Below are 57671 nucleotides of genomic sequence, written 5' to 3' on the forward strand. Positions count from 1 at the left end.
CCGCTCTGCGGACAGATCACATCGATATCCCACAAGCGTCCCAGCGGATGGCTCTGCTCCAGCGTACTGCACATCGCTTTGATTTCGCTGGCCGGGTGCGCCACGCACCACAGCGCTTCAGGCCCGGTCGGCAGCCACAGCACTTGACGATCCAGCGTTTGCCAGCGGTGCTTCCACAGCAGTTGATCGCAGGCCTGGAGGGCTACGCCCATCATGTTGCGATAGCGAATGCTGTCCTTCACCGCCCCGGGGGTCACCAGGGTCAGGGAAATAACAGGCTGCTGATAATGGGCCAACCAGTCGGCCTGGCGGGCTGCACGCTGCTCTTTCGCCGCCAGCAATGCGTCGATGCTGACGCCCGCCTGGGCGGGAGTATCCACTGACATTAATTCCTCTCCTACATATGATAAATGCGACAGCGCCTGGACTGTCATGATGATGGTTGCGATAGCCGATCGCGCGCTGATTGTAACGCTAAATGCGGAGCATTTAGGATACAGAACGCAGATATTTTCGGCGTTCTGTAGCGGAAAATAGCAGGTTTATCGCTGAGCGTAGCGTTATATCACGCCAGATAGTGGCTGAGGAACAGCAACCCCAGCGAGACATTTATCGCCCCGCCAATCCGGGTAGCGATCTGCGCGAACGGCATCAGGCTCATGCGGTTGCCGGCGGTCAGGATCGCCACATCGCCGGTGCCGCCCTGCCCGCTCTGGCAACAGGAGACAATCGCCACATCGACCGGGTGCATCCCTATCTTTTTACCGACCAGGAAACCGGTCGCCACCAGCGCGGAGACGGTGCTGACGATCACCAGCAGGTTGGTGAAGGTGAAGGCGTTCACCAGCTCCTGCCACGGGGTGATCGCCACGCCGACGGCAAAGAGGATCGGGTAGGTGACCGCGGTGCGGAAGAATTTATACACCATCTGCGATCCCTCCTGCAGGCGCGGAGAAACCACATTAGCCAGCTTTAACAGCACCGCGAGAAACAGCATGCCCACCGGCGCCGGCAGACCAATCAGTTTGTGGCCGAGCATCCCCATCATATACAGCAGCACCGCCAGCAGCGCGCCGGAGGCCAGCGTCCCGACGTCGGTTTTGCCGCTCACGCCTTCGCTCTCGCCGAGGCTGCGGGTTTCATGGCTGCGGTTCGGCATCAGCTGCCCTTCGCCGGTCAGATGCGGGAAGCGCTTGCCGAGCTGGTTGAGGCAGCCGGAGATGACGATCGCCGTCAGGCTGCCGAGCATCACCATCGGCAACACCCGGCCCAGGGCCACTCCCTGCTCCATATGCATCAGCGCGGCGTAGCCCATCGACAGCGGGATCGCCCCTTCCCCTACGCCGCCGGCCATGATCGGCAGCACGATAAAGAAGAACACCTGGAACGGCTCCATGCCCAGCAGCGTGCCGACGCCGATGCCCACCAGCATGCCGACCACCTCGCCGCACAGCATTGGGAAGAAGATCTTCAGGAAGCCCTGAATCAGGGTGGTGCGGTTCATACTCATGATGCTGCCGACGATAATGCAGCAGATATAGAGATAGAGGATGTTGGTGGATTTATAGAATTTGGTGGTGGATTCAACGACCACGTCCGGCAGCAGGCCGTAATGGACCAGCGCGGAAGGAATAAAAGTGGCGCAGATCGCCGCCGCGCCGAGTTTTCCCAGCACCGGCAGACGTTTGCCAAACTCGCCGCAGGCGAAGCCAAAGAAAGCCAGCGTAGCCACCATCACCACGATATCGCTCGGCAGTTTACCGCCAAGGCAGTCGAGAGCGATCAGCCCCCCGGCCAGCAGAAACAGCGGCAGCGGGACGATCCCTACCTTCCAGTTATCCATGATGTGCCACCAGCGCTGCCTGAGCGTGGTTTTCGGCGTATTGATCGGTTCAAGGGTTGCAGAGAATGCGTTGTCTGTGGTGCTCATAAATTCAGCCCTGTCGTTATTATTCATTTTCAGCGTAAAGGGACAGCGGCGTCGTTAATGTGAAGCTCCCCGAATTAAAAAAGAAGTTTTAATGGTCACTATGGTTTTTATGGTTTCTATTCGCTGATCCGCGCAGGGGTGATATATCTCTGATTTATTATCGTGGTTTTTATGGTTTTTATTTCCCGCCACGCGTTATTTCCGCCGCGACCACTGGCGGTAGCCGGCGCCTGCGCCGCTGATCACAACTTTCCCTTAACATTTACGTCACGTGACAGAAAAATGATAGAGTGCCGGTATGGTGAATACGTCGTCCGGGACCTATGAAATTATCTTTTCAATATAAGCTGTTTATTTCGCTGGTCGCTTTTTTCTCAGTCCTGTTTATCGCGCTGGGTATTTATTATTACTTTGACGCCAGCCGCCAGCTTTATCAGGAAATGAGCGCCCGGGCCAAAATTCAGGCCGAAGAGATAGCCCTGATGCCAAATTTACGTCAGCAGGTCAGCCGGCATGACCCACAGGCGATTCAGGCATTTATGCAGCAAATCGCCGCCCATAGCGACGCCAGCTTTATCGTCATCGGCGACCGCCAGGGGATGCATCTGTTTCATTCCGTCCATCCGGAGTGGGTCGGCACGCGGCTGGTCGGCGGCGACAACCAGGCGGTACTGGAGGGAAAGTCCATTACCACCATTCGCAAAGGCGGCCTGGGCGTCTCGCTGCGCAGTAAAACGCCCATCATCGATGACGCGGGGCGGGTGATCGGCATTGTCTCCGTCGGCTACCTCACCAGCTATCTCGACAGCATTACCCTGAGCAAAGTGATCAATATTTTTATCGCCGCCGTCCTGCTGCTCACCGCCCTGTTTATCTTCTCCTGGTACTTTACCCGCAGCATCAAGAAACAGATTTTTTCGCTCGAGCCACGGGAGATAGGCCTGCTGGTACGCCAGCAAAAGGCGATGATGGAGTCGATCTTTGAGGGGGTGATCGTCATCGATCGCCAGCGGCGCATTGAGGTGATTAACCATGCCGCCCGCAGCCTGCTGGGACTCGGCCAGCCCGCCCGTCAGCTGCGCGGCCAGTCCATCGACAGCGTGATTTCCCCGCAGCCCTTTTTCGCCAGCGGCGACATGCTTGAGCGCGACACCCATGATGAACTGTGCCGCTTCAACCAGTTGACCGTGCTCGCCAGTCGGGTGCGCATTATGCTGGAGAATACCCTGCAGGGCTGGGTGATTACCTTCCGTGACCGCAATGAAATCAATGCCCTCACCGCCCAGCTGAGCCAGGTGAAGCGCTATGTCGACAATCTTCGCATCATGCGCCACGAGCAGCTCAACCGGATGACGACCCTCTCCGGCCTGCTGCATATGGGCCATTATGACGAAGCGATCCGCTATATTCAGGCCCAGTCGGAGCATGCTCAGGAGTTACTGGACTTTATCTCCTCGCACTTCCACTCGCCGACGCTGTGCGGTCTGCTGCTCGGCAAAGCCACTCGCGCCCGCGAAAAAGGCGTGGCGCTGAGCTTCGACCCGGCCTGCCGCATTGACCGTCCGCTGCCGTCGCTGATGGAATCCGAACTGATCTCCATCATCGGCAACCTGCTGGATAACGCCATCGAAGCCACGCAGCGCGCCGAGCTTCCGCATGAGCCGGTGGAAGTCCTGATCCAGCTCAACGCCCGGGAGCTGATTATCGAAGTGGCCGACCGCGGCGTCGGCATCCGCCCCGATATCCGCGAGCGCATTTTTGAACGCGGCGTCACCACCAAAACCCGTGGCGATCACGGCATTGGTCTGTATCTTATTGAACATTATGTCACTCAGGCGGGCGGCACCATCGAAGTCGCCGATAACGCGCCGCGGGGAACGATCTTCACCCTGTTTATCCCGGCCGACGCGCCCGCCTGTCCGCAACCGGAGGCCCACGATGCATCATGACCTGGTCGATGTGCTAATCATTGAAGATGAGAGCGAGCTGGCGCGCCTGCACGCCGAGCTTGTGCAGAAACACCCGCGCCTGCGGCTGGCGGGCATGGCGGCCTCCCTCGCTCAGGCCCGTCAGTTGCTCCACGCCACGCCGCCGCAGCTGGTGCTGCTGGATAACTATTTGCCGGACGGCAAAGGGGTGACGCTGATGACCGACCCGGCGCTGGCGACCAGCCAATGCTCGGTGATCTTTATCACCGCCGCCAGCGATATGGAAACCTGCAGCCAGGCCATCCGCAACGGCGCCTTCGACTATATTCTTAAGCCGGTATCATGGAAGCGGCTGAGCCAGTCGCTGGAGCGTTTTATCCAGTTCTACGATCAGCAGCGGGAGTGGAAAATCGTCGATCAGCAGAACGTCGATTCCCTCTATCAACTGCAGGCGAAGAACTACCGTATGGATAGTGGCAGCAAAGGGATTGAAGAGAAAACGCTGGCGCTGGTGCAGGGTCTGTTTAGCGGCCGGGAAGCGCACTGCTTTTCCGTTGATGAGGTGGTCAGCGCCGCCGGGCTCAGCAAAACCACCGCCCGCCGCTATCTTGAACACGGCGTTGAGACCGGTTTTCTGGAGGTGGAGATGCTGTACGGAAAAATCGGCCATCCGCGGCGGCTGTATCGCCGCGCACAGGCCAAACGCTAACCCCCTCGCCGGGTGGGAGGGGCTGGAAAACTCAGAAACCGCGCTGCTCTTTAATCAGCTCCCAGGCCTTCTGGATCTCCTGGGCTTTCTGTTTGGCCATCTCCATCATCTCCGGCGGCAGCCCTTTCGCCACCAGCTTGTCCGGATGGTGCTCGTTCATCAGCTTACGATAGGCGCGCTTCACTGTCGCCGCGTCGTCAGTCGGTTTCACCCCCAGCACGTTGCAGGCGTCCTCCAGCGTTGGACCGCGCTGCGCCTGCTGCCAGCCGGCGTTGCCGCCGTGCTGACCATAAGATTGCTGCTGCGAACCGCCGCCGAACTGGGCGCCGCCCTGCATCATTCGCAGGAATTGATCGAACTGGGCGCGGGAGATGCCAAGCTCATCGGCGATGACGAACAGCACTTCACGTTCGTTAGGGTGCAGTTCGCCGTCAGCGAACGCCGCCTGCAGCTGAATTTCCAGAAACATCCGAATCAGATCGAAGCGGCCAAAGCAGACGCTGCGCAGCTGGCGCATCTTCTCGCGCAGCGGATAATTGTCGGCCTTGCCGTCGCGAAATGCCTGCTGCGCCGCGGTGCGCGAAGCGCCGTGCAGATTCATGCGATCCATCAGCACATTGGCGACGTGAATATCCGCTTCGGTAACGCGGCCCTTGGACTTGGTCAGATGACCCATCACTTCAAAGGTGGTGGAAAAGAAGAGCGACTGACGCTCCTGCTGATTGGCGAAGAGATTCAACCGGCGGCTGCGCGCCCGGTCAAACATATGGCCGACCAGGAAGCCGAGCACCACGCCCCAGAACCCACCGCCCATCAGCAAAGCCACTGCCACGCCAATCACTTTACCCAAATACTGCATAGACTCCCCAACTGTTTGTCGCCGTTAAGCACGAATATGACCGCACGTTACCCGGCACTCGCGCCTCGGTCAATTGTGGGACATAGCCTATAATTTGCTTTATCATACTCGTCATTCAACAGGGTGCCTAACGCTCGGGCTCGAAACGGGCAGGATTAACACTAGCGTGATAAAGTTGAGTAAGTTAGGCTCTGACCGTTTGCAAGCCGCTGCCACAAGATGATGGAACAATAAATACAACGTATGAAAAAACGTATTCCCAGCCTCCTGGCTACGATGATTGCCAGCGCCTTGTATAGCCAACAAGGCCTCGCTGCCGATCTCGCAACGCAATGTATGCTTGGCGTGCCAAGCTATGATCGTCCGCTCGTGGAAGGTCGGCCTGGCGATCTGCCGGTGACGATTAACGCCGATCATGCGAAGGGCAACTACCCGGACAACGCCGTCTTTACCGGCAACGTCGATATTAACCAGGGGAATAGCCGCCTCCGCGCCGACGAAGTTCAGCTGCATCAGCAGCAGGCCGCGGGCCAGGCGCAGCCGGTGCGCACGGTGGACGCGCTGGGCAACGTGCACTACGACGATAACCAGGTGATCCTCAAAGGGCCAAAAGCCTGGTCGAATCTGAATACCAAAGATACCAACGTCTGGCAGGGCGATTATCAAATGGTCGGACGCCAGGGACGCGGCACCGCTGACCTGATGAAACAGCGCGGCGAAAACCGCTATACCATTCTGGAAAACGGCAGCTTTACCTCCTGTCTGCCGGGCTCCGACACCTGGAGCGTCGTGGGCAGCGAAGTTATCCACGATCGCGAAGAGCAAGTTGCCGAGATCTGGAACGCCCGCTTCAAGCTTGGCTCCGTGCCGATTTTCTATAGCCCCTACCTGCAGCTGCCGGTGGGCGATAAGCGTCGTTCAGGCTTCCTGATCCCGAACGCGAAATACAGCACCAAAAACGGCGTGGAATTCTCCCTGCCGTACTACTGGAACATCGCGCCAAACTTCGATGCCACTATCACCCCGCACTATATGAACAAGCGCGGCGGCGTGATGTGGGAAAACGAATTCCGCTATCTGACCCAGCTCGGCAGCGGCTTAACGGAGTTTGACTACCTGCCGTCGGATAAAGTCTACGAAGACGACCACTCCAGCGACAGCAACAGCCGCCGCTGGCTGTTCTACTGGAACCACTCCGGGGTTATCGATCAGGTGTGGCGTCTGAACGCTGACTACACCAAGGTCAGCGATCCTGACTACTTCAACGATTTCAGCTCGAAGTATGGTTCCAGTACCGACGGCTATGCGACGCAGAAATTCAGCGCCGGGTATGTCAATCAGAACTTTGACGCCACGGTCTCAACCAAGCAGTTCCAGGTCTTCGATCGGGAGTCGAGCAACTCCTACTCGGCTGAGCCGCAGCTCGACATCAATTACTACCAGAACGATGTCGGTCCGTTCGATACCCATCTGTACGGCCAGGTCGCCCATTTTGTTAACTCGAACAACAACATGCCGGAAGCGACCCGCGTTCACTTCGAACCGACGATCAACCTGCCGCTGTCCAACGGCTGGGGGAGTCTGAATACCGAAGCCAAGCTGCTGGCGACCCACTACCAGCAGAGCAATCTTGATAAGTACAACGCCGCCAACGGTACGGACTACAAAGAGTCCGTTAGCCGCGTGATGCCGCAGTTTAAAATCGACGGCAAAATGGTCTTTGAGCGCGACCTGCAGGAGGGATTCACCCAAACGCTGGAACCGCGCATGCAGTATCTGTACGTGCCGTACCGCGATCAGAGTGAAATCGGCAGCTACGACTCCACGCTGTTGCAGTCGGACTACACCGGCCTGTTCCGCGACCGTACCTATAGCGGTCTGGACCGCATCGCGTCGGCCAATCAGGTCACTACCGGTATCACCTCGCGCGTGTATGACGCCGCCGCGGTGGAACGTTTTAACATTTCCGTTGGTCAAATCTACTATTTCACCGAGTCACGCACCGGTGATGACAACATCAACTGGGAGAACAACGACACCACGGGTTCACTGGTATGGGCAGGCGACACCTACTGGCGCATTGCCGATAACTGGGGTCTGCGCGGCGGGATCCAGTACGATACGCGTCTGGATAACGTCGCAACCGGCAACGGCACCATTGAATACCGTCGCGATGAAAACCGCTTAGTCCAGCTTAACTATCGTTACGCCAGCCCGGAATATATTCAGGCCACGCTGCCGTCATATTCCACTGCGGCGCAATATAAAGAGGGTATTTCGCAGGTGGGGATGACCGCCAGCTGGCCGATCGTCGATCGCTGGTCCGTGGTCGGGGCCTACTACTACGATACCAATACCCGGAAAGCAGCAAACCAGATGTTGGGTGTCCAGTATAACTCCTGCTGCTACGCCATCCGTCTTGGCTACGAACGTAAAGTCAACGGTTGGGATAGCAACAACAATGGCGGCGAGAGCAAATACGACAACACCTTCGGAATCAATATCGAATTGCGCGGTCTGAGCTCTAATTACGGCCTCGGCACCCAGCAGATGCTGCGTTCGAACATTTTACCGTACCAGAGCTCCCTGTGATGCGGCTGGTTTACAACATCATCCGCATTTGCGGTTAATCGAAATGGAAAAAGTATGAAGAACTGGAAAACGCTGCTTCTCGGTATCGCCATGATCGCGAATACCAGTTTCGCTGCCCCCCAGGTGGTCGATAAAGTAGCGGCCGTCGTCAATAATGGCGTCGTACTGGAAAGCGACGTCGATGGTTTGATGCAATCGGTTAAGCTCAATGCTGGTCAGGCTGGCCAACAGCTACCGGATGACGCGACCCTGCGCCATCAGATCCTCGAAAGACTGATCATGGACCAGATCGTGTTACAGATGGGGCAGAAGATGGGCGTGAAGGTCTCTGACGACCAGCTCGATCAGGCCATCGCCAACATCGCCAAACAAAACAATATGACCATGGATCAGATGCGCAGCCGTCTGGCCTATGAAGGCATCAACTACAACACCTACCGTAACCAGATCCGTAAAGAGATGCTGATTTCGGAAGTGCGTAACAATGAAGTGCGTCGTCGCATCACCGTGCTGCCGCAGGAAGTGGAAGCGCTGGCCAAACAGATCGGCGACCAGAACGACGCCAGCACCGAGCTTAACCTGAGCCACATCCTGCTCCCGCTGCCGGAGAACCCGACCTCTGATGAAGTCGCCGCAGCTCAGGAGCAAGCGAATGCCATCGTTGAGCAAGCGCGCAACGGCGCCAACTTCGGTAAACTGGCGATCACCTATTCCGCCGACCAACAGGCGCTGAAGGGCGGCCAGATGGGTTGGGGTCGTATCCAGGAGCTGCCGGGCATTTTCGCCCAGGCGTTAAGCACCGCGAAAAAAGGGGATATCGTCGGTCCGATCCGTTCCGGCGTCGGCTTCCACATTCTGAAAGTGAATGACCTGCGCGGTGGGACCCAGAACATCTCCGTCACCGAAGTGCATGCCCGTCATATTCTGCTGAAGCCATCGCCAATCATGAACGATGCGCAGGCTCAGGCTAAGCTGGAGCAGATTGCCGCCGACATTAAGAGCGGGAAAACCACCTTCGCTAAAGCGGCGAAAGCGTATTCTGAAGATCCAGGCTCGGCGAACCAGGGCGGTGATTTAGGCTGGGCCACGCCGGATATCTTCGACCCGGCGTTCCGCGATGCGCTGATGCGTCTGAACAAAGGGCAGACCAGCGGACCGGTGCACTCCTCCTTCGGCTGGCATCTGATCGAACTGCTGGATAGCCGTCAGGTCGACAGAACCGACGCCGCGCAGAAAGATCGTGCTTACCGTATGCTGATGAACCGCAAATTCTCTGAAGAAGCGGCAACCTGGATGCAGGAACAGCGCGCCAGTGCGTATGTTAAAATTCTGAGCAACTAATATCGATGCCTGAAACCCGTAAAGTTGTTATCACTCCCGGCGAACCCGCCGGGATTGGCCCTGACCTGGTCGTGCAGCTTGCCCAGCGCGACTGGCCAGTTGAGCTGGTGATCTGCGCCGACGGCGCCCTGTTAACTGACCGAGCCCAGAGGCTCGGTCTTCCTTTATCTCTCCTGCCATATGATGCTGCGCAACCGCCCGTTCCGCAGCGTGCCGGTACGCTGACGCTGCTTAACGTACCGCTGAGCGTCCCGGCCGAGCCCGGCGTGCTGAACGTACAAAACGGCGCCTACGTAGTCGAGACGCTGGCGCGCGCCTGCGACGGCTGCCTGAGCGGCGAATTTGCGGCGTTAGTGACCGGCCCGGTGCACAAAGGCAACATCAACGACGCCGGCATCGCCTTCACCGGTCATACCGAGTTCTTCGAAGAGCGCGCGCAGGCCAGCAAAGTGGTGATGATGCTGGCGACCGAGGAGCTGCGGGTGGCGCTGGTGACGACCCATCTGCCGTTGAAAGCCATCAGCGAGGCGATAACGCCAGACCTGCTGCGCGAGATCATCACGATTCTCGATCACGACCTGCGCACGAAATTTGGCATTGCCCAGCCGCATGTGCTGGTTTGCGGGCTTAACCCGCACGCTGGCGAAGGCGGTCATATGGGAACGGAAGAGATAGACACCATCATTCCGGTGCTGGAAGAGATGCGCGCGAAGGGGATGCACCTCAGCGGTCCGCTGCCGGCTGACACCCTTTTTCAGCCCAAATACCTTGACCATGCCGATGCGGTACTCGCGATGTACCACGATCAGGGCCTGCCCGTGCTAAAATACCAGGGCTTTGGCCGCGGCGTGAACATTACGCTCGGTTTACCTTTTATTCGTACCTCCGTCGACCACGGCACCGCGCTGGAATTAGCGGGCCAGGGAACAGCGGACGTCGGCAGTTTTATCACGGCGCTTAATCTCGCCATCAAAATGATTGTTAATACCCAATGAATAATCGAGTCCATCAGGGCCATTTAGCCCGTAAACGCTTCGGGCAGAACTTCCTCAACGATCAGTTTGTGATCGACAGCATCGTCTCGGCGATTAATCCGCAGAAAGGCCAGGCGATGGTTGAAATAGGCCCCGGTCTCGCCGCGCTGACCGAGCCGGTCGGTGAACGCCTTGACCAGCTGACCGTTATCGAGCTGGACCGCGATCTGGCGGCCCGCCTGCATACGCATCCGTTCCTCGGGCCGAAGCTGACCATCTATCAGCAGGATGCGATGACCATGAACTTCGGCGAACTGGCGGAGAAAATGGGTCAGCCGCTGCGCGTCTTCGGCAACCTGCCGTACAATATTTCGACCCCGCTGATGTTCCATCTGTTCAGCTATACTGATGCCATTGCCGATATGCACTTTATGCTGCAGAAGGAAGTAGTGAATCGTCTGGTTGCCGGACCGAACAGTAAGGCGTATGGTCGGTTAAGCGTGATGGCGCAATATTATTGCCAGGTGATCCCGGTACTCGAAGTGCCGCCGAGCGCGTTTACCCCGCCGCCTAAGGTCGATTCCGCGGTGGTCCGCCTGGTGCCGCACAGCACGATGCCATATCCGGTCAAAGAGATCCGGGTGCTGAGCCGCATCACCACCGAAGCGTTCAACCAGCGCCGCAAGACCATCCGCAACAGTCTCGGCAATCTGTTCAGCGTGGACGTGCTGACCGAGCTGGGCATCGACCCGGCCATGCGTGCAGAAAATATTTCCGTGGCGCAGTACTGCCAGATGGCCAACTGGCTGTCTGACAATCTGCCATCGAAGGAGAGCTAACCATGATCAATTCGCCTCGTGTTTGCGTTCAGGTGCAAAGCGTCTATATCGAATCGCAGTCTTCTCCGGAAGAAGAGCGCTACGTCTTCGCTTATACCGTCACCATTCGCAATCTGGGGCGGAGTCAGGTTCAGCTGCTTGGCCGCTACTGGCTCATCACTAACGGCCACGGTCGTGAGACTGAAGTTCAGGGTGAAGGGGTGGTCGGCGAGCAACCGCATATTCCCGCCGGCGGTGAATATCAATATACCAGCGGCGCGGTCATTGAAACGCCGCTGGGAACCATGCAGGGTCATTATGAGATGATCGATATCGACGGCGCGCCGTTCCGTATCGAGATCCCTGTTTTCCGTCTCGCAGTTCCAACGCTCATTCATTAAAACAATGTCAACATACCTTATTGGCGACGTTCATGGTTGCTACGATGAACTGATCGCATTATTAGCGCAGGTTGAATTCGACCCGGCGATCGATACACTGTGGCTGACCGGCGATCTGGTGGCCCGTGGCCCGGGGTCGCTGGAGGTTCTGCGCTATGTCAAATCTCTGGGCGACAGCGTGCGACTGGTGCTGGGCAATCATGATTTACACCTGCTGGCGGTCTTCGCCGGCATCAGCCGCAACAAGCCGAAGGATCGTCTGAAATCACTGCTGGAAGCGCCGGATGCCGATGAGCTGCTCAACTGGCTGCGTCGTCAGCCGCTGCTCCAGGTGGACGAAGAGAAAAAGCTGGTGATGGCCCACGCCGGCATCACCCCGCAGTGGGATCTGGAGACTGCCCAGCAGTGCGCGCGCGATGTAGAAGCGGTGCTCTCCAGCGACTCCTACCCTTTCTTCCTCGATGCCATGTACGGCGACATGCCGAATCACTGGAGCAACGAGCTGAGCGGCCTGGCGCGCCTGCGCTTTATCTCTAACGCCTTCACCCGCATGCGCTACTGCTTCCCGAACGGCCAGCTGGATATGTACTCGAAAGAAGCGCCCGAGGACGCCCCGGCGCCGCTGAAGCCGTGGTTTGCCATTCCGGGACCGGTCAGCAGTGCCTACAGCATTGCCTTTGGCCACTGGGCGTCGCTGGAGGGACGCGGTACGCCGGAGGGCATTTACGCGCTGGATACCGGCTGCTGCTGGGGGGGGGAACTCACCTGCCTGTGCTGGGAGGATAAGCAGTACTTTACCCAGCCGTCGAACCGGCAGAAAAGCCTCGACGAAGGCGAAGCCGTCGCGTCCTGAAGAAACAGGCGCCGGCCCCCCAGGCCCGCGCAAGCGCAGCGCCGCCGGACAAGAACTGCGGGCGCGGAGCCTCGTTTGTGTCGGGTGGCGGCTAACGCCTTACCCGACCTACGTACGTGCCATTTGTCACCCCGGGCAGCGCTCCGGAAAAACGCACCCCGCGACGGGAAACCTGGCGTAGAAAAAATAGTGGCAGCGGCATCCGCGCTGAATTCACGCCAAAGAAAACCCCGGTCACGCCAGACGCGACCGGGGTTTTTTCATTGCTATCCTTCCCGCTTAACGGCGTTCGAGGATCTCAAAGCAGTAGCTGTGGGAGTTCTGCGCGTCGGCGTCATGAAACTCGCTGAACACCGATTCCCACTGGTCCGGATCGTAATCCGGGAAATGAGTATCGCCTTCCACTTCCGCATCGATATGGGTCAGATAGAGCTTCTGCGCCTTCGGCAGGAACTGCTCATAAACCCGACCGCCGCCGATCACCATGATCTCTTCCACATCGCCGCAGGCGGCAATCGCTTCGTCAACGGAGGAGACCCACTGCACGCGATCGTCGCTGCCTGGCTTGCTGCTGATCACGATATTTTTACGCCCCGGCAACGGGCGCCCAATGGATTCCCAGGTCAGACGCCCCATCACTACTGGCTTATTTAATGTGTTGCGTTTGAACCAGGCGAGATCGGCAGGCAGGTTCCATGGCATGGCGTTTTCCATACCAATGACGCGATCTACCGCTAACGCCGCAATCAGACTGATCATTCATTCATTCCTGAGTACAAAAAATTGTCGCCACTATACGGAAAGCGTACAACTTCGTCGACTGGCCGGAGGGTAAAGAATAAGAAAATTTTCTGATTTGCTGGCAAGCCCACGTTCGTGCCGTGGGCCGCCAGAACAGGATCCAAACGAAAACAAAATGTTACTGATTAACGTCAGGCGGAGGGCTTATTTTCCGGCTCATCGGCGATATCGCCGGTGTGCCTGCCCTCTTCCGTCCCCTGCCAGCCGTGACGCTGCACCAGCGACAGATGATGACGATCTTCGTTGATGATGCCGGTCAGCATATCGCTGGTCCGCTTGAAGACCGCCACCCGCGACGCCGCGTCGTTTTCCGCCATCGCCACCATCTCTTCGACCATCTGCAGGTTGAAGCGACGGAACAGATCGGCCCGCTCGCGCGCTTCATACGCGCCGAGCCCCAGCGCCTCCAGCGTCATCCGGCCGGATTTCAGCGCCGCCTCGAAGGTTTCACGCTCCGGGGCTTCGACGCCAGCCTGACGCAGTTGGATATAGTGATCGACATCGCGGGCGCGGGAGATAATCTGCAGATGCGGAAAATGCTCTTTTACCCTCGCCACCAGCTCCAGGCTGACGTGCGGATCGTCAATGGCATTGATCAACACCTCCGCCTTTTCGGCGCCAGCCGACTCCAGCAGATCGACCCGGGTGGCATCGCCGTAGAAGACCTTCATATCAAATTTGCGCAGGGTATCGACATGGTCCGGGTCGTGATCGAGGATCACCATCTTCACCCCGCTGGAGAGCAGCAGTCGCCCGGCGATCTGTCCGAAGCGGCCAAAGCCGGCGACAATCACCCGCGGCTGCTCTTCATCAATCTCGTCCGCATCCCGCGCCTGGCCGCTGGAGGATTTCTCCAGACGGGTCAGCAGCACCAGCAGAATGGGGGTTGCCGCCATCGACAGCGCCACCGCCAGGGTCAGCGCCTTTGCCCATTCGCCGTCCAGCACCTCCGCCATCCGCGCGGCGCCAAAGACCACAAACGCGAACTCACTCCCCTGCCCCAGCAGCACCGCAAACCAGCGGCGCTGGGCGCGAGGCACGCCAAGCGGTCTGGCGATAAGCCACAGCATCAGCATTTTTATCGCCAGGAAACCCACCAGCAAAATCACAATACGCAGCGGGTGGGTAACCAGGGTGCCGAAATCAATCGACATCCCGACGCCGATAAAGAACAGCCCCAGCAGCAGGCCCTTAAACGGCTCAATATCGCTCTCCAGCGCATGGCGATACTCGGAGCTGGCCAGCAGCACCCCGGCGAGAAACGCCCCCATCGCCATCGACAGCCCCACCTCCTCCAGCAACAGCCCAAAGCCGAAGACCAGGAACAGGGCCACGGCGCTGAACACTTCGCGCAGACCGGAACGGGCGACAAAGCGCAGCAGCGGACGGGTCAGATAGCGCCCCAGAACCACCACCAGCGCCAGCGCCGCGGCCACCTTCAGCGCGGAGAGGGCAAAAGCCATCAGCGAAGTGGCGCCGCCGCTGGCCGCCAGCAGCGGGATCATCGCCACCAGCGGGATCGCCGCGATATCCTGGAACAGCAGCACCGCGAAGGCGCTGCGCCCCATCTGCGACATCGTCAAATTGCGCTCATTCATCGCCTGCATGGCGATAGCGGTTGAGGAGAGCGCCAGGGTCATACCGATCAGCTCGGCCACCTGCCAGCGCAGGCCCAGCAGCATGCAAAAGAGGCCGATCAATACCCCACAGGCCACCATCTGCAGCGCGCCGCCGCCAAACACCGAAGCGCGCAGCTTCCACAGACGCTGCGGATCCAGCTCCAGACCAATGACGAACAGCATCAGCACCACGCCAATCTCGGCAAAGTGCAGAATCGCCTCGGCGTCGGTCACCAGCCGCAGCCCCCACGGCCCGATAATACAGCCGGCGATGAGATAGCCCAGCACCGACCCAAGCCCAAGGCGGACGGCGATGGGCACAATCAGCGCCGCGGCGCCCAGGTAAATCAGCGCCTGTATCAGCGTATGGCTATCCATTCTGATGTGCCTCCTGCCAGTCGATTAAGCGTTGACGATAATGGCGGGCCTGCGCCTGCAGCGTTTCGTCATCGCAGATAAAGGTGCAGTGCATGGCGAACGGCGGCAGCCATTTCATCCCGCAGTAGAGCGCCGTGGCCTGCAGCGGCTGCGCCAGCACCGGGAAACCGGGAAACGAACCGATATCAAAGTGGCTTTCACCGCCGCCGGTGGTCACCGCCCACATCAGCGATTTACCGCGCAGCGCAATACCGTTATGGCCATAGGCCCAGCCGTGCGACAGCACTTTGTCCATCCACAGCTTCAGCAGCGGCGGCACGCTATACCACTGCATCGGGTGCTGCCAGATAACCAGATCGGCACGGGCGAGCGCCGCCTGCTCGGCGGCGACATCGATATTAAAGTCGGGATAGAGTTGATAGAGGGAGCGTATCTCTACGCCTTCAAGCGTCCCTGCTTGTTCAAGCATTCGCTTATTCGCATGCGAATGCTGCGGATAAGGATGCGCATAAATTATCAGAATCATTGATTGGCCTGCGTTAGCTCTTGTCGTAATCAGCAAGAGTGTAGACAGTTAAGCGAACCGCTTACAATGATAACTGTGATTTATGTCGCGGTGGTGTACGTAACGCGCGCCTGAATGGCAAACGTCAGGCCTTAATTATCCAGCTCATCCATGGATTTCACCTGATCGCGGTTAATCTGCTCCACGCGTCCGGTTTCGGCATTTTTGTAGGAGACCAGACCGGTATCATCATCCACCTGCGGTTTACCGCTGGTGACAATGGTCTTGCCGTCGGTGGTTTTGATCGACTGATTCGATGAGCAACCGGCCACGAACATGATTGCCGTCGCTGCCAGCGCGGATGCCACCAGAATATTGTTCCGCATTGTATCCTCCTGTCTTTTCATCAATAGGTATCGTTATGGTGCTAACTATAGTTAGCCTGACCCGACAGGGGGTTAAAAGCAGAACTCTCTGAAGATGGCCGCAGCCCAAAAAAATGGGCTGACGATGTCGTCAGCCCAGGTTTGTTGCTATCCGGCCAGGCCGGAGCGCTTATTTGGTGATTTGCGCGTGCATTTCCTGAACCGAAATCACCTTGTCGGTGGCGTCAGCGTTCAGCGCCATCGCGGTGGCAAAGCCGCCGTTCAGGGTGGTGTCATAGTGCACTTTGTACTGCAGGGCGCTGCGGCGAATCAGCTTGGAGTCTTCAATCGCCTGACGACCTGCGGTGGTGTTGATGATGTAGGTGTATTCGCCATTCTTGATACGGTCCTGAATGTGCGGACGACCTTCATGCACCTTGTTCACCAGACGCGGGTTGATGCCGGCTTCGCCCAGCACAATCGCGGTACCGTGGGTTGCATCCAGCTCGAAACCAAACTTCAGCAGCTTCGCCGCCAGGTCGACCACGCGCTCTTTGTCGCCTTCGCGGACGGAGAGCAGCGCGCGCCCCTGTTTCTTCATGGTCGAGTTACTGCCCAGCTGCGCCTTGGCGAACGCTTCGGCAAAGGTGCGGCCGACGCCCATCACTTCCCCGGTGGAGCGCATTTCTGGCCCTAACAGCGGGTCAACGCCCGGGAATTTGTTGAACGGCAGAACCACCTCTTTCACCGAGTAGTACGGCGGGATGATCTCTTTGGTCACGCCCTGCTGCGCCAGCGTCTTACCGGCCATCACGCGCGCCGCCACTTTCGCCAGCGGTACGCCGGTGGCTTTGGAGACGAACGGCACGGTACGCGCCGCACGCGGGTTGACTTCAATCAGATAGACTTCGTTATCTTTCACCGCGAACTGGACGTTCATCAGACCGCGAACCTGCAGCTCGAAGGCCAGCTTCTGCACCTGCTCGCGCATCACATCCTGAATCTCTTTGCTCAGGGTGTAGGCTGGCAGGGAACAGGCGGAGTCGCCGGAGTGAACGCCTGCCTGCTCGATATGCTCCATGATGCCGCCAATCAGCACCATTTCACCATCGCAGATAGCATCAACATCCACTTCAATCGCGTCGTCGAGGAAGCGGTCCAGCAGCACCGGCGCGTCGTTGGAGACGCTGACCGCAGTCTGGAAGTAGCGGCGCAGATCCTGCTCGTCATAGACGATCTCCATCGCCCGGCCGCCCAGCACGTAAGACGGACGCACCACCAGCGGGTAGCCAATCTCTTTCGCTTTCTCTACCGCCTGTTCAATGGCGGTGACGGTGGCGTTCGCCGGCTGCTTCAGCTTCAGACGGTCAACCGCGTGCTGGAAGCGCTCACGGTCTTCCGCACGGTCGATAGCGTCCGGGCTGGTACCGATAACCGGTACGCCTGCGGCTTCCAGCGCGCGCGCCAGCTTCAGCGGCGTCTGGCCGCCGTACTGCACGATAACGCCTTTTGGCTTCTCGATGCGCACGATTTCCAGCACGTCTTCCAGGGTGACCGGCTCGAAGTACAGACGGTCGGAAGTGTCGTAGTCAGTAGAGACGGTTTCCGGGTTACAGTTGACCATGATGGTCTCGTAACCGTCTTCGCGCAGCGCCAGCGAGGCGTGTACGCAGCAGTAGTCGAATTCGATACCCTGACCGATACGGTTCGGGCCGCCGCCGAGGACCATGATTTTATCGCGGTCAACGGACGGGTTGGACTCGCACTCTTCTTCATAAGTGGAGTACATATAGGCGGTATCGGTGGCGAATTCCGCGGCGCAGGTGTCCACGCGCTTGTAGACCGGGTGCAGATCATACTGGTCGCGCAGTTTGCGGATTTCCGCTTCCCGCACGCCCGCCAGCTTCGCCAGACGCGCATCGGCAAAGCCTTTACGCTTCAGGGTGCGCAGGAAGTCAGCGTCGAGGCCGTTGATGCCCACTTCCGCCACTTTCTCTTCCAGACGGACCAGCTCTTCAATCTGCACCAGGAACCAGCGGTCGATGTTGGTCAGGTTGAAGACGCCGTCAACCGAGAGGCCCGCGCGGAACGCGTCGGCGATGTACCAGATACGCTCAGCGCCGGCGTCTTTCAGTTCGCGGCGGATTTTAGTCAGCGCTTCCGGATCGTCGAGGCTCACTTTCGGGTCGAAGCCAGTGGCGCCCACTTCCAGACCGCGCAGCGCTTTCTGCAAGGACTCCTGCTGGGTACGGCCAATCGCCATCACTTCGCCGACGGACTTCATCTGGGTGGTCAGACGGTCGTTGGCGCCGGCGAATTTTTCGAAGTTAAAGCGTGGGATTTTCGTGACCACGTAGTCGATGGACGGCTCGAAGGAAGCCGGGGTACGGCCGCCGGTGATGTCGTTCATCAGCTCGTCGAGGGTGTAACCTACCGCCAGCTTGGCGGCCACTTTAGCAATCGGGAAGCCGGTGGCTTTGGAGGCCAGCGCCGAGGAGCGGGAAACGCGCGGGTTCATTTCGATAACGATCAGGCGACCGTTTTTCGGGTTGACCGCGAACTGAACGTTAGAGCCGCCGGTTTCGACGCCGATTTCACGCAGCACCGCCATCGAGGCGTTACGCATGATTTGGTACTCTTTGTCGGTCAGGGTCTGCGCCGGCGCAACGGTGATGGAGTCACCGGTGTGGATCCCCATGGCGTCGAAGTTTTCGATAGAGCAGACGATGATGCAGTTGTCGTTCTTATCGCGCACCACTTCCATCTCATACTCTTTCCAGCCGATCAGCGATTCATCAATCAGCAGCTCGTTGGTGGGAGAGAGATCCAGGCCGCGGGTACAAATCTCTTCGAACTCTTCGCGGTTATAGGCGATGCCGCCGCCGGTGCCACCCATGGTGAACGACGGACGGATGATGCACGGATAGCCGACGTCAGCCGCTACCGCCAGCGCCTCTTCCATCGTGTGGGCGATACCGGAACGCGCGGTGTCGAGACCGATTTTTTTCATCGCGATATCGAAACGGCGACGGTCTTCGGCCTTGTCAATCGCATCGGCGGTGGCGCCAATCATGGTCACGCCGAATTCAGCCAGCACCCCCTGACGCTCCAGCTCCAGCGCGCAGTTCAGCGCCGTCTGGCCGCCCATGGTCGGCAGCACCGCGTCCGGGCGCTCTTTTTCGATGATTTTGCGCACCACTTCCCAGTGAATCGGCTCGATGTAGGTGGCATCGGCCATTTCCGGGTCGGTCATGATGGTCGCCGGGTTAGAGTTCACCAGGATAACGCGGTAGCCCTCTTCGCGCAGGGCTTTACAGGCCTGGGCGCCGGAGTAGTCAAACTCGCACGCCTGACCGATAACAATCGGGCCCGCGCCCAGAATCAGGATACTTTTTATGTCTGTACGTTTTGGCATGGCTCTTTTACTCCTGATTATTTCGCGGACTGACGGTATTGCTCAATTAACTCGATAAAGTGGTCGAACAGCGGCGCGGCATCGTGCGGCCCCGGGCTCGCTTCAGGGTGGCCCTGGAAGCTGAACGCCGGCTTGTCGGTGCGATGGATCCCCTGCAGGGTGCCGTCGAACAGCGACTTGTGGGTCACGCGCAGGTTGGCCGGCAGCGTCGCCTCATCCACGGCGAAACCGTGGTTCTGGGCGGTGATCATCACCACGTTATTATCAATATCTTTCACCGGGTGGTTGCCGCCGTGGTGGCCGAACTTCATTTTAATGGTCTTGGCGCCGCTCGCCAGCGCCAGCAGCTGATGGCCGAGGCAGATGCCGAACACCGGAATATCGGTCTCCAGGAATTTTTCAATCGCGTCGATAGCGTAATCACACGGCGCCGGGTCGCCAGGACCGTTGGAGAGGAAAATGCCGTCCGGATTGAGCGCCAGCACATCCGCCGCCGAAGTCTTCGCCGGCACCACCGTCAGGCGGCAGCCGCGGTCAACCAGCATGCGCAGGATGTTGCGTTTCGCGCCGAAGTCATACGCGACGACGTGGAACGGCAGCTCGCTTTCCGCTTTCGCTTCCGGCAGGTCGCCCGCCAGGGTCCAGCTGCCTTGCGTCCAGCTGTAGGTTTCTGCGGTGGTCACTTCTTTCGCCAGGTCCATGCCGTTCAGGCCAGGGAACGCTTTCGCTTTTTCCAGCGCCAGCTGGGCATCCGGACTGTCGCCCGCGATGATGCAGCCGTTCTGCGCCCCTTTCTCACGCAGCAGACGCGTCAGCTTGCGGGTATCGATATCGGCAATCGCCACAATGTTATGGCGCTTCAGATAGGAAGAGAGGTCTTCGGTACTGCGGAAGTTGCTGGCAATCAGCGGCAGGTCGCGAATAACCAGACCCTGAGCATGTACCTGAGAAGATTCTTCATCGGCGGCGTTGGTGCCGACATTACCAATATGAGGATAAGTAAGAGTGACGATTTGGCGGGAATAGGAAGGATCAGTGAGGATTTCTTGATAACCGGTCATTGAAGTATTGAAAACGACTTCCCCAACCGCCGTGCCGGTTGCCCCGATGGCCCGACCGTGAAACTGGGTTCCGTCTTCCAGAACCAATAGCGCTGACTTAATCAAAACATCCTCCAGAGAATATCCACTCACTTTATTTGCATATTAATTCATAAACACGATCTGAATCAATGCAAATCTGTTGCCCGCAGATTTTTGGCAAACGGCGGCATTCTGGAGAGATGTCGGATAAAAGTCAACTTAAAGCGGAGATTTTTAATGTCATTTTACGCCACTGGCGCATAACACGTGATTTTTACGCCAAAAAGATCAACAAACCTGGCTGAGAAAACGCTTGCGGACGGCGAAGAGTGTAAAACCTGGCGCTGAACGGCAAAAAAGTGGACCAAATGGTCAAAATTTACATTTCGTTCACTAAAAAACCGAACAACATCCAAACTTATAGCCTTCTCAGATGAACAACAAACAAAAATAGCTAAAAATAAAAAAGGGCAACAAAATATTGCCCCTTGCATCAATAACTTATTGATAGCAATAACCACATCACGATGGGTAATAATCGTTATAAACTATTCAGTTCCAGCACGTCTCGCATATCAAAGAGGCCATTTTTCTTGCCTTTCAGCCATAATGCAGAGCGAACCGCGCCATTAGCAAATGTCATCCGACTGGAGGCTTTATGGGTGATCTCAATACGTTCGCCAATATCAGCAAACATCGCTGTATGTTCACCGACGATATCCCCCGCGCGGACGGTCGCGAAGCCAATGGTGCCCGGGACGCGTTCGCCAGTGTGGCCTTCACGACTGTAGACTGCGCAGTCCTTGAGATCTTTGTTCAATGCCCCGGCGATCGCTTCGCCCATCGCCAGCGCGGTGCCTGAAGGCGCATCCACTTTATGCCGATGGTGCGCTTCGATAATTTCGATGTCGGTGTAGTCGCCCATCACCTTCGCCGCCTTCTCCAGCAGCTTTAACAGAACATTGACGCCGACGCTAAAGTTAGCGGCAAAGACAATGGCAATCTCCTGCGCGGCATCGCTAATCGCCTGCTTGCCAGCGTCGTCAAAACCGGTGGTGCCGATGACCATCCCTTTGCCGTGGTCGCGGCAAAACGCCAAATGGTTCAGCGTGCCTTCCGGGCGGGTAAAATCGATCAACACGTCGAAATCATCTTTTACCGCCGTCAGGCTGCTCTGCACCGTGACGCCCGCTTTGCCGGCGCCCGCCAGCTCGCCGGCGTCGCTGCCCACCAGGCTGGATCCTTCACGCTCCAGCGCCGCGCCCAGCGCCACTCCATCCATCTGCAGCGCAGCCTGAATTAACTGGCGTCCCATCCGGCCGCCCGCGCCGGCGATGGCCACGCGGATTTGTGCATCATGCATAGCTATTCTCTTTTGTTAACATTACGTAAATTGTTTTCAGAGTAACCAGCCCGTCAGCGGGCCGCTACTCAAAAACGCCGATAATTAGAAATTTATGACAAACGGCGGACGATATCAGTAAAAACTATATGATTGTGCCGCAATTCCTCGTTTACGCAGTGAGAACCAGGATGCGAATGATGATGCCCCGCCCGCACGGTGCGGGCGAGGGCGATGTTGCAGAGGGTTACAGCGGGAAAAGCGCGCCGGCGGGAAACGCGGATAAAAACCAGGTCACCGCCAGCAGATCGGCGCTACCGCCGGGGCTAAGATGGCGGGCAATCAGATCGTCATCAAACTGGCGCAACGCCTCCAGCCCACCGTCAGCCAGCACGCCGCCCTGCCACAGCAGCCGCTGCGCCTCCTGCTGGACATAGTTCAATCCGGCCAGCCCACCGCGTGACACCAGATTGGTGTCATCATTCCATGCCATCAGATGCAGCAGGGTTTGCAGTAGCGCCAGATTGCTGTCGCCGGTCTCCTCCATCATGCGGTTAAAGACCGGTAATGCCTGGGTGCGCACAGTCAGGAATCCGCTCTCCGCCTCGCCGCGGGCGCCGGAGAAGCCGTAACGCAGAAAATGCATCTCGCCTTTGCTCAGCCGTTCCCCACTGGCGGAGGACAATTCCTGCATAACCATGCCGCGACAGAAGCGCGCCACCTGGTCGCAAAGCCGGTGCTGCTCTATCGGCTCGCCTTTCGAGACCAGCCTGCCCGCTGCCGCGCTGAGCAGGCCAAAAGCGAAGATCGCCCCACGATGGGTATTCACTCCGCCGGTGGCCTCCAGCATATCGTTCTCGCAGGCCATTCCCACCGGACGCAGCATCATCAACACCTGCTCCGGCGCGACCGCCGCGGTATCGTGGCCCATGATAAAAAACTTCTCCATCCACGGCGCCACCACCGCGGTACTGGCCTCAAACGAGGCCAGATCCATATCCCGGTGCGCGCCAGCGTTACGAATATCCACCAGCCCGGGCTTAGGGGTCAGGCGAACTTCGGTCAACAGCGCGCGCTCTACCGCGCTGACCACCTCTTCGGCGCTCAGTGGTTTTCCGCGTAGCACACGCGGAGGTTGAATTAACACGTCGCTCATAGCCTTTCCCCTCTGCGCTTAGTCGCTGTTTTTCACCTGATGGATCACATCGATGACCGAACCGTCGCGATAGCGGACTACCGCCACCACCCGATCGGTAAATTCGATCGCTTTCGGTTTGCCCGTCAGCAACTCCGCGCGCTGCTGCAGTTCCTCTATGGTCATCAGCGCAATACCGGCGTTGCGTAAATTGTCGATCAGGTCCTGGCGCGCCGGGTTTACCGCAATGCCATGGTCGGTGACCAGCACATCCACGCTGGCTCCCGGCGTCACGCGGGTCAGCACCTTTTCCACGACGCAGGGAATGCGGCCGCGAACTAACGGCGCGGTAATGATGGTCAAATCCGCGCCGGCGGCGGTATCGCTATGGCCGCCTGACGCGCCGCGCAGCACGCCATTGGAGCCGGTCATCACGTTGACGTTAAAGTCGGTGTCAATTTCCAGCGCGCTGAGCATTACCACGTTTAAGCGCTCGCAGGAGGCCCCTTTGGAACCCGGGCTGGCATACTGATTGGTAGAGATTTCGACGTGGTTCGGGTTCTGCGCCAGCGAGCGCGCCGCATCGCCATCGAACGACTGGGTGTCGAGCAGCGTTTTAATCAGCCCTTTCTCATGCAGATCGACCATCGTCCCGGTGATGCCGCCAAGGCCGAAGCTGGCGGTGATACCGTTGCGGCGCATTTTGTCTTCCAGGAAGCGGCTCACCGCCAGCGAGGCGCCGCCGGTACCGGTCTGCAGCGAGAACCCCTCTTTAAAGTAACCGGAGTGTTCGACCACTTTCGCCGCCTGGCGGGCGATCAGCAGCTCGCGCGGATTGCTGGTCAGACGAATGGCGCCAGCGGTGATTTTTTCCGGATCGCCTACTTCGTCCACCTGAACGATCAGATCCACCTGATCCTGGGCGATACTGGCCGGGTAGTTAGGGTAGTCCACCCACTCTTCGGTCAACAGCACGACGCATTTGGCATGTTCCGCATCAACGCGCGCGTAGCCCAGCGAGCCGCAGCGCGACTTACCGCTAAAGCCGTTGGCATTGCCAAACTCATCGCAGCAGGGAACGCCGAGGAACGCCACGTCAATGGACAACTCACCGCTTTGGATCAGCTGTACGCGACCACCGTGAGAGTGGATCTGCACCGGATTTTCCATCAGCCCGGCGGAGATCTCCTCGCCGAGCTTCCCGCGCAGGCCGGAGGTGTAGATCTGGCGGATCACGCCGTTTTTAATATGCTCGATCAGCGGCCAGTGAGCGTCGATAAGCGAACTGGACGCCAGGGTCAGATCGCGAAAGCCCATCTCCGCCAGCTTCGCCACCACCATATTGACCACTTTGTCACCGCCGCGAAACGCGTGGTGGAACGAGATGGTCATGCCGTTTCGCAGGCCGGAACGACGGATTGCCGTTTCCAGCGAGTCGCAGATTTTACGCCGCCGCTTTTCCGTCTCACTGGCCAGCCATGGGCTTTTCGCCGTCACGCCGCTGTAAGGGGTCAATCCTTCCGGCATCACATACTGCTGATTAAGCATTGCTACTGTCTCTTTCATCTTATTCCCCTTAATCACGAATACCGGAAGCTGAAAGCGCCACCACTTTGCGCGCGTGGTCGATAATCGGTCCATCGATCATCTTGCCGTTCAGCGACACCACGCCCAGACCGCGCGACTCTGCCTCTTCCGCCGCGGCAATCACCTCCAGCGCATGGTCGACCTCTTTTCGCGTCGGGGCATAGACCTGGTGCAGCAGTTCGATCTGGCGCGGGTTGACCAGTGATTTCCCGTTGAAGCCGAGGTTCTTCGCCAGATTCGCTTCCGCGAGGAAGCCCTCTTCATTATTAATATCCGACCACACGACGTCATAGGCGGCGATGCCGGCGACCCGCGCAGCATGCAGCACGGCGCAGCGGGCATAGAACAGCTCAATGCCGTCGCCGCGGGAGGTGCCCATATCCATAACGTAGTCGAAGGCCGCCAGCGCGATGGCCGACAGACGCGGGCTGGCGCGGGCGATCTCGACCGCGTTTACCACCCCCAGCGCCGACTCGATGGCCGCCATAAGCCTGGTGCTACCCACTCCCCGGCCGCACTCGCGTTCAATCCGCTCAACGTGGGCTTCCAGTTCATGAATATCTTCTTTGCTGTCGGTTTTCGGCAGACGTACCATGTCCACACCCGCACGTACCACCGCTTCCAGATCGGCCAGACCAAACGGCGTATTTAGCGGGTTAATGCGCACCACGGTTTCGATATCCTGATACAGCGGATGCTGCAGCGCCTGATACACCAGCAGGCGAGCGGTATCTTTCTCGCGCAGCGAAACGGCATCTTCAAGGTCGAACATCACCGCATCGGCGCCGTAAACGAATGAAGTACTTAACATGGCGGCATTGGCGCCGGGGATAAACAGCATACTGCGACGTGGTTTCATAGCTGGCTCCATTGCAATTGAGACTGTTGCGCCGCGCGCAGGGCCGCAGCCTGAACCCGGGCGCGCAGAACGCACTCCAGCGCCCCTTTATCATCCACCACCACGTTGGCCTGGCTAACGCCGAGCTGCGTCAGGGTTTCTCTGACCACCTGCTCAATCGCATCGCCAAACTGCTGCTTCACAATGCTGTCGATCTCCAGTTGAATGCCCGGCTGCGTCGCCGGCCCAATCCTGACCATCACATCGCTGGACTCCAGCGTGCCGGCCAGGGCGTCAATCTTCATTTCCATAGAGGCAAATCCTTTGTTATGGCGTAAAAATCAGGCGGTTTGATGTTCGCTTTCCGCCAGTTGCATCAGAAAAGAGAGGGTTCCCGGCGGCACCAGCGCCGCCACCGCCTGCCAGTTGCGCTGCCGGTACAGTTCGCGCACCCTGGAAGCCGATATCGGCCCGCCGTTTTTTTCGATCCGCGCCAGCTCAACCACTTCAACAGGCGGCGCGTCGCCTGGCGCTGCCAGCAACGCTTTCATACGCTGGTTATAATGGCGGGTCAGCGAACACAGCGGCTCAGTGCCGACAAAACGATGGGTTATCTTCAGCGCCGGGGCTAAATGTTCGCGGAACAGCTGGAGATCGATCTGGTTGTGGCAGTCATCCACCACCCCCTGTTCTTTGAGGAAGTAGCCGGGGAAGGTGGCCCGCGAGATGAGGTATGCCGAACCGGGATGCAGCGTTACCTTGTCGATGCCGGCAATCCCTTTTTCGATTAGCGTGTAGCGATCCTGATATGTGAAACGGGAGGCATCCTCTTTCACCACAAACAGGTGTAGCCAGTCGCACTGACGGGCCGCCTGCTCCACCAACCAGCGGTGGCCGAGCGTGAACGGGTTGGCGTTCATCACGATAGCGCCGATTTTGCGTCCCGGCTGACGGTACATCGCCAGCTGGCGGCAGTAGCGGGTCAGCCGTTCGCGGCTATTTTCCAGTAACACGGCGAGATCGCCGGCCTGCGCGATTGGCCAGAATCCGGCGCCGGCAAAGAGCGCGGCGTTACAGGGCTTAGTGAATAAAAACAGTTCACTGCGCCCCAGCTCGTAGGCCAGGGTGAGTAATTCTGTCAGTAGCTTAAGGCTCAGCCCCTCCCCCTGCAGCGAGGGGTCGATAGCGATGCACTTCAGGACGTTGCCGGCGATGGCGCCGCAGCCGACCAGCCGCTGCTGATACTCGGCGACAATGGCCATTTCGCAATCAGCCTCTAATGAGAGCTGATGCTGACGGAGAAAGAGGTCAATCGCCTCTCGCCGCGATTTATCCTTCCGTAGCAGAACGCGTTTTAATATCAGAGTCATTTTTTAGCGCTTCGTTATTCCAAAACGACCTGTATTTCGCCAGCGTTCGGCTATCGATTCTTGTATTTAAATCACAATTTTTCCCGTCGCTTAATTGGCTTTATGGTTTTTATGTTGTTAATTCATTCAGCATAATAAAAATAATTAAATTAATTAAAAACACGAGTATTCAGTGAAGGTTATCACACCTTAACACTGAGTCTATTTATTACTATGCGCCGGTCTTATTACTTCATTGATAAACAGGATAACGTTTATGACTAACATGAGCCAGGCTCCGGCGACGGAGAAAAAGGGCGTAAGCGACCTGCTGGGATTTAAAATCTTCGGCATGCCGTTACCCCTTTATGCGTTTGCGTTAATTACGCTATTACTTTCCCACTTCTTTAATGCGTTACCCACCGACCTGGTTGGCGGCTTTGCCATTATGTTTATTATCGGCGCCATCTTTGGCGAGATTGGCAAGCGGCTGCCGATATTTAATAAATATATTGGCGGCGCGCCGGTGATGATCTTCCTCGTCGCCGCTTATTTCGTTTACGCAGGCATTTTTACCCAAAAAGAAATTGATGCAATCACTAATGTGATGGATAAAAGCAACTTCCTGAACTTATTCATCGCAGTTTTGATAACTGGCGCCATTCTCTCGGTTAACCGTAAACTGCTGTTGAAATCGCTGCTGGGTTATATTCCGACGATCCTTATGGGGATCCTCGGCGCATCTATCTTCGGGATTATCATCGGCCTGTGCTTCGGTATTTCCGTAGACCGCATCATGATGCTGTACGTCCTGCCGATTATGGGCGGCGGCAACGGCGCAGGCGCGGTTCCGCTGTCTGAAATTTATCACTCCGTCACCGGCCGCTCCCGTGAAGAGTACTACTCCACCGCGATTGCCATTCTGACCATCGCCAATATCTTCGCCATCGTTTTTGCCGCGCTGCTCGATATTATCGGTAAAAAACACACCTGGCTGAGCGGGGAAGGCGAACTGGTACGTAAAGCCTCCTTTAAAGTTGATGATGATGAAAAAGCAGGCCAGATTACCCATCGCGAAACGGCAGTCGGCCTGGTGCTCGCCACCACCTGTTTCCTGCTGGCCTACGTCATTGCCAAGAAAATTTTGCCAAGCATTGGCGGTGTCTCAATCCACTATTTCGCCTGGATGGTGCTGATCGTCGCGGCGCTGAACGCTTCCGGCCTCTGCTCGCCGGAGATCAAAGCCGGGGCCAAACGCCTGTCTGACTTCTTCTCTAAGCAGCTGCTGTGGGTACTGATGGTCGGGGTCGGCGTGTGCTACACCGACCTGCAGGAAATTATCGACGCGATTACCTTCGCGAACGTCATCATCGCTGCGGTAATCGTCGTGGGTGCTGTCGTCGGGGCGGCCATCGGCGGCTGGATGATTGGCTTCTTCCCGATCGAATCCGCCATCACCGCAGGCCTGTGCATGGCTAACCGCGGCGGCTCAGGCGACCTGGAAGTGCTCTCTGCCTGTAACCGTATGAATCTTATCTCTTATGCGCAAATCTCCTCCCGTCTGGGCGGCGGTATTGTGCTGGTCATCGCCAGCATTGTGTTCGGCATGATGATGTAACCAACACGCACGATGGCGATGTTTGAGCGTCAACCACAGCGATGCCAGTTAGGGGCCAGAGCCGGGGGCGGCTTCGGGAAATCCCCCCTACTCCTTAGCCGGAAGTATCGTTTGGTTAACCTTCAAACACGCCGTCGTGCCCTTACTTTAGGGTCTTTCAATGACTGAAGCTGTACTGCTGGGTGAAGGCTTCACCCTGATGTGCCTCGGCATGGGGTTCGTGCTGGCGTTTCTGTTTCTGCTGATTTTCGCCATCCAGGGGATGTCCGCCGCCGTCAACCGCTTCTTCCCCGAACCGGCTGCGGCGCCGAAAGCGACGCCACTGCCCGCCGTTGCGCCCGCCGGCGACTTCGCCCGCTTAACGCCGGCGATTGTCGCCGCCATTCACCACCACCGCCGTCTTCACCCTTAATTCACGGAGGAATTCATGACCGTTGCCATTACCGATGTCGTCCTGCGCGACGCCCACCAGTCCCTGTTCGCCACCCGTCTGCGTCTCGACGATATGCTCCCCGTCGCCGCTCAGCTTGACGACGTCGGCTACCGCTCGCTGGAGTGCTGGGGCGGCGCCACCTTCGACGCCTGCATCCGCTTCCTCGGCGAGGACCCGTGGGTCCGCCTGCGCGAGCTGAAAAAGGCGATGCCGAAAACCCCGCTGCAGATGCTGCTCCGCGGCCAGAACCTGCTCGGCTATCGTCACTACGCCGACGACGTGGTCGAACGCTTCGTGGAGCGCGCCGTCAAAAACGGCATGGACGTCTTCCGCGTCTTCGACGCCATGAACGACCCGCGCAACATGCAGGCCGCCCTGCAGGCGGTCCGCAGCCACGGCGCCCACGCCCAGGGCACCCTGAGCTACACCACCAGCCCGGCCCACACCCTGCAGACCTGGCTCGACCTCACCGAACAGCTGCTGGAGACCGGCGTCGACTCCATCGCGATTAAAGACATGTCCGGCATTCTCACCCCCGGCGCCGCCTTTGAGCTGGTCAGCGAAATCAAGAAGCGCTATGACGTCAGGCTGCACCTGCATGCTCATGCCACCACCGGCATGGCGGAGATGGCCCTGCTGAAGGCCATTGAAGCCGGCGTCGACGGCGTCGATACCGCCATTTCCTCGATGAGCGCCACCTACGGCCACCCGGCCACCGAAGCGCTGGTGGCCACCCTCGCCGGCACGAAATATGACACCGGGCTGGATATCCACAAGCTGGAGAGCATCGCGGCGTATTTCCGCGAGGTGCGTAAGAAGTACCACGCCTTCGAGGGCCAGCTGAAGGGCACCGACAGCCGCATTCTGGTGGCCCAGGTGCCGGGCGGGATGCTCACCAACCTCGAAAGCCAGCTGAAGCAGCAGAACGCCGCGGAAAAACTCGACCAGGTGCTGACGGAAATCCCCCGCGTGCGCGAGGACCTCGGCTTCATCCCGCTGGTCACCCCGACCTCGCAGATTGTCGGCACCCAGGCGGTGCTCAACGTGCTGACCGGCGAGCGCTACAAAACCATCGCGAAGGAGACCGCCGGTATTCTGAAAGGTGAATACGGCCGCACCCCGGCGCCGGTGAACGCCGCCCTGCAGGCGCGGGTGCTGGACGGCGCTGAGGCCATCACCTGCCGCCCGGCGGACCTGCTGAAGCCGGAGCTGGCGCAGCTGGAAGCCGATGTGAAGCGCCAGGCGCAGGAGAAGAATATTCAGCTGGCGGAGAACGCCATCGACGATGTGCTCACCGTGGCCCTGTTCCCGCAGCCCGGCCTGAAGTTCCTCGAAAACCGCCATAACCCGGCGGCCTTTGAACCGGTGCCGCAGCTGGAAGCCGCGCAGCCTGCTCCTGCCCCGGTAAAAGCCGCCGCCTCCGGTATCTACACCGTGGAAGTGGAAGGCAAAGCCTTTGTGGTGAAGGTCAGCGACGGCGGCGACGTCAGCCAGCTGACGGCGGCCACCCCGTCTTCCGCACCGGTTCCTGCCGCCGCCCCGGCCGGCGCCGGCACCCCGGTCACCGCGCCGCTGGCGGGCACTATCTGGAAAGTGATTGCAGGCGAGGGTCAGAGCGTGGCCGAAGGCGAGGTGCTGCTGATTCTGGAAGCCATGAAGATGGAGACCGAAATCCGCGCCGCCCGGGCCGGGACCGTCCGCGGTATCGCGGTGAAAGCCGGCGATGCGGTGGCGGTCGGCGACACCCTGCTGCAGCTGGCGTAACGACGAGGAGCGGAAATGGAAAGTCTGAACGCCCTGATTCAGGGGATGGGGCTGATGCACCTGGGGTTCGGCCAGGCGGTGATGCTGCTGGTCAGCCTGCTGCTGCTCTGGCTGGCGATTGCGAAGAAGTTCGAGCCGCTGCTGCTGCTGCCGATTGGCTTCGGCGGCCTGCTGTCGAACATCCCGGAGGCCGGCCTGGCGCTGAGCGCCCTGGAGAGCCTGCTGGCCCACCACGACCCGGCGCAGCTGGCGGTGATTGCCGCGAAGCTCCACTGCGCGCCGGACGTCCACGCCATTAAGGAGGCGCTGGCCCTGGCCCTGCCGTCGGTGCAGGGGCAGATGGAGAGCCTGGCGGTGGACATGGGCTACTCCGCCGGGGTGCTGGCCATCTTCTATAAGGTGGCGATTGGCTCGGGCATCGCGCCGCTGGTGATTTTTATGGGCGTCGGGGCGATGACCGACTTCGGCCCGCTGCTGGCCAACCCGCGCACCCTGCTGCTGGGGGCGGCGGCGCAGTTCGGTATCTTCGCCACCGTCCTCGGGGCGCTGACACTCAACTACTTCGGCCTGATTTCGTTCACCCTGCCGCAGGCGGCGGCCATCGGCATCATCGGCGGCGCCGACGGCCCGACGGCCATCTACCTGTCGGGCAAGCTGGCGCCGGAGCTGCTGGGGGCCATCGCGGTGGCCGCCTACTCCTACATGGCGCTGGTGCCGCTGATCCAGCCGCCGATCATGAAGGCGCTGACCACGGATAAGGAGCGGAAGATCCGCATGGTGCAGCTGCGTACGGTGAGTAAGCGGGAGAAGATCCTCTTCCCGGCGGTGCTGTTGCTGCTGGTGGCGCTCCTGCTGCCGGACGCCGCGCCGCTGCTGGGGATGTTCTGCTTCGGCAACCTGATGCGCGAGAGCGGGGTGGTGGAGCGGCTGAGCGATACGGTGCAGAACGCGCTGATCAACATCGTGACCATCTTCCTCGGGCTGTCGGTGGGGGCCAAGCTGGTGGCGGACAAGTTCCTGCAGCCGCAGACCCTGGGGATCCTGCTGCTGGGGGTAATCGCCTTCTGCGTGGGGACCGCCGCCGGGGTGCTGATGGCGAAGCTGCTGAACAGGTTCAGTAAGAACCCGATCAATCCGCTGATCGGTTCAGCCGGGGTGTCGGCGGTGCCGATGGCGGCAAGGGTGTCGAACAAGGTGGGTCTGGAAGCGGACGGGCAGAACTTCCTGCTGATGCACGCGATGGGCCCGAACGTGGCGGGGGTGATCGGCTCGGCGATCGCCGCCGGGGTGATGCTCAAGTACGTGCTGGCGATGTAGGCCGGCGTCCTCCCCGGAGGCGTGGCCGTTGCCCCGCCTCCGGGTCAGGATTAACAACGCCCCTTTTCCATCGATCACTTTTCTGAAATTAGCGGTTCTGTGCGCCATCTGCGGGTTCTCGGGCCGCGAAACGGGGAAACTAATCATTTAATGTCTATTGGCACTATGTATACCCGAAAAATCACCCACTGGTTTGCCAGGCGATCGTTTCAGAATCGCATCTTCCTGCTGATCTTATTCACCTCGACGATCGTTATGCTGGCGATGTCATGGTATCTGACCGACATTACCGAAGAGCGTCTGCATTACCAGGTCGGGCAGCGAGCGCTGATTCAGGCAATGCAGATTTCGGCGATGCCGGAGCTGGTCGAGGCGGTTCAGAAACGCGACCTCGCCAGAATCAAAGCGCTTATCGACCCCATGCGTTCGTTCTCCGACGCCACCTATATCACCGTCGGTGATGCTAACGGCCAGCGCCTCTATCACGTCAACCCTGATGAAATCGGCAAATCGATGGAGGGCGGCGACAGCGATGAAGCACTATTAAACGCGAAAAGCTACGTGTCAGTGCGCAAAGGCTCGCTGGGCTCCTCGCTGCGCGGTAAATCACCGATTCAGGACGAGACCGGCAAGGTGCTTGGCATTGTGTCGGTAGGCTATACCATTGAACAGTTAGAGAACTGGCTCAGCCTGCAGATAAGCTCGCTGCTGATCCCGATGGCGATCATGTTACTGCTCCTGCTCTACTGCGCCCGCCGCTTCTCGTTGCATATCAAAAAGCAGATGCTGAATATGGAACCCCAACAGCTGTCGCAGCTGTTGATCCAGCAAAGCGTATTGTTTGAATCCGTGTTCGAAGGGCTTATCGCCATCGACTCCCGTTACAAGATCACCGCGATTAATCAGACTGCCCGCCGGTTGCTCAACCTGAGCCAACCGGAAACGACGCTTATCGGTAAAGGGATCAGCAGCGTGATTTCGCAGGAGGCTTTCTTCTACGATGCGCCGCAGACCAATAAAAAAGACGAGATCGTCACCTTCAATCAGATCAAAGTGATCGCCAGCCGGATGGCGGTGATCTTAAATAATGAGCCACAGGGCTGGGTGATCAGCTTTCGTAGTAAAGACGATATCAACACCCTCAGCCTGCAGCTTAGCCAGGTACAACAATATGCCGATAACCTGCGCGCCGTGCAGCATGAGCATCGCAATCTGATCTCCACCATCGCCGGCCTGCTGTTTCTTAAACGCTACGATCATGCGCTGGATCTGATCCAACAGCAGTCGGAAAGTCACCAGAAGGTCATCGATTTTATCGCGCGTAATTTCCAGGACAACCACCTGGCCGGGCTGTTGATCGGCAAATATTACCGGGCCAAAGAGCTTGGACTTGAGCTGATTTTCGATCCGGCCTGCTTCGTCGACAGATTACCCACCGCCCTTTCTCACAACGAATGGATCTCGATCGTGGGGAATCTGCTTGATAACGCCTACAATGCCAGCCTGCAACAGCCGCAGGGCTCAAGGCAGATAGAGTGCCTAATCAACAGTGACGGCCACGAGGTGATTATCGAGGTCGCCGATCAGGGATGCGGCATTGACGAGACGCTGCGCGATCGGATCTTCGAGCGCGGCGTCACCAGCAGCGTCAGCAAAGATCATGGCATCGGACTCTGGCTGGTTCGCAGCTACGTGGAACAGGCAGGCGGCAGCATCGTCGTCGAAAATAACATTCCTTTTGGCAGCATCTTTACTCTTTATATTCCCCTGACCCGAGATGAACATCATGGATAGCATCACCACTCTTATCGTTGAAGACGAACCTATGCTGGCGGAGATCCTGGTGGATAACATCAAACAGTTTCCCCAGTTCGACGTCATTGGCATTGCGGATAAACTCGAGAGCGCCAGGAAACAACTCAGACTGTATCAACCGCAGCTGATCCTGCTGGATAATTTCTTACCTGACGGCAAAGGTATCGACCTGATCCGCCATGCGGTCAGTACCCATTACAAGGGGCGGATTATCTTTATTACCGCTGATAATCATATGGATACCATCAGCGAAGCACTGCGCCTGGGGGTGTTCGACTATCTGATTAAGCCGGTGCACTATCAGCGCCTGCAGCACACCCTGGAGCGCTTCGCTCGCTATCGCAGCTCGCTGCGTTCCAGCGAACAGGCCAGCCAGATCCACGTCGATGCGCTGTTTAATATTCAGGCTCGGGAACAGACGGAACCGGCCAGCGCACCGCTACGCGGGATCGATGAAAGCACCTTTCAGCGCGTACTCCAGCTGTTTGCCGACACGGGGGTGGTGCATACCGCCGACTCGCTGGCGCGTATCCTTGGCAGCAGCAAAACCACCGCCCGCCGTTATCTGGAACAAGGGGTGAAGAACGACTTTCTGGAAGCGGAAATCAGCTACGGCAAGGTTGGTCGACCGGAGCGTATTTATCGCGGCAAACAGACCTCCCCTGAGCAGGTCTGAAACGTTTACGCCAGGGAATAGCTGACCACCAGCCGCCCCTTCTTCATCTTAATCTGACTGATAAGAATGTCGCCCAGCTCCGCCAGGCGGGCGACATGTGTGCCACCGCAGGGATAGGCGGGCAGTTCGCCAAACCCCACCATGCGCAAACCCTCAGCGAAGATCACCTGACGCGGGAGGTCCTGCGCCTGCCATGCCTTCACCTGGCTCAACAGCGCGCTGGCGTCGGGTATCACGGCGTGGTTCCCGCCGGTGAAAGCGATCCGCCCCTCGCCAGGCCAGTGGTGCGCTTTCACCGGTTGCCAGCCAAGCTGTTCGCCCGCCAGGCCAAGCAGGTGGCCGGCGGAATGCAGGCGGGCATGCAGGTGTCTCGCGGAGGCATCTATTCTCATCTCCACTTCACCGAGGGGAAGCGGTTGCGACAGAATATGCAGCACGCTGTCGCCGCGCACAATAACCGTCTCAACGGCCTGACCAGCTATCCAGCCGCGATCCGCCGGTTGACCGCCCCCTTGCGGGTGAAACAGCGTCCGATCCAGTTCGATGGCGTAGCGGCCATCCGCTTCCGCAGTGCAGGCGATGATCTGGGCGCGCCCATCAGTAGCGTCGCTGGTGTAATAAACCCGTTCAGTCATAGTGATTCTCCTCTCTGTCCGCCCAGTATATTATTAATACCGACAGCGATAATCCTATCACCAGCCAATGCACTCTTGCTCCGGGAGCACAAATGAATCTCAGCCTCCTGCCCGACCTTGCCCTTTTCGTCCAGATCGTCGACCAGGGCAGCTTCTCCGCCGTCGCCCGCCAGAGCGGCATTACCCCTTCCGCCGTTAGCCGCAGCGTGTCGCGGCTGGAGCGAGAGATGGGCTGCAAACTGCTGCAGCGTACCACCCGCAAGCTGCGTCTGAGCGATGCCGGGGAAACGGTGTATCAGCATGCCCAGCAGATGCTGGAAGCGGCGCGACAGGCGATGGATTCCGCCGGCAGTCGCCAAACGGTCGCCCAGGGAAAGCTGACGCTCAGCGTACCGAAAGCCGTCGGCCGCTTCGTGATCCATCCGCTGATGATGGCGTTTTTTCAGCGTTACCCGCAGGTTGACGTCTGCCTGCGGCTGGAAGATCGCCCTCTGGATTTTATCGATGACGGTATCGATCTGGCGTTACGCATCACCGATACCCCCTCGCCCGGTCTGCATGGCAAACCGTTGATGCCAGTCACGCACGTTATCTGCGCCACTGAGGTCTATTTACAGCGCCACGGTATGCCGCGCACGCCGCAGGAACTGCGCGCGCACAGCTGCATCAGCCTTGGCGAAACGCCCGCCGACGCGCGCTGGAAGTTCCGTCGGGAAGGGAAAACCGAAACGGTGCAAACATACGGGCGGTACGCCGCCAACCATACCGCCGTGCGCCTCGACGCGGTCAGGCAGCATTTAGGGATCGGCAGCCTGCCGCTGTTCACCGCCCGCGAGGCGCTGGCGAATGGCGACATCGTGCAGGTGCTGCCCGAATGGGAATTTATCAGCAGCTACTCCGGCGATCTGTGGCTGCTCTGGGCGGGAGATAAGCATATGCCCGCCAGAATGCGGGCGATGATTGATTATCTCAGCGAGACGGTGCCGGCGCTGAACGCAGGCAGCATAGCGCCAGCGAAATAACCGCAAACCACGGAATGATAACCCCCAGCACGAACCAGAGCCCGGAGCGGCCGATATCATGCATCCGCCGGCAGCCGATCGCCAGCAGAGGGAGAGTCATCAGCAGCAACCACAGCGCAGCAAAGGGAATAACAACAAAACTGAGGATGCCGTATTGAGGGTTAAAGCTGGTTGCCAGCCACCAGACGGCCAGCGGCGCGCTGGCGATCAGTATATTGATAAGAAAAAACGTCCAGAACTGCTGTCGGCTGGCCCGGCCGCTAAAATTAAAGGTCTCTTTCCAGCCGCTTAAATACGCCTGTCCATAGGTCATCACTTCTCTCCTTGAAGATTGGGTGAGTATCACGGCGCCAGGGCGATCACCTCCGCCGCCCAGCGCTGAAACCCGTCGACATCGATATCCAGCGCCACCTGGGCATTGGCCGGCTGGCCCAGTCGCCCTTCGATATCCACCACCGTGGCGCCGGCGGTCCAGGTTCCCTGCGTCTCCACCGCCACAAAACACGGCTGTAGGGTGAACAGTTCCGGGCGGACCAGCCATGCGATAGCGCAGAGATCGTGCATTCTCAGACCACTACTCATGCTGCCGCTACGATAGTGGCTAAACAGCGCATGGAGCATTTTACCGGTCTGATTCAGCGTCGGCAGGGTCGCCAGATAATCCGCCGTCAGCAGCGCCCGATTGGTGACGTCCAGCCCGCACATGATAATCTCCAGCCCGCTGTGGAAGACTTTCGCGGCGGCTTCCGGGTCGATGGCAATATTGAATTCGGCATTCGGCGTAAAGTTGCCCCGGCCCGCCGAGCCGCCCATGATCACCAGCCGGCGAATGTTGAACAGGCATTCCGGATACTGGGTCAGCAGCAGCGCAATATTGGTCAATGGGCCAATCGCCACCAGAGTGATCGGCTCGGCAGCATGCATCAGCGCATCGCGGATCGCCTGGAAGGCCGGCTTCGCCAGCGGCTGCCGGTGATGCTCAACAAAGTCATACCCTTCCATACCGGATTCGCCATGCACCGAGGCGGCATCGCGCAGGGGACGCACCAGCGGCATCGAGGCGCCCTGCGCCAGCGGCACATCGGCATGCCAGAAGTGCAGCAGCTGCAGCGCGTTACGGGTCGTCTTCTCTACCGAGACATTGCCCGCCACGGTGGTCATCAGTTGCAGATCCAGCTCAGGGGCGAACAGCGCCGCGGCAATAGCGGCAGCATCGTCGATGCCCGGGTCTGTATCAAGAATGATCGGTAAGCGCATGGTTTCTCCCTAAAAAAAAATGCCAGACGTTAAGTCTGGCATCTTCTCATACTGCTGACGGAAAGAACTTACTCTACTTCACGGACATCCACACGCAGCTCTTTCGGCACTTCAAAGACGATATTCTCTTCCCGGCCTTCCAGCGGTACGGCTTCGCCGCCGCCCAGCTCCTGCAGGCGGGTAATGACGTTCTGCACCAGAATATCCGGCGCCGACGCGCCCGCCGTCACGCCAACGCAGGCCGCATCCTTGACCCACGCTTCCTGAATATCGGAGGCATCGTCAATCAGGTAAGCCGCCTTACCCATCCGCTGCGCCAGTTCGGCGAGACGGTTTGAGTTGGAGGAGTTTTTCGAACCAACCACCAGCACCACGTCAGCCTGCTCCGCCAGCGCGCGCACCGCTTCCTGACGGTTAGTGGTGGCATAGCAAATGTCGTCTTTGCGCGGGCCGACGATTTTCGGGAAACGCGCGCGCAGCGCGTCAATCACATCCGAGGTATCATCCACCGAGAGGGTGGTCTGGGTCATAAACGACAGCCGGGCGTCGTTTTTGACTTCCAGCTTGAGAACGTCTTCCGGCGACTCGACCAGGTACATGCCCCCTTGCGGGTTATTATACTGCCCCATCGTGCCTTCGACTTCCGGGTGCCCGGCATGGCCGATCAGAATCGACTCTTCGCCACGGCGGCTGGCGCGGGCGACTTCCATATGCACTTTCGTCACCAGCGGACAGGTGGCGTCGAACACCGTCAGATCGCGGCTCTTCGCTTCATTCCGTACCGCCTGCGATACGCCGTGAGCGGAGAAGATCAGGATCGCGCCATCCGGTACTTCGCTGATCTGTTCGATAAAAATGGCGCCGCGCTTGCGCAGGCTATCCACCACATAGCGGTTATGCACCACTTCATGACGAACATAGATCGGCGCGCCGTACAGCGTCAGCGCGTTTTCTACAATGCTGATAGCGCGGTCAACGCCAGCGCAAAAGCCGCGCGGGTTAGCCAACAGGATCTGCATGTTAATCCTCCAGCGCCGGATCGATCTCCAGCACTTCAATATCAAAATGAACGGTGCGCCCGGCCAGCGGATGGTTGAAGTCGACGGTGATGGAATCGCCGTTCACTTCACGGATCACGCCAGGCATTTCGCTGCCATCCATTGCGGTAAAGAGCATAATCGCGCCGATCTCCGGCTCGCCGGCGTCGATAAACTCGCGGCGAGAGAAATACTGAATCAGGTCCGGGCTCGGGACGCCAAATGCGGCGTCAGGCTCCAGCGAAAAGGCCTTTTTCTCGCCCTCTTTCAGACCAAGAAGCTGTTGCTCCAGCCCCTCAGACAGGGAGGTGTCGCCGAGGCGAAACAGCGCCGGTTTGCCATTGTTACGGGTGGACTCGGCGGTGGATCCATCGTCCAGCTTCAGCGTGAAGTGAACGAGAACCGCGCTGTTGCTCTGTACGGATTTAGACATGCAAATTGCTCGCTTGTTTTCGATCTCCTGGTGCCCGGAGGCGCTACGCTTACCGGGCGACGGGAGACCACACATTCTGTAGGCCGGGCTGACTTGGCGCCACCCGGCATTAACATTTACGCCTGCTCTTTTGCGGTCGGTTTCGGCAGGAAGCCTTCCAGCACAATCATCGCCGCGCCGATGCAGATAGCGCTATCGGCGAGGTTGAAAGTGGCGAAGTGCCAGTCGCCGACGTAGAAGTCGATCATATCGACCACAAAGCCGTGCCACAGGCGATCGAACAAGTTGCCCAGCGCGCCGCCGATAATCAGGGCGTAGGCAATATTGTTCAGCTTTTGCGTCGCCTTCGAACGGTACATCAGCACCGTCAGCACCACGCAAATGCCGATGGCGATCCCGGAAAAGAACCAGCGCTGCCAGCCGCCGCTGTCGGCGAGGAAGCTAAAGGCCGCGCCATAGTTGCGGGCATAATGCAGATTAAGCGACGGGAACAGCGGAACCGTCTCCCCCAGAGCGAAGTTCTGGAGGATCAGGAATTTGCTGCCCAGATCGATAATCAGCACGGCTACGACCACCCACAGCCAGCGTAGCCCCGTTGAACAGATCGATTTACTCATCAGGCGAATTTACGTTGCTCGCCGTCACCGGCGACGTTGCTCACACAGCGTCCGCAGATTTCCGCGTGTTCCGCCACCTTGCCGATATCGGTGGTGTAATGCCAGCAGCGCGGGCATTTCTCACCTTCAGCTTTGCTCAATGCGACTTTCAGTCCTTTGAGCAGTTCGCTCTGCTGCGCATCAGCAGGCGCGCTCGCATAGTCTGCGACGTTCGCCCCGGAGGTCAACAGGACAAATCGCAATTCATCGCCCAGCGCGTTGAGCTTAGCGGCCAGATCGGCATCAGCATACAGCGTCACCGAGGCTTCCAGCGAGCCGCCGACTTTCTTATCCGCACGCGCCTGTTCAATCACTTTGTTGACTTCGCCACGGACTTTCAGCAGCTCATCCCAGAAGCCGTCATTCATCGCTTCGTCGTCGGCCAGACCGAAGAGACCTTGATACCATTCGCCGGTAAAGACGTATTTCTCACGCTCGCCCGGCAGGTAACCCCAGATTTCGTCCGCGGTGAAGGACATGATCGGCGCCATCCAGCGCACCAGCGCTTCCACGATGTGGAACAGCGCGGTCTGACAACTGCGACGCGCCACGCTGTCCGCCCTGGCGGTGTACTGACGGTCTTTGATGATGTCGAGATAGAACGAGCCCATCTCAATGGAGCAGAAGCGCATCAGGCGCTGCACCACTTCGTGGAAGTCGTAGGATTCGTAGGCTTTCAGGATATCTTCCTGTGCCGCCTGCGCGCAGCCGACCGCCCAGCGATCCAGCACCACCATCTCTTCCGGTTTGACCATGTCTTTTGCCGGATCGAAACCGTTCAGGTTGGCCAGCAGGAAGCGCGCGGTGTTACGGATACGACGATAGCTGTCCGCGGCGCGTTTGAGGATCTCGTCAGAGACCGCCATTTCGCCAGTGTAGTCGGTGGAAGCCACCCACAGGCGCAGGATATCGGCGCCCAGCTTGTTCATCACGTCCTGCGGGCTAACGGTGTTGCCGATAGACTTGGACATTTTGCGGCCCTGACCATCGACGGTGAAGCCGTGGGTCAGTACCTGACGATATGGCGCTTTGCCTTTCATCGCCGTGGAAATCATCAGAGAGGACATGAACCAGCCGCGATGCTGGTCGGAGCCTTCCAGATACATATCGGCGGCGTGACCGGCGAATTCCGGACGCACGTCAACCACGGAAGAGTGGGTCGACCCGGAGTCAAACCAGACGTCGAGGGTATCCGGCACTTTCTCGTAGCTGTCAGCGTCATCGCCAAGGATGTCGCGGGAATCGAGATCCCACCACGCCTGGATGCCGTCGACTTCAACACGCTTCGCGACTTCTTCCATCAGCTCAAGGGTACGCGGGTGCAGTTCGTGGGTTTCTTTATGCACGAACAGCGACATCGGCACGCCCCAGGTACGCTGACGGGAGATGCACCAGTCAGGACGGTTGGCGACCATCGATTCGATACGCGCCTGGCCCCAGTCCGGGATCCACTGCACGCCTTTGATCTCTTTCAGCGACTGCGCGCGCAGACCTTTCTGATCCATGCTCACGAACCACTGCGGGGTGGCGCGGAAGATGATTGGCGACTTGTGGCGCCAGCAGCACGGATAGCTGTGCTGCATTTTTTCCACATGCAGCAGCGCGCCGCGCTCACGCAGCATCTCAACGATGATATCGTTGGCTTTGAAGACGTTGATACCGTCCAGAGACGGATAGGTGCCTGGCAGATAAGCCCCGTCCGGGCCAACCGGGTTAGCGATTTCCAGACCGTATTTCTGGCTGATCGTGTAATCGTCCGGACCGTGGCCGCCGGCGGTATGCACCGCACCGGTACCGGCATCCAGCGTCACGTGGTCGCCAAGGATCGCCGGCACGTCGAAATCGAGGAACGGGTGCTGGAAACGCATCAGTTCAAGCTCGGCGCCGTTCACCGCCGCCAGGATGGTGTAATCGGCCGCGCCAACGCGCTTCATCACGCTCTCAACGAGGTCTTTCGCCAGGATCAGCGCCTGGCCGTCCACCTGCACCAGCGCATAGTCGAACTCTGGCGATAGGGAGATGGCGCGGTTAGCCGGCAGGGTCCACGGGGTGGTGGTCCAGATAACCAGCGACACCGGGCCGTTGACGTCGGCGACGCCGAATTTCGCCAGCACCGCGGCTTTATCTACCGCGTGGAACGCCACGTCGATGGATGGAGAAGTCTTGTCGTAATACTCCACTTCCGCTTCCGCCAGCGCGGAACGGCAGTCTACGCACCAGTGCACCGGCTTGGCGCCTTTATGCAGGTGGCCGTTGCCGATGATTTTACCCAGCGCGCGAATGATGTTGGCTTCGGTTTTGAAGTCCATGGTCAGATACGGATGCGACCAGTCGCCCAGCACGCCGAGGCGGATGAAATCTTTACGCTGCCCCTCGATCTGCAGAGCGGCATATTCGCGGCATTTGGCGCGGAATTCTGCGGCGGTGAATTTCTCGCCCGGCTTGCCGTATTCCTGCTCTACTTTCAGCTCGATCGGCAGACCGTGGCAGTCCCAGCCTGGAACGTAAGGCGAGTCATAGCCCGTCAGTCCTTTGGACTTAACGATAATGTCTTTCAGAATCTTGTTAACCGAGTGACCAATATGAATACTACCATTCGCATAAGGAGGGCCATCATGCAGAATGAAGGTTTTTTTGCCTTTTTTGGCTGCACGAATGATGCCGTACAGGTCATCATCGGTCCAACGCGCCAGCATTCCCGGTTCGCGTTTGGCGAGGTCGCCACGCATAGGGAACCCTGTTTCCGGCAAATTCAGGGTCGATTTATAGTCACTCATCAGATTCTCGGTTCCGTATTTCGGTTTGATAAACACCAGTGGCTCAGGCCTGGCTGGTCAGCCCAAATAATTCGCGGGCCGTTAACTCATCACGTGCGATTTGCGCCTTCAGCTCGTCGAGCGACGCAAACCGCTGCTCATTACGTATCTTTTTACGCAGTACTACATTGATATGGCGACCGTAGAGGTCCATTACAACGTCCAACAGATGCACTTCGAGCTGCTGACGCACGCCCGCTACCGTTGGACGGGTGCCAATATTGGCGACGCCGGCGATCGGCTTGTCGCCCAGCCCTGTCACTTCTACCGCATAGACCCCTTTAACCGGGGAAACCTGACGACGCAGCGGTAAGTTCGCCGTCGGAAAACCTATGGTACGGCCCAGTTCGTCGCCATGCACGACGCGCCCGGAAATGCTAAACGGATGGCCGAGCAGCGTCTCCGCCAGCAGGAGATCGTCATCGGCCAGCGCCTGACGCACCGCCGTGCTGCTGATCCGCACCCCGCCTTCGCAGAAGGTTTGGGTGCTGGTGACGTCGAAGCCGTATTCCGCCCCCGCCTTTTGTAATAACAAGAAATCCCCCTGGCGACCAGCGCCAAAGCGGAAATCGTCACCGACGGCAAGGAACTGCACGCCCAGGCGGCGCACCAGCAGTTCACTGATAAAATCCTGCGCCGTCAGCGCGGCGAACCGGCGGTCGAAGCGAACGCACAGCACATAGTCGACCCCGCTTTCAGCCAGATAGCTCAGCTTTTCACGCAGGCGGGTCAACCGCGCCGGGGCTTTATCGGCGGCAAAAAGCTCGAGCGGCTGGGGTTCGAAAATCATCACCACCACCGGTAAACCGCGCTGGCGGCCCTCTTCGCGCAAGCGCTGCAGCAGCGCCTGATGCCCACGATGCACGCCGTCAAAATTGCCAATGGTCAGCACGCACCCGTGCGGGGCCTGACTGAGATTATGTATGCCGCGTATCAGCTTCATGTCTGGCTCAAAACAGTGAAAATCGTCCGAGTATACCTTGTACAACTGTCAACGTTAACCAGCGATTGCTCCTCGGCAACGAAAGTTCTCAGGAATTCATTCACTCAGCGCGAGTCAGCGGGAAAACCGCCCGCCCCCGGCGATTTTTATGGTGGAAAAGCTGTATTCGCCTGCAACAAGCTGGTAGAATCTTGCGCCATCACTACGTAATGAAGCGCTGTGGTGTTAAACGGCGCTTATTTGCACAAATCCATTGACAAAAGAAGGCTAAACGGGCATATTCCTCGGCCTTTGAATTGTCCATATAGAACACATTTGGGAGTTGGACCTTGGCTAATATCAAATCAGCTAAGAAGCGCGCCGTTCAGTCTGAAAAGGCTCGCAAGCACAACGCTAGCCGTCGCTCTATGATGCGTACTTTCATCAAGAAAGTATACGCAGCTATCGAAGCTGGCGACAAAGCTGCTGCACAAAAAGCATTTAACGAAATGCAACCGATCGTGGACCGTCAGGCTGCTAAAGGTCTGATCCACAAAAACAAAGCTGCGCGTCATAAGGCTAACCTGACCGCTCAGATCAACAAACTGGCTTAATCGCTGCTTGTTGTCGCTTTGTGAAAAAACCCGCGAAAGCGGGTTTTTTTATGCCTGTCATCTTTCCCGTCCTGGCGCGACCTGAGCCACGCCAGCCCACGCTTTCCGGCTATCTGGGTTCAGTAAACAGCGACGAATAATCGCGATTGCAGATGCGCTGTACCGCCGGATGCTGAATCATCCGTTCGGCGAAAATGGCGTGATACTCCTCCATCACGCTATCCATGCGGCCAATTTCGACAATCGATTCATCATGGTAGAAATCATGCGCGTAGAGCGTCGGCGCGACAAAAATCGCATTATGCGCGGCGCCGAAGGCTTTCATGAGCGCCGCGTCGTCAAACTCGCCGAGGATCTCCACCTTCAGCCCCTGCACGTTAATCCAGTTCAGCAGCTTACGTCCCAGCATCGAGCGTCGACCAGGGATCAGCAGCCGTCGCTCTTCAAGACAGGCCGGGAACGGCTTCATTGGCGCCGGGTTCATGCACCAGAAGCTGACGCTGCACTCGCCAATCTTCACCGAAAACAGCCCTTCCTGCTGCGTCGAGTCGATCGGGCAGTCAGAGATAATCATATCGAGCTTATGCTGGCTCAGCTGCTCCAGCAGCAGCTCATGGGTGGATTCAAAACAGCGCAGATGGATCTGCTCGCTTTCGACAACGGCGGCATCCAGTACGCCGCTGACCAGCCGTTTCGATAGCGCATCGGCCACGCCGACGTCAAACAGCAGATTCGACTCTTTGCGGTAGTTGACGATGTCGAGCATCTCCTGGCTCAGGGTAAACATCCGGTCGGCGTAGCGAAAGACCAGCTCCCCGAGCTCGCTCGGCTCCAGCCCTCTTCCCTTGCGCTTAAATAACTTTCCCTGCAGACGCTCCTCCAGCGCTTTGATCTGCCCGGTAATGGTTTGCGGCGTCAGAAACAGCGCCTCCGCCGCGCCCACGACAGACCCTTCTTTATAGACGTGCCAGAAGTAGTACAGATGGTTGTAGTTGATATGTGACATGCTTCTCTCCCTGATAATGTCCAGGAGAGCCTGGCTGGCCCTCCTGCAGAAAGGTTATACCGCGAGGCGAGTATCCGTTACGCGCTGACGCAGTATGAGGTAGCCGGTAACAGCTGATACCACCGATCCAATTAAGATGCCAAGCTTGGCCCAGTTGATTAACGCGGGATCGACATTGGCGAAGGCCAGCGTGGCGATAAAAATCGACATCGTAAAGCCAATCCCGCACAGAATGCCCACCGCCATAATCTGCCGGCAGGTGGTCCCCTCCGGTAGCGAGGCCCACTTCAGCTTCAGGGCCAGCCAGCAGAACAGGCTGATCCCCAGCGGCTTACCGATAAACAGGCCGGCCATGATACCCAGGGGCAGCAGCGACGTCAGTCCATCAAGCGTAACCCCCCGCAGCGAGACGCCCGCGTTGGCGAAGGCAAACAGCGGCAGGATCATAAACGCCACCCACGGATGCAGGACATGCTCAAGCACTTTAGCCGGTGACTGACCCTGCTTCTCCTGGAGCGGGATCATAAAGCCGACGATGACCCCGGCAAGCGTCGCGTGAACGCCGGACTTCAGCACCGCGGTCCACAGCACCGCACCGACCAGAATATAGATCCCGGTGCGTCGCACGCCGCTCAGATTCAGAACCACCAGCACCGCAATCGCCGCCGCCGCCACGCCCAGCGAGAGCATTGACAGGTCGTGGGTATAAAACAGCGCGATAATCACGATAGCCCCAAGGTCATCAATAATCGCCAGCGCCATCAGGAAAATCTTCAGCGCCGTCGGGACGCGGCTGCCTAACAGCGCCAGCACGCCGAGGGCAAAGGCAATATCCGTCGCCGCCGGGATCGCCCATCCCTCTCTGGCGACAGGATCCTGAGCGTTAAAGGCCAGATAGACCAGCGCCGGGACGATCATCCCGCCGAGCGCGGCAATCACCGGAAAGACCGCCTGACGGCGACTCGCCAGCGAGCCCTGAATCAGCTCGCGTTTAACCTCCAGGCCAATCAGCAAGAAGAACACCGCCATCAGGGCATCATTGATCCATAGCAGCATATTCTTGTTGATCTCCAGCGCTCCCACCCGCAGCTGTACAGGCGTATCAAGGAAGGAGTGATACAGACCGCTGGTCACGCTGGTATTGGCCATGACCATCGCCAGCGCCGCGGCGATGATTAAGACAATGCCGCCGGAAGCATCGCTACTGAAGAATCGTTGCAGATGTTTCACTTTTACTTTCATCCTGTTGGTGAATAACTCGATAAAAGTATAATACACAGACTGATAACTCGAAAAAATCAGATTTAAGTTGCGCTAATGCTCGATTTTTACGAGCTAAAGAGGAGGGATAAGACAATGATAGACTGGGCAGCAAAAGGCCAGGCGTTGACGAAGCAGAATTAACCGCGCAGATCGTCCCACATTTTCTGTCTTTTATTATATTCATATTTCAGACAATCCAGCGTCACGGTCACGTTCGCCGGAGACAGGCGATTTAGCTGCGGCAAAAAAGGATGCGCGTGCAGGTATTGAATAAATTTCGTCGCGCCATTTAACGTGGCGTGCCGCAGATTGGCCGTTTTTTTATTGCCGGTTAGGTTACAAACCGCCATCGCATAGTCCCGTGTAGAGAAGGTCCGCCAGACATTGTTGCGGTTCCCTCCGCCCATAAACAGGCGCGGCGGGATATCATGCAGCGGCGGCGTCATGCCTCGCTCTCTGACAAATGAGATATGGCATCGCCCCTGTTGAACCTGCTGCAAATTCGCCATCAGGCAGCCACCTAATATAAAACATTCCTGATCGATGTAGTGTTGAATATTGAGGGAGCGTGCATCTGTCAGTGTTTTGACTAATTCAAAATGGCGATAAGCCGGCAATACGGGTTTGACCAGCATTCCCGGATCGTTTTTGTATAACGCCGCCGGTCCGTAATCCACATCAAAAAGCGTTGCGCGCCGCATCGTTATCGCTTCTTTCCGTTGCACAAGATGTACCAGCGTACCGGGCGGCAGGCGTTCTTCGTAATAAGAGTGGTATTGATACTCCGCTTCAACGGGCTGGAGTGAATAATTGGTTGTTACGGATATAATCCGACCGGTAGTCTCCTCGGCGGTGACCAGCACATACAGAAAATTGTCACCGCCGTTAAATTTAACCCGAAAAGCGCGGGTGCTGAGGGTAATGTCGAAAGCGGGAAAGGCAAACTCGCGTTCCGCCTGATTTGCCCTGCGGGATAACTTCTGTAATTCACGGCTTAGTCCGGTACTGTCTAACGCAAGGGCGGATCGGATATCCGCCAGCGAAGCCCCTTCCTGGATGAGTGCGGCAAGATAATCCTGGCGCGGATCGGTTTTATATCTGACGGGATAAAGAAATGTTTTATGGCACTGCTGGCAGCAGACGCGTGGCTCTCCCTGCGCGGAAAAGCCATACTTTTTTAGTGAGGCGCCGCCGCATCCGGGGCAGGATTTTATCAACCCTTTCCATACCCGATTTACCGACTGGCGAAAAAGATTCAGCGATCTTGCCGAAATCACAGGAAAATGAAAACCACATGCCCTGCATAACACATTTTTCCCCTGGTTCTGGTAATCCGGGCTGTTCAGCACGCCCAGATTTTTGCAGCCTGGCGTTTTGCAGCTATCGACATTAACCTGAGAAAACATGATTAACTCCCTGTGACGGTATGGTTTTCAAACAAATATTGATTTTATCTCTGCCGGTGAAAAACCATTCTGATGGAGTGTTTTCATCGCGCTCATAGTCACCGCGCTATGAGAGAAAAACGCTTTATAGCCTGCGCACAAATAGTTGTGGTTTCTCTCGCCCGTCGCGGATAGCAAGAAGCGGTGCTTGGGGCAGCCGCCGTAGCAGGCAAATTGCCACTGACAAGAGCGACACTCCTGCGCCATTGAGTGGCTTTTATCATCACCAAACTGCTGGTTTTGCGCGCTATTATTCATCGCATGTAGCGTCGTATCCTGAATATTTCCCAGCCTGTACTGCGGATAAACAAAATGATCGCAGTTATAAACGTCGCCGTTCATCTCCATCGCAAACGCGCTGCCGCAGGTTGGCGCGAATACGCATACCTGGGGAGGCAACCCACACCAGGCGGCAAGCGTTTGTTCAAACATCTGTATGCCTATGTCGCCAATGTCTTCGCGGACCCATACATCAAAAATAGCGTTAAGAAAATGGCCAAACTGTAGCGGATCAACCGACCACGGCATCATTTTTGTTTGCCTGTCCTCAGGGTGCGCCAGCCCAAGGCCGCTCTTTTCGCTGCTTCTTTCCACCAAAGGGATAAATTGCATATAACGGCTGCCGATGCTCTTCAGATAGCGATATACCTGAAGCGGATGGCGCATATTGCTCTGATTAACAACCGTCAGCGTATTAAATTCAACGCCGTGGCGGTGCAGACATTGTATGGCCTGTTCAACTTTCGCATGCGTCGCTTTTCCCGAGCGCGTAACGCGCCATTCGTCATGCAAGGCTGCATCGCCGTCAATGGAAATACCGACCAGGAATTGGTTGGCCCGAAAAAACTCAGCCCATTGGTCGTCGATCAAAATGCCGTTCGTCTGGAAGGTATTCACAATCGTTTTTCCCGCAGCATAACGCTGCTGGAGTTCGATCGCCCGGCGATAAAAAGGCAGCCCCATCAACGTCGGTTCTCCGCCCTGCCAGGCAAAAATCACCTCATCAACCTCTTGCGCGGCAATATGTTGTTTAATGAAGCGTTCCAGCATCTCGTCTGACATTCTGTAGTTGCGTTTTCGCTCCGGGTAGAGCTTTTCCTTTTCCAGATAGAAGCAGTACTTACAATCAAGATTGCATACTGAACCTGTCGGTTTAATCATGACCTGACAGCTCTTTCTTCGCATGATCGCTATGTCCATCCCAATAAAAAGAACCTGATTCAGTTTAAACACCGAATCAGGCGGGCATCGCCCTAAGTGGCATACTACGGTTTTATGGTTATTCGGTTAGCCCCAGGTGACCGGCGTCGGCTTATCGCCACGGGCTTTCATTAACGAATCGTTATCGATGTCTTCTTTATACTTCAGGAACTTATCGTACAGTTGTTTCTCAATATCCGGCCGTTTGCCAATCTGATTGAGCGTTTCGTAACGGTCGGTCTTCAGGTTGTAGAGATATTTCGGTTTATTTTCACGATCGATGATCATCTTCCAGTCGCCATCCCTGATCGCCCACTCATCGGTTGGATCGTCCTGGAATGGCATATCAACGCCGAAGATCAACGGCTTATTACGCTCCAGCGGCTTCTGTTCCAGCAGCGGAACCAAAGACTGGCCATCGTACGTGCGATCGTTCGGGAGTGTAAAATCCATCATCTTCGCCAGCGTCGGCATCCAGTCAAGACCGGAAACCGGCGTATCCGTCACCATCCCCTGCGGCAGATGTTTGCCATATTTAATAATCGCCGGAACGCGGATGCCGCCTTCCCACAGATTATCTTTACGGCCACGCAAACCATCGGTCTCACCCGCCAGGTTCAGCTCATACACCTTACGCGCCTCACGCGTTACCGGGCCATTGTCACTGGTGAAAATCACGATGGTGTTGTCTTCTTCGCCCATTGCCTTAATTTTATCCAGCACTTTACCGACCTGAGCATCCATGTAACTGATGTTCGCGTAGTACTCCCCCGTGCCACGCCACGGTTTATCAGCCCAGTCGCCATAAAACAGATCCGGGTGCTGTTTTTGGTACGCGCTCATATATTGCGAGTACATATCGAGATACTTCTTCGGCGAAGCCAGCGGGCTGTGCACCTCAGTAAACGCGACATATAAGAAGAACGGCTTATCATCTTTCTTATTATCCAGCCAGTTCACCACTTCAGAGCTGACAAATTCACCGCTCATTTTATCTGCGCGACCAATTCGTTGCCCATTGCGTAGCCATCCTGTCGGATGCACCACCCCGTAGCGAGGACGCTCTTTGGCATTATCCAGCGTGGAATCCGTGACAAATCCCGCCGGATTCACCAGACTGTAATCAAACCCCATATCTTTTGCCTGGGGTTGATCGGTACGATCTCCACCTGCATTCAGGTGCAGTTTGCCCATCATCGCCGTGTCATAGCCCTGCTGTTTCAACAGATTGGCGATGGTCAGTTCATTACGCCCTAATGCAACATCTTTGCCTTCCGGGATCCATGAGCGAATACCAGTGCGAAATGGCATACGACCGGTTAACAGACCCGCACGGGAGGGGGAGCACAGCGGCGCAGGCGCATAATAATCGGTGAATTTCACCCCTTCCTGCGCCAGTTTGTCGATATTCGGGGTTTTGACAATGGGATGTCCATAAGTTGCAAGATCGCCATACCCTAAATCATCAGCCAGAATAATAACCAAATTAGGACGCTTTTCTGTTGCGGCATGTGCTGTTGACAGCGCGCTCCCGGCACATAGCGCCAGCCCAATCATACTGGCAACAACTGTTTTTTTCATTTTAACTCCTTTGACATTTTTTAAAATTCATACCCAACCATATAAATCATTTGATCGCCAAAGCCGTCATAACCTAATTTGTTTTTAAAATAACGCCAGGTTACCGTTGCCTTCCAGTGAGGATAAAATTTCCAGGCCAGCGTTAAACCGCCATTAATGCCATAATCACCGTGTTGCTGTTCCGCGTAGGCATCATTTCGCTCAAATTCAATTTCATTCCAGTCTGACAGAACAAATTTCTCGTCAAATAGCGTGAAGTTATAAGCTGCCGTCCAGCCCAGTACATACCCGTTCCAGCCGCTTGTTTGCCCATATTTTGGTGAAACATAATCACCCGACTCATTGTGGAGTCCGATGTAAGGTTTAAAGAATCCCCATTTCCCGGACCATCCCAGATAACCAAGACCATAAAACATGTCCAGATCATCCCCCCACGTATTTTCCCACTGGCCATAAATCTTGCCAAAGAGCGTATAGTCAGAGCCAAAAAGGCGAACATGCGTCATCGCTGAAACCGTATGGTTACGCCCCGCGACAGAATGGTTGAGTACATTACTTTCAAAAAAAGAATAGAATTCGGCTTCTTTAAAATTGACGCCAAAATCAGCTGTGGCTTTCCAGACTTCACCACGACCTACATCGACAAAGCCGCTGTTCCAGTCAGCATAACCTGCATTAATCGATCCAAAAGAATATTGGTAGTCCAAAGATGCTTGTACGGAGTGACTAAATCCCAAGGATGCTGCAAGTATCATACAAGCCAATAGCGTATTTTTTATCCGAGGCATTGAAAGTATTTCCCAAAGTTATAATTCGTCCATAGCCATACACTACTTTTCTGCGGCGCTTATTGTTAGCGAAACACACCATCAAAATAGTGATGAAAATCTCATATCAAAAGGGACGATGGGTATTATCAGGCATGTGTCAAAATATGTTGTTTTAGTGAGGGTAAGTTATTATTTATAAATATCCGGCACGATCATAACGCACTTGTCTGTTACCTATTTTTGTCATAACTGGCACGCCTGGACGTTATTGATTTGAGCGACGTCCGACAATACCCATTTGGGCAACCACAGATGAAACGTTCGGGCTTTATCCTGGATGATTAAGACATAATGCCCCAGCAACATCGAAATGACCAGACCATCAATTATTCATGTTATAAATAATAAAGCCCTATTGAGATTAACTGCACATATATTAAATGCATGTAGGTTATGCCATGAGGGAAAATTAAATCAATGGGAAGAACGCTGTTAATACTCCTGATTCAATAAAATAAAGATTCTGAATCAAAGAGTTGAATTAATGGATACATCAAGAAGAAATAAAAAAGCCTGGGATTTCTCAATCTCAGGCTTTTTATCAGCAATGACGGAAATGATTAACGAGTCAAATCATCAAAAAACTTCTTCACACCGTCAAAGAAGCTTTTCGAACGCGGGCTGTTGTTTTCCCCGGTCGGGCCGCCGAAGCTTTCCTGCAGCTCTTTCAGCAGCTGCTTCTGCTTCTCGTTCAGCCCCACCGGCGTCTCCACCACCACCCGGCACAGCAGATCGCCCTGCGCGCCGCCGCGAACGGATTTCACGCCTTTCCCACGCATGCGGAACAGCTTGCCGGTCTGGGTTTCACCCGGAATTTTCAGGTTGACGCGACCGTCGAGCGTCGGGACCTCAATCTCACCGCCCAGCGCAGCCATGGTGAAGTTGATCGGCACTTCGCAGTACAGGTTATTACCTTCACGCTCAAAGATAGCGTGCTGCTTCACCTGAACCTGAACGTACAGATCCCCTGCCGGTGCGCCATGCTCGCCGGCTTCGCCTTCGCCCGCCAGACGGATCCGGTCGCCGGTATCCACGCCCGCCGGGATTTTAACCGACAGGGTTTTGGTCTTCTCAACGCGGCCGTGACCATGACATTTATTGCACGGATCTTTAATCAGCGTACCGCGTCCCTGACAGTGCGGACAGGTCTGCTGTACCGCAAAGAAGCCCTGACGCATCTGTACCTGGCCCGCGCCATGACAGGTCGGACAGGTCTGCGGTTTGCTGCCTGCTTTGGCGCCGCTGCCGTGGCAGACGTCGCACTCTTCCAGCGTCGGAATACGGATCTCTTTGGTGACGCCACGAACCGCTTCTTCCAGCGTCAGCTCCATGTTGTAACGGAGATCGGCGCCGCGCGCCGCGCGCTGCCGGCCACGTCCGCCGCCAAAGATATCGCCGAAAACATCGCCAAAGATATCGCTGAAGTCCGCACCGCCGCCAAAACCGCCGCCGCCCATGCCGCCCTGCTCAAAGGCCGCATGGCCGTACTGATCGTAGGCCGCACGCTTCTGGGCATCAGTCAGGATTTCATACGCTTCTTTGATTTCTTTAAATTTGGCTTCGGCCTCTTTATCACCCTGGTTGCGGTCCGGGTGATACTTCATGGCCAGGCGCTTATAAGCCTTTTTGATTTCACGCTCTTCCGCTGTTTTGGAGACGCCTAAAATCTCGTAGTAATCTTGCTTTGCCATCGGTGTTTTTCAGCCCCTTAACATGCGTGCACGGGCGGAGAGGAAACCTCTTCGCCCGTGCCAGTGTTTTACCCGTTCAAAGGGCGATTATTTTTTATCTTTCACTTCTTCGAACTCAGCGTCGACAACATCGTCGTCTTTCGCGTTGCTCGCCTGAGCGTCAGCGGAACCCGCCTGCTGCTGAGCATGCTGCTGCTGGGCGATTTCCATCAGCTTCTGGGAAACCTGCGCCAGCGCCTGCATTTTCGCTTCGATGTCCGCTTTGTCTTCACCTTTCAGCGAAGTTTCCAGCGCGGTCAGCGCAGACTCGATGGCAGTTTTGTCGTCAGCCGGCAGTTTATCGCCTGCTTCTTCAACCTGCTTGCGAGTGCTGTGCAGCAGATGGTCGCCCTGGTTACGGGTCTGTACCAGCTCTTCGAACTTACGGTCAGATTCGGCGTTAGCTTCCGCTTCGCGAACCATTTTCTGAATTTCTTCTTCATTCAGACCGGAAGACGCTTTGATGGTGATCTTCTGCTCTTTACCGCTGTTTTTGTCTTTCGCGGAGACGTGCAGGATACCGTCAGCATCGATGTCAAAGGTCACTTCGATCTGCGGCATGCCACGCGGCGCCGGGTTAATACCATCCAGGTTGAACTGACCCAGAGATTTGTTATCAGACGCGCGTTTACGCTCACCCTGCAGCACATGGATGGTAACCGCGGACTGGTTGTCTTCAGCGGTAGAGAACACCTGGCTGTGCTTGGTCGGGATAGTGGTGTTTTTGCTGATCAGCGCCGTCATCACGCCGCCCATGGTTTCGATACCCAGCGACAGCGGGGTCACGTCGAGCAGCAGAACGTCTTTCACATCACCGGTCAGTACACCGCCCTGAACGGCAGCGCCGATCGCCACGGCTTCGTCCGGGTTAACGTCTTTACGCGGTTCTTTACCAAAGAACTCGGCCACTTTCTTCTGCACCATCGGCATACGAGTCTGACCACCAACGAGGATGACGTCGTTGATATCGGAAACGGACAGACCGGCATCCTGCAGGGCTACTTTCAGCGGCTCGATGGAACGGTTAACCAGGTCTTCTACCAGGCTTTCCAGTTTCGCACGCGTCACTTTGATGTTCATGTGTTTCGGACCGGTCGCGTCTGCCGTGATGTACGGCAGGTTAACGTCGGTCTGCTGAGCAGAAGACAGTTCAATCTTCGCTTTCTCAGCGGCTTCTTTCAGGCGCTGCATCGCCAGCGGGTCGTTGCGCAGGTCAATGCCCTGATCTTTCTTAAATTCATCAACGAGGTAGTTGATCAGACGGGTATCGAAGTCTTCGCCGCCCAGGTGGGTATCACCGTTGGTCGCCAGTACTTCGAAGGTTTTTTCGCCATCAACTTCGTCGATTTCGATAATAGAGATATCGAAAGTACCACCACCGAGGTCGTAAACCGCGATCGTGCGGTTGCCCACTTCTTTATCCAGACCGTACGCCAGCGCGGCCGCGGTCGGTTCGTTGATGATACGTTTGACTTCCAGACCGGCGATACGGCCAGCATCTTTGGTTGCCTGACGCTGCGCATCGTTGAAGTAAGCCGGTACGGTGATAACCGCTTCAGTTACCGGTTCACCCAGGTAATCTTCAGCCGTTTTCTTCATTTTTTTCAGCACTTCAGCAGAGATCTGCGGCGGTGCAGTTTTGGTGCCCTTCACATCCAGCCATGCGTCGCCATTGTCTGCGGCAACAATTTTGTATGGCATGATAGAAACGTCACGCTGAACTTCTTCGTCCTGGAAGCGGCGGCCAATCAGGCGTTTAATCGCAAACAGGGTGTTTTGCGGGTTTGTCACTGCCTGACGTTTAGCCGGCTGACCAACCAGAGTTTCACCATCCTGGGTATAGGCAATGATAGAAGGCGTGGTGCGATCGCCTTCGGCGTTCTCCAGCACGCGTGCAGTAGTGCCATCCATAATCGCTACACAAGAGTTGGTAGTACCCAGGTCGATACCAATAATTTTACCCATCTAAACGTCTCCACTAAAAATTCGATCAACATGTGGTTGTGAACCTGTAATAAGGGCGAAACGTGCGGTTTCAACTGCCCAGACATCATTTTTTTTCAGGTTCTTCACTGCGGTTGACTACAAGATGGGGTCGCCCACCCCGGCATCAAGGGGCAAGCAGAAAAATTTTTTGTCGGAGGCCAGCCGACGCCCTCGCCCGCTGCCGTCGATGGCCTAGCAAACGATGTTGCCGGGCGGCAAAAAAGATGGCGAAACACCCATACAAGTAACGAATAAAAAAACCGAATATATTCATAATATCATTGACATAAAACGCAATACTTGTGCGCTAAAAGCCCCGTTTTCGCAGTGATAAGATCCCCGCCCTCGCACTTTACTTATTCAGGGGACAGATTAATGAAATCACTATTCCGGCTTTCAGCCGGGCTTATCCTTAGCGTGTCAGTTATCACCTCGGCGGCCGCCAACGACCATAAGATCCTCGGCGTGATAGCCATGCCGCGCAATGAGACCAACGATCTGACGCTGAAGCTTCCCGTCTGCCGGGTGGTCAAACGTATTCAGCTCAGCGCCGAACGCGGCGACATTCAGCTCTCCGGAGCAACGGTCTACTTTAAGGCCAGCCACGGCGCCAGCCACACCCTGAACGTGCCCGCCGGGATCAAAAAGGGCCACACCACCGGCTGGATCTCCCTCAACAGCGATAACGACAACAAGCGCTGTGTGAAAAAAATCGCCTTCTCCGGCCACACGGTCAACTCCTCAGATATGGCCTCACTGAAAATTATCGGCGACGACTAACGTCGTCCCCTGCCCGAGAGAAAACGTTATGCATATTAACTATCTGGATGATGACGATCTCGCCTTTCTGCCTGAGTGCAGCGAGGCGCATCTGGAAGCGTTTACCCGTATTCTGACCCACGGGGAAAATGGCAAACCCCGTCTCTCCAGTACGCTGCTGCGCAACGAGACCTTTCTGTCTATGGAGGGCCACCCGGAGCGCTATCGCCGCAACTGGCAGTTGATCGCCGGCGAGCTACAGCATTTCGGCGGCGACAGCATCGCCAATACGCTGCGCCGCCATGGCAAATTTTATCGCGCCATCCTGCTGGATGTGTGTAAAAGGCTAAAGGCGAAGGTCGATAAACAGATGACGACGCCGCAGATCGAGCAACAGTTGTTGACGCATTTTCTGCAGCACAGCTGGAATAAGCTGGATAAGGAACAAAAAACGCAGTTTCTCGCCGCGGTGGAGTGCCGGAGTCATGAGCTGGAAAGCCTGCTGCCCCATCTGTTGAGGCGCCGCAAGCTGAGTGAAGGCGTTGCCCTGCTACTCGATGAGCGGTTAACCGCCATTCTGCGCACGCACGCCGCCGTGAGCGTCATCGGCCATGGCCTGGTACGCGGCGCCGGGCTGGGGGGGCCGCTTGGCGCCGCGCTGAACAGCGTGAAAGCGGTAAGCGGCAGCGCTTATCGGGTCACCATCCCCGCGGTTCTGCATATTGCCTGTTTACGACAAATGCTCCACTCGTCGTCGGGCACAACTGAAATTGGTGAAAAATACCCCGCCAGATCATAGACAGCCTTTCCGCGCCTCATTATTATGCCGCGCCCCGCCGCCAAGTCGCGGGGTAATGCTTCCCTTTTAATGATAATTTTGAGGAATTATGGGCAACACTAAGTTGGCTAATCCGGCACCGCTGGGCCTTATGGGCTTCGGCATGACCACTATTCTGCTTAACCTGGCGAATAGCGGCCTGTTCGCATTCGATGTAGCTATCCTGGCGATGGGCATTTTTTACGGCGGCATTGCGCAAATTTTTGCCGGCCTGCTGGAATACAAAAAAGGCAACACCTTTGGCTTGACCGCTTTTACCTCCTACGGCAGCTTCTGGCTGACGCTGGTTGCTATTCTCCTGATGCCGAAAATGGGCCTGGCTGATGCGCCGAACGCGCACTTCCTCGGCATGTATCTCGGCCTGTGGGGTATTTTTACGTTGTTCATGTTCTTCGGTACGCTGAAAGCCGCACGCATGCTGCAGTTCGTGTTCCTGAGCCTGACGGTGCTGTTTGCGCTGCTGGCGATTGGTCATCTGCTGGATAACGAAGGCATCGTGAAAGTTGCTGGCTGGGTCGGCCTGGTTTGCGGCGCCAGCGCCATTTACCTGGCGATGGGCGAAGTGCTGAACGAGCAGTTCGGCCGCACCGTGCTGCCGATCGGCGAACCGCGTTAATCTTCCGCCGCCGCCCTGTGACAGGGCGGCGGCTGGTCATCATCGGCAAACCTGCTTAGCGCTGCAGCTCCCCTTCCGGCAACCTCGCCGCCGTCAGCCCCTGACGCAGCCAGATACCTAATCCCAGCCCCATCAGCGACAAGGCCAGCACATACCAGGCCGGGGCCATCGGCGACACCCCCATCAGCATCGTGACGGCAATTGGCGTCAGGCCGCCAAAAATCGCGTACGACAGATTGTAGGAAAAGGAGATGCCGGTGAAGCGCACTTCCGCCGGGAAGGCCAGCACCATAACATAAGGCACCGCCCCCACCACGCCCACACAGAGTCCCACCGTGCCGTAGAGCAGAAACAGCCGCTGCGGGCTGGCGCCAGACAGGTGGTAAAACGCCCAGCTGGCAACCGCCAGCAGCAGGCTGCCGACGATAAAGGTGCGGCTGGCGCCGAAGCGGTCCGCCGCCAGCCCGGCGAGCAGACAGCCGATGCACAACATAATCGTGGCAATGCTGTTGGCCTGCAGGGTTATCGCCGGGGCGAAGCCATAGTGTTTCTGCAGCCAGACCGGCGACATCAGGATCACC

General features: G+C 57.2%; 51 protein-coding genes and 1 pseudogene (2 of these 52 only partly in view). 19 read left to right on the plus strand and 33 right to left on the minus strand.

Features of this window, described 5'->3' with window-relative positions; translation table 11 throughout:
* Both citX and LGM20_RS21575 read right to left on the minus strand, forming a co-directional pair.
* Positions 1 to 386, minus strand: the 5' portion of a protein-coding gene (citX, locus tag LGM20_RS21570; RefSeq protein ID WP_004204286.1) for a citrate lyase holo-[acyl-carrier protein] synthase. 154 nt of this gene lie to the left of the window's left edge; only the first 386 of its 540 coding nucleotides appear in the window; it begins with the start codon at positions 384 to 386; its stop codon lies beyond the left edge, outside the window.
* Between the two features lie 179 nt (positions 387 to 565).
* Positions 566 to 1930, minus strand: a complete 1365-nt coding sequence (locus LGM20_RS21575; protein ID WP_044520990.1) for a 2-hydroxycarboxylate transporter family protein — start codon at positions 1928 to 1930, stop codon at positions 566 to 568.
* Between the two features lie 323 nt (positions 1931 to 2253).
* On the opposite strand from LGM20_RS21575, the gene LGM20_RS21580 reads away from it, so the two are divergent.
* Together LGM20_RS21580 and LGM20_RS21585 are read left to right on the plus strand one after the other, a co-directional pair.
* Entirely contained in the window at positions 2254 to 3879 is a 1626-nt protein-coding gene (locus LGM20_RS21580; RefSeq protein WP_044520989.1) for an ATP-binding protein, read from the plus strand.
* Positions 3869 to 4567 carry a response regulator gene (locus tag LGM20_RS21585; protein ID WP_023291954.1) on the plus strand — a complete coding sequence of 233 codons (699 nt, stop codon included), beginning with the start codon at positions 3869 to 3871 and terminating at the stop codon, positions 4565 to 4567. Before LGM20_RS21580 ends, LGM20_RS21585 begins: the two co-directional genes overlap by 11 nt.
* Before the next feature lie 31 nt (positions 4568 to 4598).
* On the opposite strand, the gene djlA is transcribed toward LGM20_RS21585, so the two are convergent.
* Positions 4599 to 5426: a co-chaperone DjlA gene (djlA, locus tag LGM20_RS21590; protein WP_008807470.1), complete on the minus strand. Its 828-nt coding sequence runs from the start codon at positions 5424 to 5426 to the stop codon at positions 4599 to 4601.
* Positions 5427 to 5669: 243 nt separating this feature from the next.
* Between djlA and lptD the strand changes: the two genes are divergently transcribed.
* The 6 genes from lptD to apaH are packed head-to-tail and all read left to right on the plus strand — an operon-like array spanning position 5670 to position 12405.
* Positions 5670 to 8018, plus strand: a complete 2349-nt coding sequence (gene lptD / locus LGM20_RS21595; RefSeq protein WP_032429098.1) for an LPS assembly protein LptD — start codon at positions 5670 to 5672, stop codon at positions 8016 to 8018.
* A gap of 54 nt (positions 8019 to 8072) precedes the next feature.
* Entirely contained in the window at positions 8073 to 9359 is a 1287-nt protein-coding gene (gene surA / locus LGM20_RS21600) for a peptidylprolyl isomerase SurA (RefSeq protein WP_023291952.1), read from the plus strand.
* 5 nt (positions 9360 to 9364) lie between these two features.
* The gene (gene pdxA, locus LGM20_RS21605) at positions 9365 to 10354 is read left to right on the plus strand and encodes a 4-hydroxythreonine-4-phosphate dehydrogenase PdxA (protein WP_023291951.1); all 990 of its coding nucleotides are present in this window, start codon (positions 9365 to 9367) and stop codon (positions 10352 to 10354) included.
* Positions 10351 to 11172, plus strand: coding sequence for a 16S rRNA (adenine(1518)-N(6)/adenine(1519)-N(6))-dimethyltransferase RsmA (gene rsmA / locus LGM20_RS21610; RefSeq protein ID WP_044520987.1), 822 nt, complete (start codon positions 10351 to 10353; stop codon positions 11170 to 11172). Before pdxA ends, rsmA begins: the two co-directional genes overlap by 4 nt.
* Positions 11173 to 11174: 2 nt before the next feature.
* The gene (gene apaG, locus LGM20_RS21615) at positions 11175 to 11552 is read left to right on the plus strand and encodes a Co2+/Mg2+ efflux protein ApaG (protein WP_004204274.1); all 378 of its coding nucleotides are present in this window, start codon (positions 11175 to 11177) and stop codon (positions 11550 to 11552) included.
* A gap of 4 nt (positions 11553 to 11556) precedes the next feature.
* Positions 11557 to 12405 (plus strand): bis(5'-nucleosyl)-tetraphosphatase (symmetrical) ApaH, encoded by an 849-nt coding sequence (gene apaH / locus LGM20_RS21620; RefSeq protein WP_044520985.1) that lies wholly within the window; start codon positions 11557 to 11559, stop codon positions 12403 to 12405.
* A 279-nt stretch (positions 12406 to 12684) separates the two neighbouring features.
* Here apaH and folA read toward each other — a convergent pair whose 3' ends face one another.
* The 12 genes from folA to citC form a co-directional block, all read right to left on the minus strand.
* Complete coding sequence (gene folA / locus LGM20_RS21625) at positions 12685 to 13164, minus strand: type 3 dihydrofolate reductase (RefSeq protein ID WP_004204271.1); 480 nt, start codon at positions 13162 to 13164, stop codon at positions 12685 to 12687.
* Positions 13165 to 13337: 173 nt separating this feature from the next.
* Positions 13338 to 15203, minus strand: coding sequence for a glutathione-regulated potassium-efflux system protein KefC (kefC, locus tag LGM20_RS21630; protein WP_023291948.1), 1866 nt, complete (start codon positions 15201 to 15203; stop codon positions 13338 to 13340).
* Positions 15196 to 15729, minus strand: coding sequence for a glutathione-regulated potassium-efflux system oxidoreductase KefF (gene kefF, locus LGM20_RS21635; protein WP_004204269.1), 534 nt, complete (start codon positions 15727 to 15729; stop codon positions 15196 to 15198). The genes kefC and kefF overlap by 8 nt, the downstream gene beginning before the upstream one ends.
* Positions 15730 to 15860: 131 nt before the next feature.
* A complete protein-coding gene (locus LGM20_RS21640; protein WP_002888059.1) occupies positions 15861 to 16094 on the minus strand; it encodes a YgdI/YgdR family lipoprotein in 234 nt (77 codons plus the stop codon).
* A gap of 169 nt (positions 16095 to 16263) precedes the next feature.
* Entirely contained in the window at positions 16264 to 19488 is a 3225-nt protein-coding gene (gene carB, locus LGM20_RS21645) for a carbamoyl-phosphate synthase large subunit (RefSeq protein WP_004204267.1), read from the minus strand.
* A 17-nt stretch (positions 19489 to 19505) separates the two neighbouring features.
* The gene (carA, locus tag LGM20_RS21650) at positions 19506 to 20654 is read right to left on the minus strand and encodes a glutamine-hydrolyzing carbamoyl-phosphate synthase small subunit (RefSeq protein ID WP_023291945.1); all 1149 of its coding nucleotides are present in this window, start codon (positions 20652 to 20654) and stop codon (positions 19506 to 19508) included.
* Between the two features lie 457 nt (positions 20655 to 21111).
* Positions 21112 to 21933, minus strand: coding sequence for a 4-hydroxy-tetrahydrodipicolinate reductase (gene dapB / locus LGM20_RS21655; RefSeq protein WP_023291944.1), 822 nt, complete (start codon positions 21931 to 21933; stop codon positions 21112 to 21114).
* A 226-nt stretch (positions 21934 to 22159) separates the two neighbouring features.
* Entirely contained in the window at positions 22160 to 23068 is a 909-nt protein-coding gene (citG, locus tag LGM20_RS21660; RefSeq protein WP_044520984.1) for a triphosphoribosyl-dephospho-CoA synthase CitG, read from the minus strand.
* Between the two features lie 18 nt (positions 23069 to 23086).
* The gene (gene citF, locus LGM20_RS21665; protein WP_032429096.1) at positions 23087 to 24613 is read right to left on the minus strand and encodes a citrate lyase subunit alpha; all 1527 of its coding nucleotides are present in this window, start codon (positions 24611 to 24613) and stop codon (positions 23087 to 23089) included.
* A gap of 10 nt (positions 24614 to 24623) precedes the next feature.
* Positions 24624 to 25493, minus strand: a complete 870-nt coding sequence (citE, locus tag LGM20_RS21670) for a citrate (pro-3S)-lyase subunit beta (protein ID WP_044520983.1) — start codon at positions 25491 to 25493, stop codon at positions 24624 to 24626.
* On the minus strand, positions 25490 to 25783 hold the full coding sequence (gene citD, locus LGM20_RS21675; RefSeq protein ID WP_023291940.1) for a citrate lyase acyl carrier protein: 294 nt from the start codon (positions 25781 to 25783) through the stop codon (positions 25490 to 25492). The genes citE and citD overlap by 4 nt, the downstream gene beginning before the upstream one ends.
* A 30-nt stretch (positions 25784 to 25813) precedes the next feature.
* Positions 25814 to 26842 carry a [citrate (pro-3S)-lyase] ligase gene (citC, locus tag LGM20_RS21680; protein ID WP_044520982.1) on the minus strand — a complete coding sequence of 343 codons (1029 nt, stop codon included), beginning with the start codon at positions 26840 to 26842 and terminating at the stop codon, positions 25814 to 25816.
* Positions 26843 to 27098: 256 nt separating this feature from the next.
* Between citC and citS the strand changes: the two genes are divergently transcribed.
* The 6 genes from citS (at position 27099) to citB (ending at position 34444) form a co-directional block, all read left to right on the plus strand.
* Positions 27099 to 28439: a citrate/sodium symporter CitS gene (gene citS, locus LGM20_RS21685; RefSeq protein WP_023291938.1), complete on the plus strand. Its 1341-nt coding sequence runs from the start codon at positions 27099 to 27101 to the stop codon at positions 28437 to 28439.
* A gap of 160 nt (positions 28440 to 28599) precedes the next feature.
* On the plus strand, positions 28600 to 28851 hold the full coding sequence (locus LGM20_RS21690; RefSeq protein WP_044520980.1) for an oxaloacetate decarboxylase subunit gamma: 252 nt from the start codon (positions 28600 to 28602) through the stop codon (positions 28849 to 28851).
* 15 nt (positions 28852 to 28866) lie between these two features.
* Positions 28867 to 30636 (plus strand): sodium-extruding oxaloacetate decarboxylase subunit alpha, encoded by a 1770-nt coding sequence (gene oadA / locus LGM20_RS21695; protein ID WP_224222683.1) that lies wholly within the window; start codon positions 28867 to 28869, stop codon positions 30634 to 30636.
* A 15-nt stretch (positions 30637 to 30651) separates the two neighbouring features.
* Positions 30652 to 31953, plus strand: coding sequence for an oxaloacetate decarboxylase subunit beta (locus LGM20_RS21700; RefSeq protein ID WP_023291143.1), 1302 nt, complete (start codon positions 30652 to 30654; stop codon positions 31951 to 31953).
* Positions 31954 to 32118: 165 nt separating this feature from the next.
* The gene (gene citA, locus LGM20_RS21705) at positions 32119 to 33747 is read left to right on the plus strand and encodes a citrate sensor histidine kinase CitA (RefSeq protein ID WP_044525324.1); all 1629 of its coding nucleotides are present in this window, start codon (positions 32119 to 32121) and stop codon (positions 33745 to 33747) included.
* A complete protein-coding gene (citB, locus tag LGM20_RS21710) occupies positions 33740 to 34444 on the plus strand; it encodes a citrate response regulator transcription factor CitB (protein WP_044525323.1) in 705 nt (234 codons plus the stop codon). Before citA ends, citB begins: the two co-directional genes overlap by 8 nt.
* Positions 34445 to 34449: 5 nt before the next feature.
* Here the strand turns inward: citB and LGM20_RS21715 are convergent, their stop codons facing one another.
* Entirely contained in the window at positions 34450 to 35079 is a 630-nt protein-coding gene (locus LGM20_RS21715; protein ID WP_044525322.1) for a serine-tRNA(Ala) deacylase AlaX, read from the minus strand.
* Positions 35080 to 35171: 92 nt separating this feature from the next.
* On the opposite strand from LGM20_RS21715, the gene LGM20_RS21720 reads away from it, so the two are divergent.
* Entirely contained in the window at positions 35172 to 36101 is a 930-nt protein-coding gene (locus LGM20_RS21720) for a LysR family transcriptional regulator (RefSeq protein ID WP_032452406.1), read from the plus strand.
* Here LGM20_RS21720 and LGM20_RS21725 read toward each other — a convergent pair.
* The 8 genes and pseudogenes from LGM20_RS21725 to LGM20_RS21760 form a co-directional block, all read right to left on the minus strand.
* Positions 36049 to 36414 carry a DUF805 domain-containing protein gene (locus LGM20_RS21725; protein ID WP_044525321.1) on the minus strand — a complete coding sequence of 122 codons (366 nt, stop codon included), beginning with the start codon at positions 36412 to 36414 and terminating at the stop codon, positions 36049 to 36051. The genes LGM20_RS21720 and LGM20_RS21725 overlap by 53 nt on opposite strands.
* 29 nt (positions 36415 to 36443) lie before the next feature.
* Positions 36444 to 37358: a ribonucleoside hydrolase RihC gene (rihC, locus tag LGM20_RS21730; RefSeq protein ID WP_044525320.1), complete on the minus strand. Its 915-nt coding sequence runs from the start codon at positions 37356 to 37358 to the stop codon at positions 36444 to 36446.
* A 68-nt stretch (positions 37359 to 37426) separates the two neighbouring features.
* Positions 37427 to 38377: a 4-hydroxy-3-methylbut-2-enyl diphosphate reductase gene (gene ispH, locus LGM20_RS21735; protein ID WP_002887979.1), complete on the minus strand. Its 951-nt coding sequence runs from the start codon at positions 38375 to 38377 to the stop codon at positions 37427 to 37429.
* Between the two features lies 1 nt (position 38378).
* Positions 38379 to 38828, minus strand: coding sequence for an FKBP-type peptidyl-prolyl cis-trans isomerase (gene fkpB, locus LGM20_RS21740; RefSeq protein ID WP_023291927.1), 450 nt, complete (start codon positions 38826 to 38828; stop codon positions 38379 to 38381).
* 116 nt (positions 38829 to 38944) lie between these two features.
* Positions 38945 to 39445, minus strand: a complete 501-nt coding sequence (gene lspA / locus LGM20_RS21745) for a signal peptidase II (protein WP_023291926.1) — start codon at positions 39443 to 39445, stop codon at positions 38945 to 38947.
* The gene (gene ileS / locus LGM20_RS21750; RefSeq protein WP_044525330.1) at positions 39445 to 42261 is read right to left on the minus strand and encodes an isoleucine--tRNA ligase; all 2817 of its coding nucleotides are present in this window, start codon (positions 42259 to 42261) and stop codon (positions 39445 to 39447) included. Before ileS ends, lspA begins: the two co-directional genes overlap by 1 nt.
* A 43-nt stretch (positions 42262 to 42304) precedes the next feature.
* Positions 42305 to 43243, minus strand: a complete 939-nt coding sequence (gene ribF / locus LGM20_RS21755) for a bifunctional riboflavin kinase/FAD synthetase (protein ID WP_004204236.1) — start codon at positions 43241 to 43243, stop codon at positions 42305 to 42307.
* Between the two features lie 7 nt (positions 43244 to 43250).
* Positions 43251 to 43456 (minus strand): annotated as a pseudogene (locus LGM20_RS21760) (DUF2575 domain-containing protein); the annotation flags it as partial.
* A 116-nt stretch (positions 43457 to 43572) separates the two neighbouring features.
* Between LGM20_RS21760 and rpsT the strand changes: the two are divergent.
* Positions 43573 to 43836, plus strand: a complete 264-nt coding sequence (gene rpsT, locus LGM20_RS21765; protein ID WP_002887965.1) for a 30S ribosomal protein S20 — start codon at positions 43573 to 43575, stop codon at positions 43834 to 43836.
* 109 nt (positions 43837 to 43945) lie between these two features.
* Here the strand turns inward: rpsT and nhaR are convergent, their stop codons facing one another.
* From nhaR to dnaK, 8 genes are all read right to left on the minus strand, one after another.
* Entirely contained in the window at positions 43946 to 44842 is an 897-nt protein-coding gene (nhaR, locus tag LGM20_RS21770; protein ID WP_023291923.1) for a transcriptional activator NhaR, read from the minus strand.
* 54 nt (positions 44843 to 44896) lie between these two features.
* The gene (nhaA, locus tag LGM20_RS21775) at positions 44897 to 46072 is read right to left on the minus strand and encodes a Na+/H+ antiporter NhaA (protein WP_044525319.1); all 1176 of its coding nucleotides are present in this window, start codon (positions 46070 to 46072) and stop codon (positions 44897 to 44899) included.
* Positions 46073 to 46242: 170 nt separating this feature from the next.
* Positions 46243 to 47511 (minus strand): hypothetical protein, encoded by a 1269-nt coding sequence (locus tag LGM20_RS21780; RefSeq protein ID WP_044525318.1) that lies wholly within the window; start codon positions 47509 to 47511, stop codon positions 46243 to 46245.
* A gap of 27 nt (positions 47512 to 47538) precedes the next feature.
* A complete protein-coding gene (locus LGM20_RS21785; RefSeq protein WP_089849824.1) occupies positions 47539 to 48738 on the minus strand; it encodes an anaerobic sulfatase maturase in 1200 nt (399 codons plus the stop codon).
* Between the two features lie 99 nt (positions 48739 to 48837).
* On the minus strand, positions 48838 to 50331 hold the full coding sequence (locus LGM20_RS21790) for a sulfatase family protein (protein WP_044525317.1): 1494 nt from the start codon (positions 50329 to 50331) through the stop codon (positions 48838 to 48840).
* Positions 50332 to 50351: 20 nt separating this feature from the next.
* Positions 50352 to 51119 (minus strand): outer membrane protein OmpK, encoded by a 768-nt coding sequence (locus LGM20_RS21795; RefSeq protein WP_044525316.1) that lies wholly within the window; start codon positions 51117 to 51119, stop codon positions 50352 to 50354.
* Positions 51120 to 51721: 602 nt separating this feature from the next.
* Positions 51722 to 52852 carry a molecular chaperone DnaJ gene (dnaJ, locus tag LGM20_RS21800; protein WP_016831529.1) on the minus strand — a complete coding sequence of 377 codons (1131 nt, stop codon included), beginning with the start codon at positions 52850 to 52852 and terminating at the stop codon, positions 51722 to 51724.
* A gap of 87 nt (positions 52853 to 52939) precedes the next feature.
* Positions 52940 to 54856: a molecular chaperone DnaK gene (gene dnaK / locus LGM20_RS21805; protein ID WP_023291917.1), complete on the minus strand. Its 1917-nt coding sequence runs from the start codon at positions 54854 to 54856 to the stop codon at positions 52940 to 52942.
* A gap of 396 nt (positions 54857 to 55252) precedes the next feature.
* Between dnaK and LGM20_RS21810 the strand changes: the two genes are divergently transcribed.
* The 3 genes from LGM20_RS21810 (at position 55253) to satP (ending at position 57090) form a co-directional block, all read left to right on the plus strand.
* Positions 55253 to 55657: a DUF2541 family protein gene (locus tag LGM20_RS21810; RefSeq protein WP_044525315.1), complete on the plus strand. Its 405-nt coding sequence runs from the start codon at positions 55253 to 55255 to the stop codon at positions 55655 to 55657.
* A gap of 28 nt (positions 55658 to 55685) precedes the next feature.
* Complete coding sequence (gene msyB / locus LGM20_RS21815; protein ID WP_044525314.1) at positions 55686 to 56435, plus strand: acidic protein MsyB; 750 nt, start codon at positions 55686 to 55688, stop codon at positions 56433 to 56435.
* 88 nt (positions 56436 to 56523) lie between these two features.
* The gene (gene satP / locus LGM20_RS21820; protein WP_044525313.1) at positions 56524 to 57090 is read left to right on the plus strand and encodes an acetate uptake transporter; all 567 of its coding nucleotides are present in this window, start codon (positions 56524 to 56526) and stop codon (positions 57088 to 57090) included.
* 55 nt (positions 57091 to 57145) lie between these two features.
* On the opposite strand, the gene LGM20_RS21825 is transcribed toward satP, so the two are convergent.
* Positions 57146 to 57671 carry the end of an MFS transporter gene (locus LGM20_RS21825; RefSeq protein ID WP_044525312.1) on the minus strand. It continues 776 nt past the right edge of the window, so only the last 526 of its 1302 coding nucleotides appear in the window; its start codon lies off the right edge, out of view; its stop codon occupies positions 57146 to 57148.

The sequence above is a fragment of the Klebsiella quasipneumoniae subsp. quasipneumoniae genome (assembly GCF_020525925.1).
GTDB lineage: Bacteria > Pseudomonadota > Gammaproteobacteria > Enterobacterales > Enterobacteriaceae > Klebsiella > Klebsiella quasipneumoniae.

Bases quoted from the DNA above. Each gene is read 5' to 3' on its own strand.
- ribF (WP_004204236.1), bottom strand. From the start codon at position 43,243: ATGAAGCTGATACGCGGCATACATAATCTCAGTCAGGCCCCGCACGGG.
- satP (WP_044525313.1), top strand. From the start codon at position 56,524: ATGGGCAACACTAAGTTGGCTAATCCGGCACCGCTGGGCCTTATGGGC.
- carB (WP_004204267.1), bottom strand. From the start codon at position 19,488: ATGCCAAAACGTACAGACATAAAAAGTATCCTGATTCTGGGCGCGGGC.
- citC (WP_044520982.1), bottom strand. From the start codon at position 26,842: ATGACTCTGATATTAAAACGCGTTCTGCTACGGAAGGATAAATCGCGG.
- lptD (WP_032429098.1), top strand. From the start codon at position 5,670: ATGAAAAAACGTATTCCCAGCCTCCTGGCTACGATGATTGCCAGCGCC.
- ispH (WP_002887979.1), bottom strand. From the start codon at position 38,377: ATGCAGATCCTGTTGGCTAACCCGCGCGGCTTTTGCGCTGGCGTTGAC.
- LGM20_RS21575 (WP_044520990.1), bottom strand. From the start codon at position 1,930: ATGAGCACCACAGACAACGCATTCTCTGCAACCCTTGAACCGATCAAT.
- djlA (WP_008807470.1), bottom strand. From the start codon at position 5,426: ATGCAGTATTTGGGTAAAGTGATTGGCGTGGCAGTGGCTTTGCTGATG.
- LGM20_RS21585 (WP_023291954.1), top strand. From the start codon at position 3,869: ATGCATCATGACCTGGTCGATGTGCTAATCATTGAAGATGAGAGCGAG.
- pdxA (WP_023291951.1), top strand. From the start codon at position 9,365: ATGCCTGAAACCCGTAAAGTTGTTATCACTCCCGGCGAACCCGCCGGG.
- msyB (WP_044525314.1), top strand. From the start codon at position 55,686: ATGCATATTAACTATCTGGATGATGACGATCTCGCCTTTCTGCCTGAG.
- kefC (WP_023291948.1), bottom strand. From the start codon at position 15,203: ATGGATAGCCATACGCTGATACAGGCGCTGATTTACCTGGGCGCCGCG.
- LGM20_RS21715 (WP_044525322.1), bottom strand. From the start codon at position 35,079: ATGACTGAACGGGTTTATTACACCAGCGACGCTACTGATGGGCGCGCC.
- citF (WP_032429096.1), bottom strand. From the start codon at position 24,613: ATGAAAGAGACAGTAGCAATGCTTAATCAGCAGTATGTGATGCCGGAA.
- dnaK (WP_023291917.1), bottom strand. From the start codon at position 54,856: ATGGGTAAAATTATTGGTATCGACCTGGGTACTACCAACTCTTGTGTA.
- citS (WP_023291938.1), top strand. From the start codon at position 27,099: ATGACTAACATGAGCCAGGCTCCGGCGACGGAGAAAAAGGGCGTAAGC.
- citD (WP_023291940.1), bottom strand. From the start codon at position 25,783: ATGGAAATGAAGATTGACGCCCTGGCCGGCACGCTGGAGTCCAGCGAT.
- fkpB (WP_023291927.1), bottom strand. From the start codon at position 38,828: ATGTCTAAATCCGTACAGAGCAACAGCGCGGTTCTCGTTCACTTCACG.
- LGM20_RS21690 (WP_044520980.1), top strand. From the start codon at position 28,600: ATGACTGAAGCTGTACTGCTGGGTGAAGGCTTCACCCTGATGTGCCTC.
- citG (WP_044520984.1), bottom strand. From the start codon at position 23,068: ATGAGCGACGTGTTAATTCAACCTCCGCGTGTGCTACGCGGAAAACCA.
- LGM20_RS21795 (WP_044525316.1), bottom strand. From the start codon at position 51,119: ATGCCTCGGATAAAAAATACGCTATTGGCTTGTATGATACTTGCAGCA.
- kefF (WP_004204269.1), bottom strand. From the start codon at position 15,729: ATGATTCTGATAATTTATGCGCATCCTTATCCGCAGCATTCGCATGCG.
- LGM20_RS21640 (WP_002888059.1), bottom strand. From the start codon at position 16,094: ATGCGGAACAATATTCTGGTGGCATCCGCGCTGGCAGCGACGGCAATC.
- dnaJ (WP_016831529.1), bottom strand. From the start codon at position 52,852: ATGGCAAAGCAAGATTACTACGAGATTTTAGGCGTCTCCAAAACAGCG.
- folA (WP_004204271.1), bottom strand. From the start codon at position 13,164: ATGATCAGTCTGATTGCGGCGTTAGCGGTAGATCGCGTCATTGGTATG.
- LGM20_RS21700 (WP_023291143.1), top strand. From the start codon at position 30,652: ATGGAAAGTCTGAACGCCCTGATTCAGGGGATGGGGCTGATGCACCTG.
- oadA (WP_224222683.1), top strand. From the start codon at position 28,867: ATGACCGTTGCCATTACCGATGTCGTCCTGCGCGACGCCCACCAGTCC.
- LGM20_RS21780 (WP_044525318.1), bottom strand. From the start codon at position 47,511: ATGTTTTCTCAGGTTAATGTCGATAGCTGCAAAACGCCAGGCTGCAAA.
- citB (WP_044525323.1), top strand. From the start codon at position 33,740: ATGGATAGCATCACCACTCTTATCGTTGAAGACGAACCTATGCTGGCG.
- LGM20_RS21810 (WP_044525315.1), top strand. From the start codon at position 55,253: ATGAAATCACTATTCCGGCTTTCAGCCGGGCTTATCCTTAGCGTGTCA.
- lspA (WP_023291926.1), bottom strand. From the start codon at position 39,445: ATGAGTAAATCGATCTGTTCAACGGGGCTACGCTGGCTGTGGGTGGTC.
- LGM20_RS21790 (WP_044525317.1), bottom strand. From the start codon at position 50,331: ATGAAAAAAACAGTTGTTGCCAGTATGATTGGGCTGGCGCTATGTGCC.
- LGM20_RS21720 (WP_032452406.1), top strand. From the start codon at position 35,172: ATGAATCTCAGCCTCCTGCCCGACCTTGCCCTTTTCGTCCAGATCGTC.
- LGM20_RS21725 (WP_044525321.1), bottom strand. From the start codon at position 36,414: ATGACCTATGGACAGGCGTATTTAAGCGGCTGGAAAGAGACCTTTAAT.
- ileS (WP_044525330.1), bottom strand. From the start codon at position 42,261: ATGAGTGACTATAAATCGACCCTGAATTTGCCGGAAACAGGGTTCCCT.
- apaG (WP_004204274.1), top strand. From the start codon at position 11,175: ATGATCAATTCGCCTCGTGTTTGCGTTCAGGTGCAAAGCGTCTATATC.
- citE (WP_044520983.1), bottom strand. From the start codon at position 25,493: ATGAAACCACGTCGCAGTATGCTGTTTATCCCCGGCGCCAATGCCGCC.
- rsmA (WP_044520987.1), top strand. From the start codon at position 10,351: ATGAATAATCGAGTCCATCAGGGCCATTTAGCCCGTAAACGCTTCGGG.
- nhaR (WP_023291923.1), bottom strand. From the start codon at position 44,842: ATGTCACATATCAACTACAACCATCTGTACTACTTCTGGCACGTCTAT.
- rihC (WP_044525320.1), bottom strand. From the start codon at position 37,358: ATGCGCTTACCGATCATTCTTGATACAGACCCGGGCATCGACGATGCT.
- dapB (WP_023291944.1), bottom strand. From the start codon at position 21,933: ATGCATGATGCACAAATCCGCGTGGCCATCGCCGGCGCGGGCGGCCGG.
- citA (WP_044525324.1), top strand. From the start codon at position 32,119: ATGTATACCCGAAAAATCACCCACTGGTTTGCCAGGCGATCGTTTCAG.
- apaH (WP_044520985.1), top strand. From the start codon at position 11,557: ATGTCAACATACCTTATTGGCGACGTTCATGGTTGCTACGATGAACTG.
- surA (WP_023291952.1), top strand. From the start codon at position 8,073: ATGAAGAACTGGAAAACGCTGCTTCTCGGTATCGCCATGATCGCGAAT.
- LGM20_RS21580 (WP_044520989.1), top strand. From the start codon at position 2,254: ATGAAATTATCTTTTCAATATAAGCTGTTTATTTCGCTGGTCGCTTTT.